Below are 57,671 nucleotides of genomic sequence, written 5' to 3'. Positions count from 1 at the left end.
CTTGCTCAGGCCGCACTTCCACATCTTAAAAAAGGTGCATCCATCATTAATACCGCTTCCATTACTGCCTATCAAGGAAATAAGGAGCTCATAGATTATTCCTCCACCAAAGGGGCGGTGGTCTCTTTTACCCGCTCTTTAGCCTTATCTCTCGTAGACGCTGGCGTCCGTGTCAACAGTGTAGCTCCCGGTCCGGTATGGACCCCACTGATTCCCTCAAGCTACTCTGCAGAGGAAGTTAGTATCTTTGGTACAGATACACCCTTTAAACGTGCTGCACAGCCTTATGAGCTAGCAGGAGCATATCTCTTTTTAGCGGGCCCTGATTCTTCATATGTTACCGGGACATGTATACATGTCAACGGTGGAGATATGGTCACCAGCTGATACACAACTCACCACGAGAGGAATGTATACCTATGAATAAGATGCCCGATTATGATATTCCTTCTGTCCGTTTAACAAGTGGCATGTATGCCTTAACAAAATTAGCCTGCGCAGGGCTAACGTACGTCCTTATCTCCTTACTTATGCTTGGGTTTCCACAACATAACGGCATACCAGAGGGTTGGCCACTTTCGATCCCCTATGCGATTTACGCTTATGGACTGCCAGCCGCACTAGTAGCCGATGTTCTGCTGCGCCTCCTGCGTACCACATCCCACATCGTTTCCCTTGTTGTATACGTAGCCGCAGGTTTCGGTGCAGGTCTATGGCTGGCAGCAGAACAAGGTTCAGAGCTACTGCTGTGGGGCCTGGCTGGAATTTTGGGACTGCTGCTGCTACGAGTGACGCAACTGGGTGTAGAGCGTTCCCCTCTACTACTGCCTGTGTTTGCACTATTTCTACCGCTGCTCTGCTTGCTGCTGTTATAAGCTGCACTCAGAGTGCTTCTATGATATCACCGGCAATAATAGCCGCTGGATTATTCCGCTGACGGGCGGCTCTCTCCCCTGCTAATCCGTGTAGATATACACCAAAAGCTGCTGCCTGCGCCTCATTCATTCCCTGAGCCAGCAGGCTGGAAATGATGCCCGTTAGCACATCACCGGCTCCACCAGTACCCATGCCGGGATGGCCTGTGGTGTTTACATAAGCTTGCCCTTCAGGCGTTGCTATAACCGTATGTGCTCCTTTTAATACAAGGGTAACCCCATTCTCTTTCGCATATCCCATAGCCAGACTGATGCGGTCCCGTTGCACCTCAGCTGTTGTTATACTAGCAAGACGGGCCATCTCACCTGGATGAGGCGTCAGAATCACCGGATGGCGTCTACTTGCCCAGCTCTTGTAATCAGCTTCAGCTAATATATTTAAAGCATCCGCATCGATCACCAGAGGACAATCCGTCTCTTCCCAGAGATTGCGAAGCCATTCTGTATCAGCCTCGAACCGACCAAGACCGGGACCAATGGCAAGAACATCTCGCTCTTTACTTAGCCTCAGCAGCTCTGAAACGCTCCCTGCTTGCCAGGTTCCATCTTCATTGCCCCCAACATCGGCTAACATGAGTTCAGGGGCAGAACCGATGATACAGGGCAGCAGCTTCTGAGGAAGCGCCCATGTCACTAATCCGCAGCCTGCCCGGAGCGCAGCACGGGCAGAGAGCAGTCCGGCGCCGCTCATTCTTAAGGTGCCGGCAGCAAGAAGGACATGCCCATAAGTACCCTTATGGCCTTCAGGCGAACGCCGGCGGGCCAGATCCACGCCCAGATGGGCATGCAGCACTTCCGGTGTCAGCAGGTGAACCTGCACACCGCTTTCAGGGGCCAAAGAAGACGGAATGCCGATGGCCCGGACCTTCACATGCCCCGCTGCGCCTGCACCGGGGTATTGCAGGAGGCCTCGCTTGAGAAACGCGAGGCAAACCGTCACCGACGCATGAATGCAAGGCTCATGCGTCTCACCGGTGTCCGCGTTCAGACCACTCGGGATGTCCGCGGACACGATCACTTTGCCGCTGCTATTCGCTGCGGCAATCAGCTCCGCATAGGCACCGCGAGGGGCTCCCGCGGCGCCAGTGCCGAGCAGCGCATCCAAGATGCCGCTGCACTCGGCAAGGTCCAGCCGATCCCTGCCGTATACCACGGCAGGAAGGCCCATGGCTGCAGCCGCATCGCGCTGCAGGGCGGCCTCGCCGGAGAGCGACTCCGGCGGCACCGCATAAACGAGCGTGACGGCGATGCCGGTCTCGCGAAGATACCGTGCGGCGGCGAGGCCATCGCCGCCGTTGTTGCCTTTGCCGACGAGGATAAACCATCGCTCGGCGGCGGCATTGTCCAAGGTCAGCGCATGATCTGCGCTGACCTGAAATGCCGCGACAGCCAGCGCGGCATCCTTCCCGGCGTCTTCCCATCCAGCTGCATTTCTGCAGCCCTCTCCACCTCTCCGCCGGCACAGCGCAATGATCTCCTCTGCGATCACTCTTCCCGCATTCTCCATCAGCGCAATAGCTGGAATCCCCAGCCGCTGGATTGTTTCTCCGTCCAGCCGCCGCATTTGCTCAGCAGTTACCAGATACATGGTTCGGCCCCTTTCCGCTACACTTCAATCCACAACTAGCTTGATATCAATAAGCTACAGTAAATCTCGTCCGGCTAAAATTCCCTTCCTCCAGCTCGTCCACCATAGCTACAGCAAAATCCTCAACACTGATAATACTTTCGCCGTTCTCATCAAAAACGAGACGGTCGAGTCCAATGCGAAATTGACCTGTACGTCGACCGGAATGAACTACCGCAGCAGGACTGGCATACGTATAATCCAGTTCTGTGTTTTTGTAAATTTCATAAGCTTCCGCATGTGCCTCTGCCAGTGCTCTAATCTGAGCAGGAAAATCTGCCGTATCCATCAACAGCTCTCCTGATTCAGTCTTCAAACTCCCTGCACCACCCACAACTAACAGTCGATTTAGCCCAGCTTCTTGCATTCCCTCTACAATTGCCTTAGCTGCTGTTATCAAATCCTTCTCTTGGCCGAGTGCTGGACCGTATGCACTGATTACCTCTTCATGACCACGGACTGCAGCTGCGACTGAAGCAGGATCTAGAACATCTACAGTCGTGATGTGCAGACGTTCATGTTCAAGGGTTACTGATTCTGGAGTCCGTACCGCAGCTGTAACCTCATGTTTTCTTTTTAAAGCCTCCTGTACAATCGCCTTTCCAATCGTTCCTGATGCACCCAATACTACAACATCCATCTGTTTTCTCCTCACTTTTTCCGGGTAAGGCCAGCGTGCGGCCTTCCTGCTTATTTATATTTTTCAATACTCGTCTCAATAGCCTTTCCCTTACAACCTTTAATCATTATTTATCCCTTGCGGTCCATTTGAAATCAAATCGCATCCGTTAACTTCCAAACGAAAAACCCCTTCACCAATACAAGGGGCACTCTCTACTAAGTAGCATGTCCTCACATTAAGGACGTAAAAACATTCCCTGAGAACGTGGCATGACCGATTCAAAGCCATATTGTGCATACAATTTAGAGGCTTCCCCATCCGCGATTAGACTGACATAAGCCTTGTCCGGTACAGTATGAAGAAAATCCCTGATTTCCCCCATGATCAATTTTCCTAAACCGCGACCCTGATAAGAAGGCTTCACTGCGATATCCGTAACCTGAAAAAAGCATCCCCCATCGCCAATCACCCTGCCCATCCCCACCAAGGTATCTTCCTCATACAAGGTTACTGCAAAAATAGAACGAGGCAGCCCTATCGCAGCCCCTTCTTCACTCATTGCACTCAGTCCAGCCTCTTTTCTCAGTGCTAAATACTGTTCCACTGAAGGACATTCATGACGTATATCCAGCTTTCCTGTTGTCCCCATACCTTTCTCCTCCTAGCATCCTACAATAAAATAGAATTAGCGCCGTTCAGCATTGCTGTTCCAACTATATACGACTCAATGGTGCACAGGCAAGACTTGCCTCCGTCGAATATACAATAGCCGCCTGGCACATAGGCTAGGCGGCTTTTTTTATCAATGATTTTCATTATTATGAAGTGTTATCTTCTTATTAAAAAGGCGATTACTCCCAATATTCTGGTTAACTGATCTGGTATATCGTTTTACTACCACAAGAACAAGTCGTTCCCCTTTAACTTAAAAATAGCTTCCATAAAATAATAATCGCCATAAATGATTGAAACATGAATGTCTTTATGATGATACGCTGCTGAACCGCCCATTAAAAGATGATCGGAATCGGTCGTCCAGTCGCAGCGAGTAGCGTCCACTTTTTTCACGAGCTTCAGCGCGGCGTTCAGGTAGACCTCCTTTTCGTGCTCGCCAACAACTTGGGCGATCTCGATCAGTCCGCAAGCTGCGATCACCGCTGCCGTGGAGTCTTCGTAAGCGGGCTCCTTCGGTTGCCGGAAATCGATTGGAATAACCCCGTTATCCGGAATATTAGCCATAAAATAATGCGCCACCCGTTTGGCTGCCTGCAAATATTCCGGCTTTCCCGTATGCGTATAACTGATCATAAAGCCGTATAAAGCCCAGGTCTGCCCACGTGTCCAGGACGAGCCATCCTCGTAGCCTTGGCCGCCGTAAGTTCGGACCACGCCTCCATGGAACGGATCAAACTCCACGATATGATTCACGGACCCGTCCGGCCTGATAAAAGCTTCTAGAGCGGTGTCCGCATGCCTCATTGCGATTTGCGCATATCGCGGATCTTTAGTCTCTTCGCTCGCCCAATAGAGAAGCGGTAGATTCATCATGCAGTCCACGATCGCCCACCCTCTTGTATCTTCGCTGGCCGTATCATCGTTCCAAGCGCGGATAAATCCGCCTGCCAGATTAAATCGTCCAGCAAGTAAGTTGGCGGCGTGCATTGCCCTCTTACGAGATTCCGGATTTCCGGTAACTTTATAATTGGCCAAGCTCGTAGGCAACCACATAAATCCGACATCATGATGCAGACCGTAGAATTGATGGAAGCAGGCATCCAATGCATCCTCCGTAAAATTGGCGATTTCCTTGTACTTCTGAGCGCCGGTTTCATGGTACATGAGCCACATCATACCGCCCCAAAATCCATTCGTCCACCAGTTGATATCTTTTTCGATCTGATTATCGTGCGTACCATTTCTTGTCGTGTATGGAATTTTGTTTCTTGATCGTTCACATACGACGTCCATTTTGTCCGTTAGTTTAGCTATGACATTATCTACCCAAATTTGATCATCAGCCTGAAGGTTCAACAATCTGCTCACTCCTATTTTTTAACTTTCTAAGGGTCACCCCTTTTCAAGCCCGTTTGCTTATGTGCATATCTCTTTCGTTTATCGAAACCAAGTACTGATCTCCAATCTCGAAGCTAAATACACCTTCCTCTTCTTCAATAATCTGAACGGCAGGCTGTTGCCCCCCTTGAAAAGGAATAAGCACGGTCAAGAAAGTCATAGTACCGCTGTACCTATCCTGAAAGCGGACCCTTGTCGAAGGCCTTGAGATATCGGTCTCATCGGACAGCCTTCCCTCCAGAAGATCCAATTTCCCCGTATGGCTTGTCGCAATCGCCAGATTTGCAATATCGCTAGTCCCAATCACGCCGCCTAGGCTCTCTTTCACCTCGACAAAATCCAGATGGAAATAACGCTGAACGCTACGATCATTTAGTCCTTCTACCCGATCTGCAATAACAATGAACCGATTATCGACTAGTGAAATATGCCGATGATGGACAACCGGATCATAGTTTGTATGGCTGGCGCTGGCGAGCTGGTAGAAGCCTCTATCCTCTACATTGTAGATTCCACCAGGCTTTTGTGGCCCAAATGTAAAGGAATTAATATACTCGAAATGATCTCGCTCATCGATCAGCAGCGTAGAGTGATAATTCGAGCTCTTAAACTGCTTACGGTCCTCATCATTCCGATAACAAAAAAATCCGGGATCGCAAATCATGTCTTTTCCGAGCGCCGTAAAATCAAAGCTCATCAGATCGATATGGGCATGGGCATTCTGAATCGGGCTTTTACATGTAAACAAAAAACTGAGAGCCTTCGAATCCCAGCCACTGCGGATAATTGCTTGATCCAATGTACGATTCCAGAATGTCGTGGGCTTATCCAATACAAACTCTCTATCCTGCAAGGAATACAGCTCCTCCACAAATTGGCGGACATCGAGCGCTCTCCATACATGCTTACTAGCTTCCCTTACAACTTCGTGTACATCAATCAAATTCGTTGCAAGCCCTAGCCAGGAGCTATCATTCAAGGCATAATACCCATAAACGCCAGACATTACCGCAAGCGGATTTGCAAAAGAGTCTCCGACAGGTACACATTTCCCGGTTGGTCTTAACGAGTAGATCGAGTAATCCAAATTCTTTCTGAACCGTTCCATGTACTCCGCAGAGAAATCAAAATCGAAACGTTTAGCCAGAACGACAGCCAGCCCGAACCAGAACATGCAGCCATTATGATACGATGGACAGCCTTCAATTTGACCGCCATCCTCTGTCAGTTGCGCCATGCTGCACTTTTCGATGCCCTCGATCGCAAAAGCCTTCCATTCCTCAGCTTCATTCAGCTCGGGAAAGTAAAGAGCAGTCGTCAGAAGGCCCAAACATTCCATTAAATAATGGTTATGATCTGCTTTAGGCCACAGCTGAGGCGACACGTTACGCAAAGCTTTTACTTGCTTGTAAATGACTGTTAAATACTTCTCCAAAATTTCTTCCGTGAACAACTCCGAAGGGCCTAGATGCTCCAGAACAAGCGGCCAAATTTTGTAGCCCCGGATACCAATCTCCAAAACCCTCAGCGGATGGCATTCCGTAAAATAGCCAATCGGCTTAGCCAGTAAGTTCTCAGGAATAGTGACCGTTTCGATCCAGTCCAGCATTTCATCGATGACCTTGAGTCCGTATTTGGCGTCCTTGGTGAGCGAGTAGGCTTCCAGTAAATCCTGCCAATGCGTCATGCGATTCAGCTGCCATAAATATTCATTGTCATTATGTCTGCGCTCTAGCCAGCTAGGCGGATTCCCGACAAACTCTCTGACTCCCCCTGTACCAGGAAGCATGATCATTCCTTGATAGGCGAATTCGGCATTCGCAATCGTCTCGCGCACGTGATCAGGCATATGTGCTGCGATATAGGCGGCTTTCTCGTCCATCGGCTCAAGCCGTGAGCGCAAGTTAGCTAACAGCTCCGTCGTAGTCATCGGCTCTTTCAGCAATGATTGCAGATTCATTTATTCATCTCCATTATGTTATTTTGAATTCGAAATGCCCCCTCCGAAATCATCAAGACTCCGGAAGGAGCGATTCCAGCTATTTCATGTAACGGTCGTATGCACCTTGCTCCAGAGCAAGCAAATCCTTGATGCCCAAGCTTTCCAGCTCTTTAATATACTTGCTAAATGTCTCATCGTTTACTGGTTCCACGCCGAGCACCCAACGCTGCAGCTTTTCTTCCACATAAGTCAGTACGCCCGCATTTAACTCCTCAAATTTGCTCCGTTCATCATCTGTATAAGAAATCGGCGGATAAGCCTTCATAATATAGCCATTGTCAATGTATTCCTTGATGCCTTTCAACGCAGTTGCGTTTGTCCATTGTTCTTCGTAAGCGTAGTCTTGATGGAAGGCGAGCTCGATCTGGGCTCCCTCTTCCTGAAGCTGTTGAATGACTGTCTTTTCTTTATTTTTCAATAATGAATCTTTAAACTTCGGTTTGCCGTCCACGAGGTCGTAGTCCTTACCTTCGATGCCAAAGTTCATCAGTCTCCGGCCCTCTTCGGAAAACCAGAAATCCATATATTTGATCGCTTCTACGGGATGCTTGGTAGTCGCCGAGATTCCCCATCCGCTTGCATGCGTCCCCTTGCGGGAACTTTCTTCGATTACTTTGCCTTCAGTGTTCGCTGGAGGCGTCATCGGAACAAAAGAGAAGCCTGGAATCTCAGTCGCAAGAATGTCATTGAAGTTAGCTGTGCTGGCGAACCAGTCGTGCGTCATGCCGCCGACATTGTCTCCGAGCAAAATGTTACGCGCCTTCTCTCCGCGGGTGAAAATTTCTTTATCGATTAAGCCTTCCTTATACCACTTCGCAATATTTTCGATGGCAGTCTTATAACCCGGCTCATACATGCCGTACTTGACGACACCGTTATCCGCGTAAAATCCGCGTTTGGCCGCATCGGCCCCGCCTTGCACGCCCCACTGAATCAGTAGATCGTAAATTCCATCCAGCTTGGACCGGCTGAAGTATGGGATTTCATCGTTTACTCCATTACCGTTCGGATCTTTTTCTTTGAAGGCTTTCAAGAGCGCATACAGCTCATCTACAGTTTTCGGCTGCTCTAGTCCCAATTTATCCAGCCAATCCTGACGTACAAACCAGCCCCTTGCAGCCGGTCCATCTGGCGTAAAGTTAAGGAAATACGTTTTGCCGTTATAGGCTTTCATATATTTAGCTGCATCTGGATGTTCGGAAAAGAACTTTTTAATGTTCGGGGCATATTTTTCAATCAGGTCATCTAGCTGAAGAAAGGCCCCTTCAATCCCAAGGCTGTCGTACTGCTCCTTAATTTGATGATGGACCAGATCCGGAATTTTTCCGGAAGCCATCATTGTATTGAACAGTTCTTTACTATTCGTCGAGGCCTTAGATGCAGTACCCTTTAGCTTAATATTGGTCATGGCTTCCGCTTCTTTGAAGACGGGCCAGTTATCGTCGAATATAAACTTATCTGAGTAGTGCATATGGAGCGTCAGTTCAACCGGCTCTTTAGAGATCAAGTTCCCGGATAGTTGTTCTGTATCCGACCCTTTTGAATCATTCGCTGAACTTCCACTATTTTGCGGAGCGTTATTGTTACTACAGCCTGCCAGCAGCATACCGACTGACATCATGATTATTGCAGATGATTTCATCCATTTTTTGTTACCCATATTCATGACCTCCCAATATTGGTTTCTTGATTTCATAGTAAAAGGATTGAAGTAGCCATTAGCCTTTGACGGAACCGATCATGGCGCCTTTGACGAAATATTTCTGAATGAAGGGATAAGCTGCAACAATCGGTATAATGGAGACGATAATAGTTGCATAAATGATCGTTTCCTTAGAATATACCGCCATATTCCCCATTTCGTCGCTCACGTTCATTTCTACGATGAGTTTCTTTAGCAAGACTTGTAGCGGTACCTTACTCTCGTCGCTTAGTAGGATCATCGTCCAGAAATAGCCGTTCCAGCGGTGCACCGCATAAAATAATCCGATCGTTACAAGAGAGGCTTTGGACAGCGGCAGATACACCTTCCATAAAATCGTCAGATCATTTGCTCCGTCAACCTTTGCCGCTTCCTCGAGTTCCTCCGGAATACTCTGGAAGAACGTTCTCATGAGGAAGACATAGAAGGTCGTAATCGCGAAACCGATAATGATCGTAAACCTGTTGTCAAGCATGTTCAAATCTCTGAAATTGAGATACATCGGAATCATGCCCGGTTGGAACCACATTGTCAGCGCGATAAAGAAGCTGATGGCCGTACGCCCCATAACCCGTTTCTTGGACAGGGCATAGGCGCCGCAAATGGTGAGAATTAAATTGACGATTACGCCGAATATCGTGTAATAAAACGTGTTAAAATAGGCAATCCAAATCCCCTTTTCCGATAATACCTTTGCATAGGAGTCAAAGTTAATATCGCGCGGCAGCAAGATCACCTTGCCGGTAACGACCGCATCAGAGGAGCTGATGGATGCGGATAAGACATAGACAAACGGATATAATGCAAGCAAAGCGATTACTCCAAGAAATACACAGTTAAAGATATAGAACAGCTTTTCGCCTCTGGTTTTTTTCATCTTCCATCACCTACCATAATCCAGTCTCTGTTAACTTCTTGCTCATCTTGTTGGCAAATACGACTAGAATAAATCCAACGACGGCATTGAACAGTCCCACCGCTGTCGCCAGGTCGTAACGTGCATCCTGTAAACCAGACCGGTACACGTAGGTGTTAATAACGTCGGCCGTCTCATAGGTGGCTGGCTGATACAGAAGAATGATCGCCTCATAGCCTACTTCCAACATGGAGCCCACCTTCATGACAAGCATGATTGCGATCGTCGGAATGATGGCGGGAAGCGTGATATGCCACATTTGCTTCCATTTATTAGCTCCATCGATAACCGCTGCTTCATACAAAGCCGGATTGACACCGGACAATGCAGCTATATAGATGATGGTACCAAATCCCGCTTCCTTCCAAATATCCATGGACCCGATAAAAATCGTACGGAAATAATCGGGATTGGTCAGAAAGTATTGCTTTTCTCCACCCATCATTTCGATCAGGATATTGATAATGCCGTTGCTAGGAGCCAAAAAGTTAGTAACAATCCCAGCTACGACAACGACCGAAATAAAATGGGGCAAATACGTGAAGGTCTGCACCGTTGCTTTGAATACCCCATTCTTCAATTCGTTAAATAACAAAGCGAGGATAATCGGCACAGGGAACGCGAACAGCAATTGATACAAACTGAGCAATACTGTGTTTTTTAATAGCCGCCAGAAATATGGACTTTTAAAAAAGGTCTCGAAGTGTTCAAATCCAACCCAGGGACTCGCTTCAATTCCTTTATATACACTGAAATCCTTAAAGGCGATTTGCAGGCCGTACATCGGCTTATACGCAAAGATGATATACCAAGCCAGAAACGGTATCAGGAGTAGATAAAGATAACGGTCCCTGATCAGGTTGGTTTTTATTTCTTTAAAGTTAAGCAGCACTCTCTTCTCCTCTCGCAACGATGTTTAGCTGATCCCCTCAGGAGCGCTCCCAATTGAAAGGTCAGCGTTGCAATTTAAACTATAGGAATGAATGTAAGCGCTGTCTATCGCCATTATTTCATCTAGCGGCATCTCTTTATGTCTGGGTTCATAATGTGCATTATTTTATGTATCAACAATTTCTCGTTATATAGAGAAACGCCCGTCGAACATACAATAGCCGCCTGGCAATTAAGCTAGGCGGCTTTGTTTTGAATCAACAGTTCTCATTACTTGAAGCCTCATTCCTTCTCGTTAAGCTTCTTTGCGTATTGGCCAGGAGCTAACCCTTCATACTTGCGGAACATGCGAATAAACGTGTTTGCATTATTGCACCCGACCATTAGTGCTAAATCTCCAATTTTGATATCTTTCTGCTGACGCATAATCTCTTTAGCTTGCTGCACACGATAAAAATTCAAGTAATCTTTAAAATTTTCTCCGGAATGATTTTTGAAAGCGATACTGACATAACCAGGAGAGAAGTTAAACTCCTCCGCTATCATGCTAAGCGATAAATCCCTATTGTAGTTGTCATGAATATATTCAATCATCCGCTTTACCGTACTGTTATCCATCATTTCATTCTGCTGATCAATCGTATCCATCATGGCGCCGAACAAGGAAGTAATGGCGGAAACCATAAGCTCCTTCGATTCGCCGTGCTGTACGATGTCCAGAGATTCCTTATGAGCTTGAACGAACTCTTCAAAAGGCATATTCAACTGCTGGATAATTCGGCTCAGCGTAGCCAACACAAGCAGGCTGAACTGGTCGAGCTGCTGCCTGGTTAACTGCCTTTGCTCCAGATTTTCCGATAGCAGACGGTTTAGCGTATTTAAAGCATTCTCCCGCTTGCCGCGAATCACATAGCTGATCAGCTCGCGTTCCGTATCGATAGGATAATAATAGCTGACCATCTGAACTTGACTGAGTTGTTTATAAGTAATGACGGAAGTCTTGTCCACAGCCGATCTTCTCTTCAGAATATCAAGTGCCTGGATAAAGGAGCGGTCAATTTCCCCAGCAGAAATTACAGGCTGGCCTACAGCTGCAGTCAATCCGTATGCATGCGCGTCCTCGATTTGAGCCATCGCTTTCATGAGCTTCTTCTGAATGGATTCCGTATCGAATTCACTGATTATGAAGACAAATTTGGTGAAATCATGATCAAGCAGTTCACAAGGGAAATGAACCTTCAACTGCTCATGAATAATCAAGGAAGTCTTTGATTTTATCGTAAGAATCGCATCTTTCGAATATTGCTCCTCCAATTCCTTAGCGTTCGAGAATGAAATCACACAAACGCTCAAGTTGCTAGAAAGGCTTTGCAGTTGATGTGCATTTAGCAGGTCATCCACCTTGTCAGGTGGAACGAGTCCATGGAGCAAATCCCGCAGGAACTTGTCTCTCATCGAGAGCTTGTGCTCATCTAGCGCGGATTTCATCTGTTCATTGGCTTTACTTATAGTCGTCGCTGTCTCATTCAAGAAAGCGAATTCGTCTGCTCCCGAAGGCTCACCGTAGCTCTTGAACAATCCGACGAGATGACCCACAGGCCGGTACATGCGCCTGGAAACTGTATAGGCGAACGCAAGTCCCACAAAGATAAGAATGGCTAATAAAAGTACAGTCCCTTTTAAATTGGGGGAAAAGGAGTCCACCAAAGAGTAGTTCTGTGTAACATACATATACGACCATTGCGGCATTGTATTCGAGCGGATTAAATGGAAATCGAATTCATCATTGGATAGCTTCTTATAATCCACGGTTGCCTGTTCATCCAGTTGTGCCAGTGGATAGGCAAGCAATTGCTTTTCCCGTTTATCGTCAAAGCTTGATTTAAGCGTTACGTATCGGCCATTTTCGATAATGGCAAAAGCTTCTTGCGCATCAGGTGATAGGGGTGGCAGCAGCAATTGTTCAAAGAATGAGACCACAAAAAATAATGAGTTCCCTATTCCTACCCGTTCCGGATTAACGATTCTTATGGATGCGCTTTCATTGTTCGTCGACGTTGTATTTTGGCTGCTCGATACCGTTATGTTTGGACTCGTGCTGTCTGTACCTAATTGTGCCAAATCCTCATTAGTGATTCCCATATCTTCCATATAGCGTCTTCTATCCGACGAAATTTGCGGCGTAATAACCAAATCGTCGTTAGTCTTCATTAAATCGATGCTATAGCCGAATTCAGAGAATGCATCTATATGATTTTTCAGTGCATAAGAGGCTTGCGTGATCTCATAATAATCGCGATCTTTTTCAGCGAATTTAACAACATGATCATCTAATCTCAATTGTGTAATTAAATTGAAAGAAACACCGAGTTTCGTGTCAATTTTGTCGCGCGATTGCATGAGAAAATTCTGCTGCTTCTGGCTTAATTCCGATCGCACGTTTTGGCTGTCCTTAAAAAAAGAAAGGCAGACAGCAATCATAGTGTAAGCGAAAATAATAACCAGATAAGCGATAAGTAGTTTTGTGAAAAAGGATTTTCTAAGCAATGTGATCTCCCCTTGATGATTCCTTTATAAATTGAAAATCACCCAATGGTAAAATTCGTATCCTTATTGGGTGAGCGTATATCTTTACACTCTTTTGGAAATATCTAACTCACACTATATATGAATATGAAAATACCGTCCATTCCCAAAATTCATACACATCCGCCAAAGTGGTAAGTATTATATTCTTGAATCCTATTACTCACTGTGTGGAATAGTATATATAACAATATTCTAAAAAGGTTGGTGGCATAATGTCTCCTGTAGCAAAGCTGTTTAAATGGGGAACGTGTGTGTATGAGGCTTTTCTGGCTCTGCCTGTCCTCGGCGGTCTCTTTATTATAGCCAATGGTTGGGTCCCACTTGCCGTTGCCTTTTTACTCCACGCTGTAGCCATTGTAATCCTGCAAAGAGAGCGGAAACCCATCGTAGGGAATGTTCTAGGCATTATCACCTCGATTTTAGCGTTTATCCCACTCTTAGGTTGGATCATGCATGGCATCACTGCGCTCGTACTGCTCGTTGAAGGGATTTCCTCTTCACGTCAGGCAAATCGTTATTAATAAGAGCACCTAAATCGTCAGAAAAATAACCCGCCCCTATTCAGGAGTGGGTTATTAGCGTTTATTCTTAAATATGATATACACCTTTATGATTGCCCGAGATTGTATCAACGTCCTGCCGATTGGGAATCGGCCCGCCGGGTTCCACTCTCATTAATGTAACGCCCGTTTGCGTTGCCATTGCCATTCTCAAAACGTTTGCGTTCCGTACGCTCCATCTGAACAATCTGACCTTCATGCACTACGATGTGCAAGGAGCCAAATTCCATATCATCCAGAAGCCCTGCAATCCGCGTAAGCCATAAATCATCCACTTTCAGCGGTTTAGCCATTCTCTAGCCTCCCTTTCCCCATCCAAAGGATTATATCCGCCTAAATTCCATAATTCCGTTATTACCAACCCGTATACTATGAATTAACTTAGCACGGAACCAAAAGTACTGTCAATGGGCATTTTTTCGTGATAACCAGCTTTTAATAATCATCGTCACCAAAGCCAACAACAGGAGCAGTGAAGCTACTGCAAAAGAGGCTGAAAATTGATATTCATTGTACAAAATCTCAACATGCAGCGGCAGTGTATTCGTCTCCCCACGTATATGCCCGGACACCACAGAAACTGCGCCGAACTCGCCCATGGCCCGCGCATTACACAAAATAATACCGTACAATAAACCCCATTTAATATTAGGAAGCGTGACTCTGAAAAAGATTTGCCACCCATGTGCTCCGAGGGTAATCGCTGCCTCTTCCTCCTGTGTCCCTTGATCCTCCATCAGCGGGATTAACTCACGCGCCACAAAGGGAAAGGTCACAAACAGCGTGGCCAACACGATGCCTGGAAGCGCAAATACGATCTTGATATCATGGGCGCTCAGCCAAGGGCCAAACCAACCGTTGGCGCCGAAGACGAGCACAAAGATCAGACCGCCGATGACAGGCGATACTGCAAAGGGGAGATCTATCAAGGTAATGAGAAACCCTTTACCGCGAAAACGAAACTTGGTTACTGCCCATGCAGCCGCTACACCAAAAAAGGTATTCAGTGGTACAGTGATCGCTGCAACAAGCAACGTCAGCCGCAAAGCGGAACGGGCATCTGGATCGGTCAGAGCAGCTATATATACGTCCCAGCCCTTTTTGAGTGCCTCTGTCAGCACGACAATCAAAGGCAAGGCAATCAGCCAAAAAAGGACTAGTCCAGCAGCTCCGATCAACACCCATTTTACAGCCTTGGTTTCCGTTGTCGCTGGCGAGGACGTATTCTTCTGTAGCCGGGGGGCTTGGAGTGGGATAGTGCCTGCCACAAGTTATTCCTCCTTTAAAGGGTTTTACGAAAGCATGATTAGCTTCTGAAAAATGCCGAACAACGGGAAATATGAAATGTCTTCGAGTGAATTTGGGAGTTATCGGGCGGCTGGAATCGTTTAAACAAGATTACTGGTAATGGGTCACTCCAAGGAATATTGGACTTCCGATCGCTGTTATCCTCAGATTTCCTGATTTGAACCGCTGTCCGCGGTAGAAATCCGAGGATAAAGGCGAACGCTAACGCTTCTACAGTTCCAATATTCCTCTCCGTTCCTTTCTTACCAGTTATCTGAGTTCAAAACTTCGAGATCGCTATCGCTCCTCTAAAAGCAAATTCACTCTGCGACTCCTCAATTCGCCTAAAGATTCTACATTTTACGGAAGCAAGTATGCTTCGTAAAATAAAGTCGTCATTTACCTGTTAGGGTATAGCTTCGCTAAGAATCGCTCAGCAAAACAAAACTTCCAAATTAAATACTTGCAATATAGAGAGTAACACCGAAAGACTTACCGAGAAGTCTTACGCACCCAACGCTGGAGCGTATTAATGACTAACAGCATTAAGAAGGAAATGAGAAGCAGGAGCAACGCAACGGCAGTAGCACCAGCGTAATCATACTGCTCCAGTTTGGACATAATAAGCAAAGGAGCAATCTCCGTTCTCATCGGCATATTACCGGAGATGAATACGACAGAGCCGAATTCACCAATACCACGGGCAAATGCCAAAGCAAAGCCCGTTAACAACGGCGGGAACAGCTCAGGCAGTACTACTGAACGAAAGGTTCTCCAGCGGCCTGCACCGAGGGTTGCCGAGGCTTCCTCCATATCTCGGTCCAAATCCTCCAGCACCGGCTGTACCGTTCGAACGACGAACGGTATCCCGATAAACATTAAGGCAATGGTAATGCCAAGCGGAGTAAATGCCACCTTTAATCCTAGTGGCTCAAGCCACGCTCCGATCCAGCCATTTGTGGCATAAAGAGCCGTCAAGGAGACACCAGCTACAGCTGTCGGTAAAGCAAACGGAAGATCGATCAGCGCATCAAATATTCTTTTGCCCGGAAATTCGTAACGCACTAGTACCCACGCCAGCAAGAGACCTAGAATAGCATCCACAAAAGCAGCAGCCGCTGCCGTAGACAGGCTGACACGATACGAAGCCAATACACGCGGATCGGTAGCTACATCCCAGAATTTCGCCCAGCTCAGCCCCGTAGAATTGAACAACAGTGCTGAAAGTGGCAAGAGTACCACGAGACTCAGGTAAAGTACGCTGTACCCCATCGTTATCCCAAAACCGGGTAGTATCTTTCGCCGCGTTGTCGCCGATACAGCTGTAGTCGTTGCGGTGACATTCATCCCCTATTCATCCTTTCTCGCCTTCGGCAGGTTAGCCGATCAGCCCCTTACTAGGGACAAATCTCTTAAAGAAAAATATAATTTTCGTTTTATTAATCTGTTATTTAGCACCCGGCACATAGATCTTGTCAAAGATCCCGCCATCGTTAAAATGCTTCTCTTGCGTTTCTTTCCAGGTTCCGAATTTATCAGCCAATGTGAAGAGCTTTATCTCCGGGAACTTATCTTTATATTGTTCTTTCACGCTTTCTAGCGTTGGACGGTAGTAGTTCTCAGCCGCGATTTTTTGTCCTTCTTCCGTATAGAGATACTTCAAGTAAGCCTCGGACACTTCACGCGTATTTCTTTTATCCACAACCTTATCTACTATTGCTACCGGCGGTTCAGCCAGAATGCTCTCAGATGGATTTACGATATCGAATTTATCTGGACCAAGCTCTTCTACAGAAAGGTAAGCTTCATTCTCCCATGCAATCAGCACATCGCCAATTCCACGCTCTACAAAAGTGGTCGTAGAACCGCGCGCACCCGTATCTAGCACCGGAACATGTTTGAACAATTCTTTTACAAATTCCTCAGCCTTAGCTTCGTCGTTATTGTTGTGGTCTAGCGCGTAACCCCACGCCGCCAAGTAGTTCCAACGTGCGCCACCTGATGTTTTCGGATTTGGTGTAATCACTTCTACGCCTTCCTTAAGCAAATCCGGCCAATCTTTGATTCCTTTTGGATTTCCTTTGCGTACTAAGAATACGATCGTCGAGGTGTACGGTGAACTGTTATGATCAAATTTACTTTGCCAGCCTTCATTAATAAGTCCCTTTTCCTGCAAGGCATCAATATCATAACCAAGTGCTAAGGTCACAACATCCGCTTCCAGACCATCAAGTACAGCACGGCTTTGTTTCCCCGATCCACCGTGGGATTGTTTAATGGTGACCTTCTGTCCTGTTTCTTTCTCCCAATAGGCAGCAAAAGCTTTATTATAATTCTCGTACAATTCGCGAGTAGGGTCATAAGATACGTTCAGTAGCTCTACTGGATCTTTAGATGGAGTTTTTGTTGCTTCAGCCGCATTTGTGGCCTCCGCTGAATTGGTTGTTGCTGGTGCGTCTGTTGCCGAACTAGCACTATTGCCGTTGTTGTTATTGCTGCCGCAAGCAGCAGTAAGCCCTGCCGTCAGCAACAAGCTAAACCCTACAAGAAGCCCTTTATTCATCTTTTTCTTCATCTTTTCCACTCCCCCATGTTTTTCTTGCCTTCATTTCTTTCCTGTGGATAACAAAAAGAACGGAGGAAAGCCCACGTATGGCAGGTCAAACCGGTCCTATGACACGTGTCTGCGAGCCTAATGCAGGCGTTCCTCCGTCTGTACGGTAAGAACTTTCTTCAATTATTCCTATCTACTTAGTTGGTTTATATGGATATAATACTGAAACCCTTTAACCGTGTCAAACCTTTTTTTCCAGCCAATGACAAAGGAATCTTTCAAATCCCACGCTATACAGGCAATGGTGTGGGTTCCTGTAAGATCCACTTGTTATTGATGCTATAAAGTAATATTATTGCTACAGCTTATGGTCTAGAGAAATTACCGCTTAATGTCGGGAGTGAGAATCATGGGTATGGATTTAGAGTACGTCCCTGCGCCGATAAGACCACGGCTTCATAGGAGAATGACTCAAGAAATTAGTCGAAGGATTAGGGGAACTTACCGTTATGATACAACGGTCTGGAGGACAGCAATCGCTGGTCTTTGGATCGTTTGCTTTTTGGCCTTCACCACTGCCGTATTAGGTATACCCACTGGATTAGGGGTGCCAACTGATATTGCACTTGCTGCAGGTACGAGTACCATTCTGCTGGCCATTGCCAGTAATATCATTGCTGTACTGATCGCGTTGACCGGACTGCGCATTCCACGACTATTCGCAGGCTGTGTATTGAGCGATGTTGGAGCGATTCTACTAATCTTATATTACGCAGATTTTGAGATTGAAGCTGCGGCTCTCATTGCTGTTCTACTATCCGTATTAGGTGCATTGGGTGGATTAGCCATCGGACTGCTGCGCAGCAAAAGAATAACCATGGGACTTCTGCTTACCATTACGGTGACTTTTTCCCAACTTGCTCTGGCAAACGGAGTGCAGGAAATACCTACTTTGGAACCCATTGATATCAGTGATTCCGATGTGATTCCATTGACAGCCGCAAGTCCATCACAACCTGGCAATCAAGCCTATCAGACCTTCACTTATGCCAGCGGTAAGGATCTGCATCGGACCGAATACGGCAAGGATACCAATGTGATCTCTTCTACAGTAGATGCTTCTGCTTATATTAAGGGTTGGTCAAAACTGCGCACTTTATTCTGGGGTTTCGATTATAATGCACTTCCACTGAACGGCCGAGTATGGATGCCTGAGGGCAATGGTCCCTATCCGGTAGTTCTGATGGTGCACGGAAATCATATGATGGAAGATTACTCTGACGGAGGGTACGCTTATCTCGGTGAACTCTTGGCCAGCCGGGGGTTTATCGCAATTTCCCTGGATGAGAATTTCCTGAACTATTCTGCTTGGTCCGGTATTCCGGACAATGATTTCAAAGTACGGACCTGGATCATTCTGAAACACCTGGAACAGCTAGCAGCTTTCTCGGATGAACCAGACAATCCTTTTTATCAAAAAATAGATTTCACAAAAACCGCCCTGCTCGGCCATAGCCGTGGAGGACAAGCTGTTGCTATGGCAGCAGACGCCGAGCGTTGGTTCAAAAATGATCCCGTTATGAAGGCAGTAGATCGTTTTAATATAGCCTCTGTGGTCGCCCTTGCCCCTACGGACAAAACGATAGACGATCAGCAAGCCCGTCTCAAGGATGTCAACTATTTGACTCTGCAAGGGGCTCGTGATGGGGATGTACATGATTTCTATGGTGACCGGCAGTATATACGTACATCCTATTCCCAAGGGTCCTCTGCTTTCAAAAGCTCGCTGTATATTGCGGACGCCAATCACAGTCAATTCAACAGTGATTGGGGCGCGTATGATCAGACATTACCTGCTGGCCTCTTTTTAAATCGAGCGCAAACTATGGATGCAGACAAGCAGCGGCAAATCGCTAAAGTGTATGTATCAGCTTTTCTAGAGACCACTTTGCATGGAAAAGACGAATACCAGAGCTTGTTCCGGGATTACCGCAGCGGACTGAAATGGCTACCGGAGACCACTTACTACAATCGATTCCAGGATGGGGGATATCGGCCTGTAGCCACATTTGACGAGGACCGCAACAAGAATACCGTTAATCTCGGAACAGCAGAAGCATCCGGATTATCCTGGTCGGAAGAGCTCGCGAAGGATCGTGAATCGAAGAGCAAAGCCACATATGGTGTCGTTCTTGAACGCACAGCCAAAAAAGACGAGGAAGCTTATTACAACATTAAGCTTAAAGACAGTGTTGTTACTGAAATGGCCCTTTCAGACGCAGATGGCCTTACATTTTCCTTAGCAAACCTCAATGGTGATATCAAAGATGAACTAAGTATTCCGCTACCTCCCAATGTAGAGGTTGAGTTAACCGACAAAAATGATACCTCGGCACGCTTGCCGTTAAGTGAGGTAATGGATATTCTTCCACTGCCGCAAACTCAGTTCACGTTATTCCCATGGCTTGAAGAACGGATTAATGATGGGAAGTACGGTGATCTGTCCGAAGCTGTATTTCAGACCTATGAGATGCCGTTCGAACAGTTTCAGGAGGAAGAACCTGAGCTAGAGCCTGAGAACCTGACGGAAATCACCTTCTACCTTGAAGCCGAGGGAGATAAAATCATGCTAGATGACATAGGCTTTTACGATCTAGGAATTCGAAATATGTTTTAAGGTAACTTGCCATTATACCATTTAAGGCCTTCCCTCAGCACATGTACAGCTGATTGGAAGGCCTTTTATTTTGATAAATTTCGGGGAATAGCCCCTAATATTGAAACATACAATAACCTATTCCCAGCCTACACGGCTTGAATACAGACCGGTGTCTTTATCTTCAGCTCGTTCCCTGTAGGAATTAATCTGCCACTGTCACTATCGATGGAGAACGAAGTAATAATATCACTATTTTGATTCGCAGCGAGCAGCTTGCCACCAATAATGGCGAAATTACGCGGAGTACGTCCGCCTGTAACTTGCCAATCTACCGCTTCAAGATGACCTGTTGAACCCTCAATATGGAACAAGGCGATACTATCTTGTCCCCGGTTTGAGACATACAAGAATTTACCACATGGCGATACATGAATATCGGAAGCTGTATCATCACTACCCGCATTATATTGCTCTGGAAGCGTGCTGACATGCTGTAAAATGCTGAGGTTTCCATTCTGCTCATCATTAGCAAATACCGTTACGGTACAGTTTAGTTCATTCGCCAGATAAATCCATTGTCCTGAAGGGTGTACCGCCAGATGGCGTGGACCTGAACCTGGTGGGAGATTAATCTCCCGATGCTTAGACAGCTTACCTTCTTCAAGGCGATAAATCAGGATTTGATCCAGTCCCAAGTCGCAAACCAGTATATGCTTGCCACTTCCATCCGGAATGACGGAGTGTGGATGCGGAGCTTCCTGACGGTCTTCACGAATTCCTGAACCTACATGTTTCACTTGATCAGACATGACCTGAAGCGAACCATCCTCATTTACAGGAAATACGTTGGCATTGCCACCGGAATAATTAGAGACGAATATGTAATCTTGCTTAGGACTGATCGAGACATAACAAGGAGCGCCACCTTCCGTAGGACGACTTCCAAGTGGACTCAACGCTTTAGTAACAGGATCAATAGCAAAAGCATAGACCTCGCCCTCATCCTTCTCACTAACCGCATAGAGCACGCTGCCTGTGCTGTTTACTGCTAAAAACGATGGATTCTCAATGCCCTTAGTACCCTCAAGAATCTTCATTTCCCCTGATGAAGGACTAAGTGAGCAGAGTAGAATAGCTTCCTCACCTTCAGGGTTGTACGTTCCCACATAAAACAATACCTCATTAGGCCGTTCCATAGTAGCGACTCCTTTGTTTGTATAAATTGTATTTACTTCTTAATTACCCTTTACTGATAGCAACTTACTCAGTATTTTATAATATTTTTTCACTATAGCATGTTTATAGTTGTAATACATTATCGAGTTCAATTTTGAAGCCATTTCCTAACTCTTCCGGCAGTAGTAAGTTTTTACAAGTGGTTTAAACATGATTGGCAAGGTTAATAGTAGACATCGAAAACAACAAAACGAAGGAGTTGAAGTAACATGAGTTTTTTATGGATGTTAATTGTTGGTGGGATCATTGGTTGGTTAGCGGGTCTGATTATGGGCAGAGATATTCCAGGCGGGGTAATTGGTAACATTATCGCAGGTATTATCGGTTCATGGCTCGGTGGCGTGCTTCTGGGAAGTTGGGGACCTAAAGTAAGTGATTTCTATTTCTTCCCTTCTTTGATCGGGGCCGTTGTTCTGATCTTTATCGTCAGCCTTATTCTTCGCTCAACAAATGGACGTAGCCGTTCATAAGCTTAGGCTGAACCAATAATTATTGGACTACTTATATTATTAAAAAAATAGCAGGTCAAGGTTAACTACCTTGACCTGCTATTTGGTGTTTTCGGCCTCTTTCTACTTAATGTAGTATGCAGTGCTTTTCACGGAGCTACTACCTCCATACAGCGGCTACACTTCAATGTTCCGCCATCGTTTTTCTGTTATAATGAAGATACAAGTGACTCAAATCATAGAGAGGTCGTGAATCATGGGTAGCATTAACCCCTCACTCCTACATATCGGCTCCACTATAGGGACCTTGCTCATGGCGCTAATGGTTATTTTTATTCGTCTAAAAGCTAGCGCACGTCCGGTTACCATTCGAAAAATATGGATTCCACCTCTCGGGATGTCGACTGGCTTTGCCATGTTCGTTGTACCTGAAGTTAGGTTTCCTTTATGGTGGGCAGCACTCGCCTTTTTGATTGGCTGGTTCATCTTCGCGTATCCTCTAATGCGCAGCACAAACTTCGAACAACGGGATGGACAAATTTATGCTCAGCGTTCTAAGAGCTTTGCTTTCATTCTGCTCGGACTCCTTTTAGTTCGCACCTTACTTCATGAATTTATTAATAGTTATGTCAGTATCCCTCAGTCCGGTGGGTTATTCTTCATCTTAGCCTTCGGAATGATTCTTCATTGGAGATTCTTTATGTACAAACGTTATAAAGCTATGACCTCCTCGGAGGCACAGTCCTTACAGTCATAAGTATATATTGTTATTCTAAGAAGCCATTTCAATTCATACGATTGAGATGGCTTCTTACGTGGATGAATACCTTGTAGGAAAAAACATTTTTCTGTGTCCGATGTTAGGTAACTTGTGGAGGGATACGTTAAAATATATGCATACCTAACAATAGAAAGCGAGGTCAAGGCAATTGAAAAGTAAATCAAGAAAAGTTGCCATCGTCGGTGCCGGGATGGTCGGTTCCAGCTGCGCCTACTCCATGGTCAATCAGGCCATTTGCGACGAGATCATGATGATCGACCGCACCTATGACCGCGCTATGGCACAAGCACTTGATCTCTCACACTGCATGGATTTCACAAGCACACGCACCAAGGTGTATGCCGGAACCCATAGCGACTGCGCAGGAATGGATGTAGTTATCTTAACCGCGGGCGCTAATCCAAAGGCAGGGCAGACAAGACTTGACGTCCTGGAAGCTTCTGCAGTCATTACTAGAGAAATTATTACCAACATTATGGCTGGGGGATTCGATGGAATATTCGTAGTCGCCGCTAATCCAGTCGATATTGTCACTTATATGGTATGGAAAATATCAGGGCTGCCTCGCCACAGAATTATTGGTACAGGAACCTCCATTGACTCCTCGCGCCTAAAGACACTACTATCTGATGTTTTCTCCATCGATCCACGCAGCGTAAACGGCTACGCACTTGGAGAACATGGTGAATCCCAGTTTGTAGCTTGGTCACATGTGACGATTGGCGGTAAGCCCATCCTGCAAATTATGGATCAGCATCGTGAGCGGTTCCAGCATCTGGATCTGGAGGATATCTCCCGCAAGACCAAAGATGCGGGCTGGGAGATATTCACTAAAAAAGGCTCCACACATTTCGGTATTGGCAGCGCACTGGCTTACATTACTCGTTCCATTCTGAATGATGAGCATAAGATCATTGCCGTATCCGCAATTCTGGATGGAGAGTACGGGCAAAGTGGTGTATGTACCGGCGTACCTGCCATTATTGGCAACACTGGAATTCAAGAACTACTGGAGCTTAACCTAAACACCGAAGAAGCGGAGAAATTCAACGCCTCCTGCAGCATTGTTCGCTCAGGCATTGAGAGCCTACACTTGGAAGACAGCATTTAATTTCCTTCAAACAGAAAAAATCGCTCTTTGGGGATCGGTAGATAACACCAATACCCTAAAGAGCGATTTTTTTATCCTTGATCTTTAACCTTTAATGCTCGGATACTGTTCAGTACAGCCAGCACGGTTACCCCAACATCTGAGAATACAGCCTCCCACATCGTGGCAATCCCAAATGCGCCGAGTATAAGAAATATAGCTTTAACACCTAAAGCGAAAATAATATTTTGCCATACGATCATCCGTGTACGCTTGGCAATTCCGATAGCAACAGGAATCTTCGAAGGTTCATCGGTCATAATTACAATATCTGCCGCTTCAATCGCAGCATCGGAGCCCAGTCCGCCCATTGCGATCCCAACATCTGCTCTAGCTAGTACTGGGGTATCGTTAATTCCATCACCGACAAAAATAATTTTCTCGCGATGTGACTTTTCACGATCTAGCTTCTCGATGGCCTCTACCTTATGCTGCGGCAAAAGCTCCGCGTGAACCTCATCTACACCTAACTGCTTCCCAACATCTTCAGCTACAGATGAAGCATCGCCAGTTAACATCACTGTTTTACGGATGCCAAGCTTCTTGAGGCTCTGAATAGCCTGCTGTGAGTCCTCCTTCACTTCATCAGCAATCACCAGATAACCCCCATACTGATGATCCACCGCGATGTGAACAACTGTACCGCTTTGCGCTGGCACCTCATAAGCTATGCCCTCTCGCTCCATTAGACGTGCGTTACCTGCAAGTACGGTCTTGCCTTCAATCGAAACCTCGATTCCATGACCGGAGATTTCGTTGTAATTCGAGATCGCTTCCTTAGAAATCTGTTCTCCATAAGCCGCCCTAATCGATTCGGCAATCGGATGGTTCGAATGGCTCTCCGCATAAGCAGCTGTCTGCAGCAATTCATCCTTGGACTTGCCACCTGACGGATAAATTCCTGTAACCTTAAATTGCCCCTTAGTCAACGTTCCGGTCTTATCGAAGACAACTACCTTCACATCATTCAACGCTTCAAGATAGTTGCTTCCTTTAATCAGAATACCACTGCGTGAAGCTGCTCCAATCCCTCCGAAGAAACCAAGTGGAATCGAGACCACAAGCGCACATGGACAGGAGATTACGAGGAATACAAGCGCCCGGTAAATCCAATCTGAGAAGGTTGCCCCGCTAATCACTAGCGGAGGAACGACAGCTAGCAGCACAGCTGTGATCACTACTATAGGTGTGTAAGCCCGTGCAAACTTAGTAATAAAGTTCTCTGTTTTGGCTTTGTTGCTTGAAGCATTCTGTACCAACTCCAGAATTTTGGATACGGCTGATTCACCAAAGGTCTGTGTAACTTGCATCGTAATAACGCCGTTCCGATTAATAAATCCACTTAATACTGTGCTTCCCGGTCCAGCCGAACGCGGTACAGACTCCCCGGTAAGTGCTGATGTATCCATCATGGCGCTTCCCTCAAGGATCGTTCCGTCCAGAGGTACCTTCTCACCCGGTTTCACAACAATCATATCACCGATCGCTACTTCCTCAGGAGAGACTCGTTTTAGATCATTTCCAAGCTTAAGGTAAGCAAATTCGGGACGGATATCCATAAGTGCCGTGATAGATCGACGTGAACGGTTTACTGCTAGACCTTGGAACAACTCTCCGATTTGGTAAAAGAGCATAACCGCTACGCCCTCTGGATACTCACCAATCGCAAAAGCACCGATGGTTGCAAGAGCCATCAAGAAATTCTCATCAAATACCTGACCCCGGATAATGTTCTTAACCGCCTGCCAGACAACTTCACTACCCACAATGAGATAGGCTGCTAAGAAAATCAGCAGTTCTACTACACCCTCCACCGGTAAGAATATTCCGGCAAGCGCGAGTATCCCACCGCCACCTAACCGCAGTATAATCTTACGCGTATCGCCTTCCCCATGCTCGTGGCTGTGGCCATGGCTGTGACCATCCGCATCATCATGCTTATGTCCGTCTGCAGCCTGATGATCGTGTTCATGGCCATGTTTGTGATCCTCTCCATGCGTATGACTACTGTTATTCTGCAGCTTGCGACTGCCCTGAGTCTTCTCTCTTACATTTACATGGGGCTCAAGTGCCTTCACCGTTTTCTTTGCTTCTACAATCGCCGATTCCTCATAACCTGCGGCGGTTTCCATCGTCATTGTCTTCGTAACAAAATTAACGGAACAAGACGATACGCCCTCAATTTTCTTCACTTTATCTTCGATTTTCCTTGCGCAATTGGCGCAATCTAAGCCTTCTAATTCCCACTGACGTTTTACTTTTCCTTGCATCGTATCCATACGGCACATCTCCTCAAATAAAAACCATATATGAGCACTTGTTCATATGTTTTCTTATTGCTATTATATTCCCTTTATTTTTGAAGGTCAATACGTCATATACACCATTTTTCTCCGCTCTCATAAAAATTAAATAAATTGATCTTTTCGTGAAAATATGGTAAATCATGTATGATCGCACCCGAGATGAATTGGCAACTAAATTACACAGAAGGAAGGATGAATGTAGACCATGTCAAAGCTAGCCAAGACGTCTTCTTTTTCACAGAAACACCCTATTTGGACCGTTGTTATTATTGAGGTGCTGTTACTTCTAGCTGTATCTGCCGCCGGGACTTACGCTACAATTAAAGAGCTTTCGTATACCGCCCCTGTACTGATCTCCTTTATTCCAATCGCGCTTGTACTGATCATCTACTTCACGGTTAAGAACAAATGGAGTGATCTTGGCTTCCGTCCTCTGAATACCATTTCCTCTGGGAAGTGGATCTATTACGCACCTCTAGCTGTCGTCCTGATCACCATATCCTTTAAAGGTTTTCGTGAGATCAGTACGTCTGAGGTGTTGTTCTTTATCTTCTTCACCCTGCTTGTAGCCTTTGTGGAAGAAAGTATTTACCGCGGATTGATTTTCAAGACTTTACTCACTAAGGGCGCTAAAACGGCTGTGATTACTTCAAGCATACTCTTCTCTATTACCCACTTGCTTAATGCTTTATCCGGTACAGACATGACGCAAATCATCCTACAGCTCGTATATTCTCTTCTGATCGGTTTTGTGCTTTCTTTATTGATGCTGAAAAATAATAATATTCTACCGCTGATATTGTTTCATTTTGTACATAATCTGATTCAGTTTGTTGGAAATGATAATACAAGCGAATATATGGGGATCGATCTATTCATCCTTCTCGTACTCGCTGTGCATTGTCTCTGGCTGGCTCTATCCTTTAGAAAACCAACCCTATCGAGCAACCTAAATCAATCTAGTTAACGCAAAAGAGCGGTTCTCCAACAATCGGAGAACCGCTCTTTTTTTGAAAAGTACAGCTATTCATGACGGACATGTTCATGCGTCTGCAGAAAAATCTGCTCTACATGCGCATCGTTGAGCGAATAGAATACCGTCTTTCCTTCTTTACGACGCTTCACAATTCGTAAATTCCGTAAATAACGGAGCTGATGGGATATCGCAGATTGTCCCATATCAAGGATCACGGACAAATCGTGTACACATAATTCTTTCTGGGACAAAGCGTAAATGAGCCGCACTCGTGTGGGATCACCCAACGCTTTGAACATCTCTGCCATTTTATCCGTTATTTCTCGGTCAGGCAGAATCAATGCAATGGATTCCGGTTCAAGCTCCGAACCCTTGCATGTGTTATCGCAATCTTCTAATGCCGTTGGCTCCATGCTATCGCCTCCTCCACCAGCTAGTCAGCTTTGCTGATTGTTTTCCTCAATTATATGAAAACCAGCTCTGGATGTCCATGGAGAAGGCGTTTATAAGAATCGTACTAAATCAGACCGCTTTACGATAAAAGGAGAATAGTCCTGCCGCAAAAAACACAATAAAACTACCGCCCACTACCATCATCAGCGTTTCGAACGGTAAATTAAAAGCCCCAAACGTGTCATCACCATACGGCATCATAGCCAACATCGGTTGTACCCAAGGATAATAGGGGCCATAGGTTGAAGAATTGGCGATCAGCATATTAGGAATGGTCAGACTCACATTCAGCGCCAGCGGTGCGCCAAAACTGCTCCAGCCTTGAGAGATAGCCAGCTGCAGTGCAGCGAGTGGCAGACAGGCAATAAAGCCGCCAAATACCGAGCTAAGCAGCAGCGACCAAGGGATCGAATCCGGAATATTTCGGAAAAAACCCATTCCCAGCACCATCACCAGGAACGTTAGTTGAACCGCAGCCAGCAATCCGATAATCATCACATATTTTGAGAGGTACACTGATAACCGAGTCACAGGCAGAGACAGCAACATCTTCCAGCCCCCGTCATGGTGCTCATAACGACAGATCAGCGCTGCGAAAATACCCGAGAGCACAGGTAGAAATAGCAAGGCATGCATCATGGACATCACATTTAATAGTAGTTCCCAACTCATCTTCTCCCCTTGATTATCTGCCAATGCCCCGGGAAGTAATGCTAAAATCGGACTGCCTATAACTAAAAGCCAGACATATGATTTAGACATTTTTAATCGTTCTGCCGACAACACTCTCCAAAATGAATTCATCGTTAATCCACATCCTTTCGTGCGAAGTGCAGTGCACCCGGCAAAAGAATCAGCAGCCCCAGCAGCAACCCTGCGCCGCTAAATAAGAGACGATGCGAAGATTCCCAAGCCATGTATGGCCATGTTAAAGGAACCCACTCCGAAAGTAACATGGAGAAGATAGACACCAGAGATAAGGTTATTCCAAGAGCAACTGGCAATGTCTGATTACGGTTAGCCAGAGAAAGCCACAGCTGCAAAGCGATAACCGGCAACGCTGCAATATAGGACATAAAGCCAATTCGTAACACATCCAAATACGGAATCAGTTCGACCTTGAAGCCCAAAACAAGCCCTAAACCAACTGTACCCACCGAGAGCAGCAAACAAGAAACCGCCACTAGCACCAAACATAACACCAGCTTAGCCATAAATACTGAAGTACGTGAGATAGGTAGTGCCAAGAGCTGCTTCCACGAGCTCATCTGATGTTCTACATTTGCAATCAACGAGCACACTAAGGTCCCTCCAAGAAAAAGAGCAATGGGCACAAATGCAGCTACATTGTTCAGAAGCCCACCCCATAAATCCGCACTATACTGCTCGCGAAGATAATCATAACGAAGGCCGAAGTTCAAGCCTTGCATGGCTACAAGTCCAAGCGGTCCAAGAAACACTAGAAACCAGAGTCCCTTGCCACGGATTTTGAGCCAATCCGCCGACAGTGCCCGCCACATCATGATTCCTCTCCTCCTACAACCTGCAGGAAGAAGTCCTCAAGTGATTGTCTCCGCTCCTCTACACGATAAATAGCATGCCCATTCTCTACCAACGCTTTGACTAGCAAGGCAACTCTTGCATCGATCATCCGGGAGAAAACTAGCTTTTGGTCTTGAAGTATCCCTGTGTACCCCCGTTCTTCAGCAAGACGCAGCGCGGCCTCCGGGTCCGAGACTGCTAACCGCATTTCTCCCCCGGCTTGCCGCTGCAGATTCGTTATACTATCTTGGTACACCATTTGCCCTTGACGAATAATCCCTACGGTATCCGCCATTTGCTCAATTTCACTAAGCAAGTGACTGGATACTACGACGGTAATCCCTTGTTCCTGCGGCAATCGTTTAATCAGTCCGCGAATTTCCTGAATCCCTGATGGGTCAAGTCCGTTCGTCGGCTCATCCAGAATAAGCAGCTCCGGTTCCCCGAGCAAGGCAGCAGCAATACCTAGTCTCTGCTTCATCCCAAGGGAGAACCCTTTAACTGGACGCTTCTCTTCCCCTGTTAAGGAAACAATATCTAGCACCTCAGCAATCCGTGACTTCGGAGCACCAAGGATACGCCGGATGGCTTCAAGATTATCCACAGCGCTTAAGTGCCCGTAATAGGATGGAGACTCGACAAGCGACCCTACCTTCCGCAAAATTTGCAGTTTATGCTTGCGAAGATCCTGGCCGAAGACTTCAATCCTTCCTGATGTTGGAGTGATCAGTCCAAGCAGCATACGAATTGTTGTTGTTTTCCCTGCCCCGTTCGGGCCAAGAAAGCCATAGATCTCTCCCTTGCGGATGTTCAAATTTAAATTTTCCACCGCAGCCCGGCCACGGTATTTTTTTAATAAATCTTTCGTTTCAATCACTGTTTCTTTCATGTTCCTCACCTCGGTAATTAGCATAACGTCCCAAGGTTAAGAACAAGGCGGCACGAAGTTTAAGTTTTGTTTAAATTTCATCCCGTGGATTGAAGATTACAATAGAGGTGCCATCTCCTGTACTCTCCATATCCCACTCTAACTCCATATGCTTCATTAACAGATCCACGATGGACAGCCCTAATCCTGCCCCTTTGTAATCGGATGGACTCTGGATACCTCTGCCGTGATCCGTAATCAAAATAACACGTTGCCCATTACGGGACTCCGTAGAAATCCCTACATAAAGACCACTGCTGGCATGACGTACAATATTCTGAAACAGATTATCAAGAATACGGCGGAACCAGACCTCATCCACCATCCAGAACAGCGGATCAGCCTCCAGGTCAATATCGATCTCGAAGTTCTCTTTTTCCCATACGGGGTACCAAGCAGCAGCACTTTCCCGCAACAAGCGCAAGACATCTTTACGCTCCTTCTTCAAAGTGATCCGTCCGCTGTTGAGGAGATTGTAGGATAAAAGATTCTCGATTAAGACGCTAAGATCTGCTATTCGCTTATCCATTAGCTCTAAGGACTGTTGTCCTTGCGGGGTTAAGCTCTCTTTAGTCATTACATGGATGTGGCTGCGAATAACCGTTAGTGGTGTACGCAAATCATGAGATAGGTTAGATACTAGACGCTTACGAAGCTCTTCCTCTTCGATTTCCCTCTTTCGACTTTCGTCAAGCTTCGCCACCATCGTGTTAAAAGCTTCCTCCAGTCTGCCAATCTCATCCAGCTTGCCCGTCATAATAGACTTAGGCATTCTATCCGGCCCCGTAATCGTCATCGCGGTTTGCAGCTGTAGTAGCCGTTTGCGTATTTTTCTAAAGAACAGCAAAGAAACCAGTGCGAACCCTCCAAAAAGTACAAAGAGCACAAAGTAATACAAAGCCCAAGCCCCGACTCCCCCATAAGCCCCTTTGTTGAGCAGCTTGTTTGGAATTTGCATTACCATAAACCCTTTACCCGCATCCACTCGGTCTCCCATAAAGGCGACGATGGCTAAAGGATCACGCTTTGTACTTTCTTTCATAAAAAAAATAGCCTCAGCCGCAGTCCACTGCTCCGGAACTTCGCTGCCATGGTCCGGATTGCCTTCATCAGGTGTGAGAATCAACTGGGTCATTCCCTGCCCATCTACCCAAAACATAGTAGCCTCAGTATATTTCCGGCTCAGTTCATGTAGCCGCTCATTTATGCCTTCCGAAGAAGTATCTTCCAATTGAAGCGCCTCTTTATGCCACATGGTCTCCAGCGCTTCAACACTCGAATACAGAGTGGTGTCTACAGGTGGAGCCCCTTTAGTCACTTCATTAACCATATTGTAGAGAACAAAAGATAACGGCAGGACCACAGGGATAAAAAGCAGTGCAGAAACGATAATAAGCAAATATCCCGATAGCAAAGAAGAGCTACGCTGCTTGCGAATACGCCCTAACCCCCTCATGCTCTTACCCGATATCCGATCCCCCGGACAGTTTCTATAATTTCCGGATTGCCTGGATCAAGTTCTAACTTTTCGCGCAAATATCGTATATGTACCATCAAAGTTTTATCCCCTTCGAGATAGGCTTCTCCCCAGACGGCTTCATAAATCTGCTCCTTTGTCATAATCTGGCCGAGATGACGCAGCAAATAAGAAAAAATCTGAAATTGCTTACCCGTAAGCATGACTTCTTCCTGTGTCTGAGCATTTATTACTCGGTTATCCCCTTCATATACGACTAGGTGTTTAAGCGTGAGCGAATCCTGAACAGATGCCCCATTCCGCCTGAGCAGCACTTCAATTCTGGCAGCCAATTCATCCGGATGAAAAGGCTTCGTCAAATAATCATCGGCGAATTCAAGCCCCTGCAGTTTATCATCAATAGAGGTTCGCGCAGAGAGCATCAAGATCGGAATCTTAGGGTACGCCCGCTTCAATCGTTGTCCGACAGTAAAGCCATCCAGGCCCGGAAGCATTACATCCAGAATGGCCAATTGACAAGGCGCCGCTTCCTCCGTCGCTCCCTCCCCGCTCCGCAGCCAACGCACACTATAACCACGCTCACTTAAATCCGCAGACACGACGCTGCCGATTTCATGATCATCTTCAATATATAACAGAGTAACGGTCATGTATTTTAAGTCCTCCCCTGAGAAATTACGTAAAAAGTTGAAGTCATTATAACATGTTTTAACAGGTCACTCAGGGACTTATCTTTTAAAAAAGCCCTCCTAAACCCGTGGGGGATAGGAAGGCTTTCGGAATCGATTTTAAATTGGTTTAGGGAGTCCACACGCCGTGCTCTTTATCACTGCCAACATACTCAATACGCGTTGGAGTAAGTTCAAGAATAACATAATTAGGGTCATCAGGCCCTGTAAACCATGGCTCCAGCTCTTTGTTCCACACCTTTGTGCGCAGCCCTTCATCCTTAGAAACGGTAGCGGTGGCTTCAATCTCCAGCACGTCTTTGCTTCCGCCTGACTCATATCCAAGCAGCAAAAAAGCATTCGGATTATTCGATAATTCCTCCACCTTATGAGTTTTGCGATTCGTAGCTAAATAAATCTTCAAACCCTCATGGAAAATGGCCATGTAACGTACTTTCGGCTTATTTCCTTCTTCGATCGTACCAAAGGAACCGAAATTGTTGTCATCCAATGCTCTAATAATGAGTTGCTCCAGTTGTTTGTTATCCATTACGTAAATCTCTCCCTTCAAGCATGTAAACAAAAGTTTATATATCCAAGCTCACCGTTTGGATTTATCATAACAATGGTGCTTATTATAATGTACCCTTCAGGTTCACATTGAATCCGACCTTACTCCATAAACTACTTTCAATATAAGGGGCTTACTTCGTGAAAAAACTGATCTGGATCGGCTGTCTTTCCTACTTTGTCATTGGCCTTGCTCATGTAGTGCTGGGATCTATTCTTCCCGTTCTGCTACAGCATTATGATCAAAATTATAGTGCCGGCGGGCAATTAATCTTTAGTCAATTTGCTGGTTTTCTGGCTGGTGTGCTTGTCTCTCCCCTACTCAATCGCCGTTTTGGGAAACGAGGAGGCATCATTATCGCCACCGCTCTTCTCCTGACTGCTGAGATTGCGTACGCTTTTCTACCACCTTGGGAGTGGATGTATGTCATTGCTGTTGCGGCTGGCTTTGGTTTCGGTATGATCGAAGCCGTCATCGGCACCATCATTATCGGAGCTGTGACAGAAGGAACCGCGATCGCGATGAGCCGACTTGAAGTCCTATTTGGGATAGGAGCACTTGTTATGCCTCTTATCGCCAGTCCGCTCATTGCTACCGGAGCATGGAGATTGGCATTCCTAATTGTCGCTGGCTTCTCATTACTTTCCCTCATTCTCTGGGGAAGAGGCCATTTTGGGAATCTGCAGCGTATACTGGACGAGCGAGCACCTCGCAAAGTCTCAGCATCCGCACATTCCTCGCAGTCCAGCACACAGCTTCCGTATAAAGGGAAACAATGGATTCTGCTGGGCATCTTCATCCTTTTCTTCTTTCTCTATGTAGGTACGGAGATGAGTCTGGTCAACTTTATGCCCGCCATCTTTATCGCCAAGCTAGGGATGACAGAATCTGCGGCGGCGCTGACAGTCACTTTCTTTTGGCTAGCTATGTCTACGGGAAGATTGTTTGCTGGAGTGATTGCAGAGAAAATTTCTTACCGTGTATACATTTTAAGTAGCTGTTTAATGACCTTGTTACTGCTGGCTCTTTTTCCGTTCACAGATAATCGATTAGCTGCATTCATCGTAATTATGCTACTTGGGCTATTTATGTCCGGTATTTTCTCCATAGCTCTAGTCTTCTCCAGCAAGATGCTGCCAGGAGCCGAAGAATCAACACCCAGCATAATGATCGCTGCTGGAGGTGTCGGTGGAGCTCTGCTGCCCCTATTTATGGGCTGGTCTATGGACCATCTAAAAGCGGCACAAACTGCTGGGTTACTTGCCGGTTTTGCCGCCTTCTTGTTCTTGCTGAGCATTGCCGCATGGAGATTCCAATCCAGACAAGCAGTGCAAAGAAAGAGTTCCAGTATTTAGAATGTTAAAATGGTATCAACCTAATCCTTTTAGGGTAATGTCATCTATAAGCATATTCTGAGCACAAGGATGGACGATGAATGGATAAGCTTTCAACTGAGCCTTTATTACATACTGCGCTTATGCAGTTTATTTTTCCCTTTTCAATAAAAAAGGGCGATTCTAAGAAGCTTATCCAACAATTGCAGGATGATGGCTTCACACGTTTTTTTCTGGATAATAAAGAGTTAGAAAATGCCTATTACGGAGAAGATCACTGTGTTTCCCATGAACGGATGGAGCGCACCTATTTACCGTTTGCTGCACACATTCTTTTTCCACGCAAGAAGGATGTAGACTCTTTCCGCCGCTTTTCCAGAGTCAATAATCTGGACTGTATTCTAGAGATTCCTCAGCAGTCTATATTTTTTAAAATTCTCTCAACAGATATATTCATATGTCCTTTTCAGCTTGGATTTGTGACGATACGTGTCCAGCTTGAGGGAGATTCGATTCCCTTTAGTATTGCACTGGAATTCGCGGACCGCTTCCGGACGCTTGAGAATACCTTCGTACAGGATGACTACACCTATATCCATTGCGGAGAACAGACCTATGAGATGGTAGAGGATTTTGTCTTCCGAAATCTGGTGGATGGACTGGAGCCTTTTCTGGATCACTCGGATATTAATGGGGCTTATTTCGAGACCCTTCCCTTTTTCGTAGATGAAAGAATGCAGGTGCAAGCCTTTTATGGCTTTCAGAGTGAAGGGGATTCTGATGAAATTAGTATAAATATACGCTATCGCGCCTCTCAGCTTGATGGAATTAATCTGAACGGGAAGCCCTATGCCAGTGCCAGCGATCCAGCGTATATTGCGAACTACTGTCATGAGCATTCCTATAATCGATGGGGCCCAGACTCGTATTATATGATGAATGAGCAGACCTTTTGCTGTCTGACCCGAGCTGAACCAAAGATCGCCGTTAGCCTCGCCAACCAGATGTACGGGCAATATTATTACGGATTTCTACTCAATATTTTCCACAAAATTGTTCTGCTAAAGCTGGCAAATATGCATTCCCGACTACGCATAAACCACGATTATGATGAGATCGATAATTTAATCTACTCGATTAATAAATTCTCGGCAAAGTTCTATTTCTTAGAGCTGATTTCACAGTCGCAAGGACGGGAGATTTTTCTTCAGCTGCGTAAAGTATACGGGAACGACGCTCTGTTCGAGGAAGTAAAAGAAACCTTGACTGACCTGTTTCAGTATCAAGATAAGTTCCAATCGAAGCGCCGGGATAATCTGCTGATGATCCTCACTGTATTTACGGTGGTAAGTGGGATTTATGGCATGAATCAAGTCATTGACGATCTGGATGGAAAGATTCAATGGAGTAAGATGATTAGCTATTCCCCCTTTGAGTTTCTTGCTCTTTTCGTGATTATGAGCGGGATAATGATCAGTGTTGTCCTTACGCTAGGTGCTCTGGTTACTGAGCTTAAGCGGCGTCATCGCAAGAAACATAAGGATCTGGATTAATGAAAACGGACGGAGAGATTTGAAAAATTTAGGAGCGTGCTACTAGACATTCCGAGAACAGCCGTCTATAATACACCGTATGCAAGCATAAACGCCTTCAGCGTCCTTATAAAGACGATTAGCGTTTAAGCGAGAAATACCCGTTAACTTCATAGAACCAGGGGTGCTGGAATTGGCCGGCTGAGATTGTATCCCACAAGATACTGACCCTTATACCTGATCTGGATAATGCCAGCGTAGGAATCGCCAATTGGTTTTGGTCCCTGTGACCTTTACTAACCTTGCGCCAAGCCAGCGTCCCGATCACTCGGGGCGCTTTTTTTGTGTAGATCACAAAAGATGTAGAAGAAATGTACATACTACACTTTATGGTTCATGTTGGATGACGGGATCTGGCAACCTTAAAGGAGAGAAGAAGACATGCAACTCAAAAAAGCACTTATGCTTAGCCTCACCTGTATGCTCATTCTTGCGATTGCCGGATGCGGCAGCAACAATGGGAATACAGCCGGAAACAAAGGAAATGCTGCGGATTCGAATGCAGCGACCGGATCAAATGCTCCAAAAGAGCTTACCAAAGTTAAGGTTGCACTGGATTGGACACCGAATACTAACCACACCGGTCTATACGTAGCCAAGGATCTTGGTTATTACGCGGAAGAAGGTCTGGATGTAGAAATCGTTCAACCTGGCGCAGCGGGTTCTGATACGATGGTTACCTCTGGCGAAGCTGCTTTTGGAATCAGCGCACAAGAAGGATTGACTCTAGCTCGTCTACAAGGCGTTCCCCTTGTCTCGATTGCAGCCATTATTCAGCATAATACTTCGGGATTCGCCGCTCCAGTAGACCGCAATATTAAATCACCAAAAGATTTTGAGGGTAAAACTTACGGAGGTTGGGGCTCTCCCGCTGAGGAAGCAGCCATGAAGGCGATCATGGACCCTGTTGGTGGCGATGTGAAAAAGGTGAAGCTAATCAGTATTGGTGAAGCTGACTATTTTACCGCAGTCAAACGTGACATTGATTTCGCTTGGATCTTCTACGCTTGGACCGGTATTGAAGCCGAACTGCGTGGTGAGCCTCTGGATATGCTCTACTTGAAGGATTATGCGCCTCAGCTCGATTATTACACCCCTGTGCTGACCACGAGTGAGAAGCAGATTTCTGAGAATCCAGATTTGGTGAAGGCTTTCCTGAAAGCCACATCGAAGGGTTATCAATATGCGATTGATCATCCAGAAGAGGCTGCCGCTACATTATCCAAGGCTGTGCCTGACCTTGATGCCGAGCTTGTCCTAGCTAGCCAAAAATGGCTTAGCCCGAAATATAAGGACGACGCCCCACGCTGGGGAGAGCAAAAAACCGAGGTCTGGCAGAATTACGGCGACTGGATGTATGATTTGAAGCTGCTGGACAAACCGCTGGATGCAGCTAGTGCATTCACGAATGATTTTTTACCGGCGGAGTAGACCGGACTTCCCAAGTTCGTTCAAGATTCGACGCCGAATCTGCTTCCTGAATTACTTCGTTATCAAAGTTGGCTTTTTGAACTTACCTATTTCAATGAGAGTTCAAAAAGTCAGCTTTCAGAACCAAGAAGGTTGAACGTTACTTGAGGAAGGAGGAACGGAGCGTAGTGATTTGCTACGTGAGTACCGGACTTCCCAAGTTCGTTCAAGATTCGACGCCGAATCTGCTTCCTGAATTACTTCGTTATCAAAGTTGGCTTTTTGAACTTACCTATACAATTTGAGAGGATTGATTATTGTGGCTAACACATTATTAAGCATTCAAGTAATTCCTAAGACTCCAAACAATGAGGACTCCATCCCATACGTAGATAAAGCGATTGAAGTTATTCAAAAATCCGGCGTTAAACATCAGGTGAATCCACTGGAAACTACTATGGAAGGTGAACTGAGCGAGCTCCTGGAGGTTGTACGTCAAATGCAGGAGGCGCTGATCGAAGCAGGTAGTCCAAGCGTGATCTCCCAAATCAAAATCGCTCATAACCCTAACGGAATCAGCATGGATAAATTGACGGAGAAATATCGGCCGTGAGATCGACCTGGAAGCTAATATGGCCGCCCCTTGTGGCGGTCGTCTTCTTTTTAACCGTATGGCAGTTATCTGTTTCTCTATTCCATATCGAATCCTGGATTCTGCCGAGTCCTGCTGATATTGCTCGCGAATCCACCAGTAATGCCTCAGGTCTCTGGGCTCATACGATGGCTACACTCCGACTCACATTAATCGGTTTTCCTATTGGTACAGGTGTAGGCTTGATCGTCGCTCTACTTTTGCATCTTTTACCTTGGGCTAGACGGGCTTTTTATCCACTCATTATTCTGAGTCAAAATGTTCCCTCTATCGCACTCGGACCACTGCTTATCATCTGGTTTGGCTTCGGTCTTTTGCCCAAAATCGTGCTGATTACACTGGTATGCTTCTTCCCGGTAGCTGTCGCTGCAATGGGCGGCTTGTCTCAAAGTGATCAGGTCATGATGAATTATATGAAAATGGCTGGCGCAAGCAAGTGGCAAGTCTTCACCAAGCTGGAGCTTCCGTCTTCTATCCCGGCACTATTTTCCGGCGTGAAAATATCTGCTACTTATGCGGTTATGGGAGCCGTGGTCGCTGAGTGGATTGGCGCGGATAAAGGGATTGGCTATTATATGCTGCTGCAAAAATCGGCTTACCGTACGGATCGGATGTTTGTCGCTATTGTTATTATTGTGCTCCTTAGTCTTGTGCTTTTTGCGATTATCGCCTTGCTCGAAAAATGGTTAGTTCGCTGGAAACCGCGCCGTAACTCATAGAAAGGAAGATGCCTGTATGTCTCAAGCGACGCAAATAGAGCAAAGAACAACTGAAAACACAAGCTCTCCTGAAGCTCATACTGCACCACCTGCTCTTGAAGTAAGCGGCATCTCCAAGTCCTTCACCCATCGTCGCCGCGAGACGAACGTGCTTAACAACGTCTCTCTTAAGGTAGAGCAGCAAGAGTTCGTTTCGATCGTCGGTCCTTCCGGCTGCGGAAAAAGCACCTTATTCCATATGATCGGCGGACTAGTGAAGCCCGATGCAGGAACGATCCGCATGAACGGCAGAGCCGTTACGGGTCAACGTGGTGAAATCAGTTATATGCCGCAGCAGCCTGCGCTTTTTCCTTGGCGAACGATTGAAGATAATGTACTTCTAGCCGGGGAAATTAAAGGCGCTCTGCAGGATGGAGCTCGTGAAGAAGCGCGCCAGTGGCTCGCCAAGGTTGGCTTGAATGGATTCGAACAGGCTTATCCGCATATGCTGTCTGGTGGGATGCAGCAGCGTGCTGCTTTTCTCAGAGCATTGCTGGCTCCGCAGGAGTTGATGCTGCTCGATGAACCTTTCAGCGCATTGGATGCACTAACTCGCAGTGAAATGCAGCGCTGGCTGCTGGAGCTGTGGGAGGAGAATCGCCGCTCCGTGCTATTCATTACCCATAACATCGAAGAAGCGTTGCTGCTCTCGAATCGTATTTATGTATTCTCGGGTCGCCCCGGCTCCATTCTACATACTGTTGATGTGCCATTTCCACGGCCACGCCGCGATGAGATTACGGATTCCCCGGAATTCCTTAAACTCAAACGCCAGCTGTCACAGTGGATGCGAGAAGAACAAGCTAAAAGCGAGAAGTAGCTTTTTGAATAGAGGTCACTCCACTCACTTTAAACGAGAGATTAAACAAAGAACCGCCCGGGCTTCAATTAGCCCAAGCGGTTCTTTTGTTTTAACCAGAATAGCAGTTAAATCTTATTGTGCTTGTACAAACTCAGCAGATTTAATCCCTGCTTGACGGCCGAAAATAATGATTTCAGCTACAGAGTTACCACCAATCCGGTTTTGACCGTGCAATCCACCTGTAACTTCACCAGCCGCATACAGGCCAGGAATAGCAGCGCCGTCTTTATTTAATACTTCTGTGTTCGTATTGATCTTCACGCCGCCCATGGTGTAATGAATCCCTGGGGCGATCTTAATAGCGTAGTAAGGACCCGCGGACAAATCGTTGTCCATCCCTGTTGTTCTGCCGAATTCAGCATCGTTCTTGTTCTTTACCGCGCTGTTCCAAGTATCAAGTGTCGCTTTTAGCTTATCGGCTGAAACACCGATTTCTTTCGCCAATGCTTCGATGGTATCCGCTTGGATCACGAAGCCCATTTTGTCATATTGTTCAATTGCTTTCACGCGTGATTTGACACCGGAATCAAAGACAAGCGTAGCCGCTTTTTCAGGAAGTGCATTGATCGCTTCGGTAACTTTATCACGTGTAGTCAATTCGTTTACGAACCGTGTGCCTTCGCTATTTACGAGGATAGAACCTTCGCCGCGTACAGCTTCCCCGATCAGATAAGATTTTTCTTGTTGAACTGTTGGGTGAACCTGGATTTGATCCATATCAACGGTCGTTCCGCCAAGTGCCTCAATCATCTTGATTCCGTCGCCGGTACTGCCGATTTGGTTAGTCGTTACGTATCCTTCCAGATCAGGTCTAACTTTTGATATCATATCCATGTTGGATCCAAAACCACCTGTTGTTACAACAACTGCCTTCGCTGTAATGGTTTTTTCATCAGCTTGGTTAAAGAGTACTTTGACACCGTTAGCCTTACCGTCTTTTTGAGTAATTTCTTTAACATCCGCGTTCACAAACAGTGGAATTTCTTTTTCTTGTACGTTTCTAACCAATCCTTTGACAAGGTATTGGCCTACCGCAGAGCCGTCTTCTGGACGGTGGGTGCGTTTTTCGCTCATGCCGCCTGTGATCGTAATATTGTTCAGCTTGATTCCGATCGAATCCAACCAATCGATTGCACTTGCGGAATTGTCAACGAAGAAACGAAGCATCTCTTTATCGTTCGTGTCATGGCCGCCCTTTAGTGTCTCTTCATAAAACTTATCATTGCTATCTTCAATGCTTTGCTCTTTTTGAAATTTCGTTTGGGAAGCGTTCATTCCTGAGGAGGATTTACTTGTATTCCCACCTGCAACCGGCATTTTTTCTAAAATAACAGGGTTCAAGCCTTTGGCCTTAGCTTCCAGTGCAGCAGACATTCCTGCACCACCAGCACCAACAATAACGATATCATAATTATCTTTTAATTGATCCAGTGGTGTGTAACTAGCTTCTGATGCACCTGATACGGCTTCAGCTTTATCATTTTTGGCCGTCTCATTTACCTTACTTTTGTTCTCGTTGCCATTACTATTACCTGCGCTGTTGCTATTACTGTTACCGCAGCCTGCGATTACGAGCATGACAGAGAGAATGAGAATGAGAGCAGTACTTGTTGTCTTCTTCATCTTTATAACGCCCCTTTGTGAATGTTTTCACATTAATGATAACGCAAAGATGCTGTTTTGGGAAGTTTTTTATGTAATTAGTTATGGTTACTGTTACATTTCCATGAATATTTTCATTTAAATTTTCATAAAAATTCTTACTTTCAATATTTCCTCAGCTTACTACTCAAAAAAAGCCACCCTTTCCAGGGCGGCCATCTGCCTTATTTCCTAATCCTTTTTCCATAGAGGGTGTGCAGGCTTAACTATCTGAAATTCTAAAGCAACCCGTAATTTGAGCGCTACTAGATCACTTATGGTATATAAGCTATAACTTCAATTTCTACGAGCCCATCCTTAGGCAGACATGCTACTTCAACAGCGCTGCGAGCAGGGTATGGCTGAGCAAAAAACCTTCCGTAAATCTCATTCACCTTAAGAAAATCATTCATATCCTTTAGGAAAACGGTCGTCTTTATTACCTGATCCATGCTTGTACCCGCCGCTTCCAGTATGGCTTTGACATTCAGCAACGACCGTTCCGTCTGTTCCTCAACCGTAGCAGGAAAAGTCCCCTTAACCGGGTCTAGTCCGAGTTGTCCTGAAGTATATAGGACATTCCCAAGCTTTACAGCTTGAGAGTAGGGTCCAATTGCACCTGGTGCATCCGTTGTTATTACAGTTTCTTTATGCATATTTGTCATTTTAAAAGACTCCTTTATCCAGCTTGTTCATTAGTGTTACCGTCATATTCCTTTAGCATTTCTGCCTGTTGCTCTGGCGTTAACTTTGCGATACCGAATCCCGTGAAGCCCCATATCGTCGCAAAGATTATTCCTGTCCAACAGAGAACAGCCCAAGGTAAATAATCTAGCGTTGCAACACCCAGCGTACCCGCCATATAAGCACCTGCAGCTGTCCAAGGCAGAATAGGCTCGGTAATCGCCGCTGAATCCTCGATGGTACGTCCCAAGTTCTTCGGATGCAAGCCCCGACGGATATATGCTTCACGCAGCATTTCACCTGGCATTAAGATGGATACCTGACCATTACTTGTAACTCCGATCATCGTAAGACCTGTAACAATTGTTGCTACGATCATTGAACCTGTGGAATGGACGAACTTCAAAAGCTTATTAACAATCAATTCCAAGGACTTCGTCAGAGATATGGTTCCAGCGAACGTGATTGCACAGAAGCAAATGAGAAGTGTACCCATCATGGAGTTCATTCCGCCACGATTTAGAAGACGGGGTACATCTTCAATAACGTTGGCAGAATCAAACCCAGCTACTTGAACCATAGAAATATTAAATCCATTAACAACAGAAGATACGACATCATTCAAAGTAAATCCCTGGAATACAAGTGCGTTAGCCATAGCGAACATAGAAGAAATCAGCATGACCGGTATTGTCGGTTTCTTCGTGATTGAACCATACAAGATGATTAATACGGGTACTATAAGCAGCAGATTAAAGTCATAAATGGTATTCAACGATCCCATAATTGTTCCAACCTTCTCCGGAACAATAGCACCTGCGGCATCTGTGTTTAGGCCTGTGATAATAAAAACAACGCTTGCGACAATAAAGGAAGGAATTGTGGTATACAATAAATGTCCAATATGCTCATATAGATTGACACCTGTTGCTAACGCCTCAATATTCGTTGTGTCTGAAAGCGGTGACAATTTATCACCAAAATAAGCACCTGCAACTACAGCACCAGCCACTGCTGCCAGGTTTGAATCCATACCCGCGCCAACACCCATAAAAGCAACCCCGATCGTTCCCGCTGACCCCCAAGATGTGCCCGTACAAAGCGAAACGGCAGCTGTCGCAATAAATGCGGTAATAAGCAGAAATTGTGGACTAATAATTTTCAATCCATAGTAAATCATCATCGGAATCGTTCCACCAACCATCCATGCCCCAATCATAAAACCAACCATGATCAGAATAAGAATGGCGGGCATCGTTTTCGCGATCTTACCAGCGATAGATTCTAGTATGTCGTTATAGCTATAACCAAGAATAATCGCGATAATACCAGCAACAACCGCTGAGGTAATAATAAGTGGTTCTGGTGGTAATTCAAACAACACATACCCTAAACTAAGTAACACAATCATCGTAATAATCGGCAATAGCGCTAAGAACATCGTCGGCTGTTTCTTGACTCTTGGTGTTTCTGATTTGGACATGATTATTCTCCCCCTTGATACGGATCTGAGAAAGGCTACTAACGGTCTTTCAAGGTCATTGATAAAGAGTTTTTTATTATGAATTTTTTAATGGATAGGCTCGATACAGCCGATGAAAAGCTTCTTGTAACATGGGCAATGGCGTTGCAATATTTAAGCGAATAAAGCCTTCTCCTGATGCCCCAAAACCTGTTCCAAAGCTCACACTAACCTTAGCATCGGACTCAATCCACTGCTTTAGCTCTGCTTCGTTGGTGCTAATTGTCCTACAATCCACCCATAATAGATAAGTTCCTTCTGACTCGATCACGCGAAGCTCAGGCATATATTCAGCTATATAAGCTTTCACCCAATCGATATTGGCCGTGATATACCCTCGTAATTCTTCCAGCCATTCATCGCATTCCGTATAAGCCACTTCTAATGCAGGTACTGCAAAAAAGGTTGGGTTATGACAGCCTGCTTGCTGTAAGCAATGTCTGAATTTCTCACGCAGCTGATCATTCGGAATCACGATGTTAGCAATTTCAAGGCTTGCAAGATTGAAGGTCTTCCCTGGGGAAGTACAGATAAAGGATCGCTGCTCTGCCTCAGTCGATATCTTTCCGATTATCGTATGCTTATGGCCTTCATGGATAAAATCGGCATGAATATCATCCGATACAATATAAGCATCATACTTTGTACACAAGCTAACGATTCGTTCTAGTTCAGCTCGTGTCCATACTCGTCCAACCGGATTATGCGGTGAGATGAGCAGTACAATTTTAACCCCTGCTTGCATCCGCAACTCCATATCAGCAAAATCGATCTCATAACGCCCGTTCACTTCACGAAGTGGACTTTCCACTAATACGCGGTTATTTAGTTCTACCGATTTAGCAACCGGCTGATAGGCTGGAGTATGGATTAACACTTGATCACCTGGTTGAGTGAAGTTCTGAATGATCAGAGAAACCGCTTGCACAATACGAGGGCAAAACACGATCCATTCTTGCGGAACCTCCCAATCGTAAGCTTTTTTAATCCATCCCTGAACTGCCTCATAATAAGGTGGAAAAAGATCGGTATATCCATATATGCCATGCTTCGCCATCTCCGTTACTCGCTCAATCACCTGTGGAGGGGCTTGAAGATCCATATCCGCGACGGAAAGCGCTATCATTTCTCTGCCCAAAACTTGCGCCATACCATCCCATTTAGCGCAATTGGTCCCATATCGGCTAACAACCTTATCAAAGTCAATTGTCATCTAGCCCACTTCCTCTCTTGAGAGTTCTGTTTATTCTCACTTGATTTTTTGCAAATAACGATAAACTGTTGGCTCAGATATCATCAAGGTCTTAGCGACTTGAGAAACTCCACCTTTAAGTAGAAACACGCCCTGCTCGTTAAGTACTTTCACAAGTTCAATCTTCTCTTTCGAGGACAATCGCTCTGCCGGGACATTAATTTTACCGAGCACCGAATCAATCATGTGCTGGAGCAGGTCATCTACGTTTCCTTGTAAATACTCTTCCGTCTGCTTCTCTACAACCTCTTGTTGTGGTATTAACGGTACTGGTGGAAGTGTTGATCCTCCTTGCAAAATGTTTTGTATCCACTCAGCTGCAACCTCCATATGCGTGACATCAATGTTAATACACATCATACCGACCAATTCGCTGCTGCTGTTTTTAATATAATAAGTAGCGGAGCGAAATACCTGACCTTGCGAACCACGCGCTTTATAGTTAGCAATAAACGGTTGCTCACGGTAGGACTCATCTTTCAACAGCTTAAGCACGAGATCTGTTGAACTATCGCCTACTTTACGCCCACTAATGTATCCGTTCTCAATAAAAATAATTGAACGCTCTGGATTGCTTATATCATGAATAACAACCTCACATTTTGAACCTATAATTGAAGCAATAAAAGAAGCGATTGGAAAATAGGACTCCAGGCAGCTGCGATCTTCTAACATGTGAGCATCTCACTCCTTTTGTTTTACGTCTTTTCTATTTTGATAATAATTTATTATCTTGATAAGATTTTATTACAACATTCTTAAAAAAGCAATCAGTAATATATTGGAATTGTTCCAGCCAATATTCTCTCTTAAATACTTAGGGCATATTTCCTGTAAAGCGATAACAAAAAAAGTCTTTCACTATTTCTACAAATTGCAGAAATAGTGAAAGACGATATTTACTGCTGTATCTTATTTCCTAATCATAGCTCGATACACGAATTTAGGAAGAACTGCTTGCCTGCGCCAGCGCGACTTTTGTCCTTTGGCCACAGGTGCGAATAAGAGTCGATGCAGCCACTCCAAATTGAATTTCTTCCATATCGCAGGGGCTGGAGTCACTTTTCCCGCTATAACATCCAAGCTTCCCCCCACGCCAAACACAACCTTAACCTGAGAAAGCGCCTGTTTATGCTTATAAACCCACTTGTCAGAGTATGGAGCCCCCATCGCGACAATCAGGAAATCTGGCTGTGCGTGCTGAATCTCTGCCACAATGGCCGGTTCCTCTTCTTTAGCAAGAAAACCATTATGTCTTCCGGCAATTTTCACATTCGGATATCGCTCTGTAATCTTTTCGACCGCTTTACAGCTGGTATGCTCATCCGTGCCTAAGAAATAAAAGCTCCAGCCCAGCTTATTCCCTTGTGCGAGCAGCTCAAGAAGTAGTTCATACCCCGTAACTCGTTCAGCTATAGGGTCACCTTTTCTTCTCGATGCCAGCACAATGCCAATCCCATCAGGAGTAATCAAATCTGCCTCATGGAGTATGGTTCGAAGCAGCTCATCCGATTGGCTTGTTATCGTAATTTCCGGGTTCGCCGTAATCAAATGAAATAGCTTCGGTTCTCCGGATTGAATATGTTTTGTTAGATGAAGTGTTGTCTCGTTTAGTGTTAGTTTTGAAAAAGGAACGCCTAATATAGAGACTGTCCCAGCCATTTAATCACCTCTTACTGAAAAGTTCATTCCAGTATACCTTACCGTAATCAAGAAGGATAGTCAGCGTCATTACTCTGTTTATTCCTCCAAAAACTTCCACCACTCTATTAACCAAGGTTCATCGATCCCTCGCAGGCGGAATTCCTCCAAAAGTATCTTTCGAAATTGTTTTTCCATTTCGACAAAATTATTGTCCTCCTGGTGCATGGGAGCAAAGGATTCATCCTCTCTAAGATAACTCCAAAAATCGCCTGCACACTCCAAAATCTTTCGACCTACGACCGTTTGCTGCGCTACGGGAACAAGCCATTTGTCATAGGGATACGGATAACCTTCAATAGTGATTGCACAGCGTAAAGCCTCTTTATAAAGGGAAACCGCTAAGAACAAGATTGGAAAGGCGTCGCCACGAACTACAGGATTATCTAGACTTCTGGCATAGCTTCTTAGCTGTATGTATGAATTCTTACGAAATTTCATTAGTACTTCAGATTGGAGTGGAACATAGGAATGAAAAAGTGACTTCAGATCCAGCTGATCGTAGTAAATATAGGACACCGATGCATTCCACAGCCATTCCATATCCCCGCTCATTAAAGCTTCTTTGATATCAGATATTTTATGGAGTGTATAATGCCCTGTCTTCCCACTCGGAAGCCTTAAATCCATAAAAAAACTACTGTGCTCCGGAATTAGCCCCGCTTCCTCGAACCGATGATTAATACTGTTGTAAGACTCATCCTCACAAATAATGATTATATCTACATCCGACTGCCCATCTACCACCCCGAGTGCGGTCGATCCATCTAGGATAATGCTTACCCTCTGACGATCTTCTTGCAATAACGGATGATTTAGGATCTCTTGCGTAATGAACTTTCCAATCTCCTCTAGTAATTCGCGATGAAGTAGCAACTTATCAGGTGTTAGTAAAATATCCGACAATACTGATTTCATCATCGTATCCATCAGCCTCCAATCGATCTCAATCCTCTTGTAAATATAGCGCTTACATTTAATCTGAAATGTGGATTTGGGAATATCATTCTATACTCTAGAGATACATCTTGCAACGATATATAGTACCCTTTTGCCCTTGCCCAAATATAATGAATCATCTAGTCATTTGAAGAGGGGGTTATATCATGGCGTTACCCACCATCATAACCACAGTTCCTACATCCGTACCTGTCGGAGATATTGAGGTAAATCCCATCACTAATCGGGTATACTTCGTAAATCCTAACACCACAGCCGGAACTGTTGGTGTATTAAGCACCCTGACCAATCGGATCATTGCAACCATACAAGTAGGTAGATTTCCGCTCAAGCTTGCCATCAACCCAAGAACAAACCGTGTGTACGTCACCAACTTCCGTGATGGAACGGTATCTGTAATTAGCGGACGGACAAACCGTGTAATCAAGACCCTCCAAGTGGGCAGGAACCCTGATAGTGTTAACGTTAATGTTCGAACGAACCTGATTTATGTGTCGAGTGCCTCTGGCATCGTAACCGTCATCGATGGCAGATCGAACTGCATTCGGACTACTATCCAGATCGGCGGCCGCCCTTCCGCTATCGTCATTAATAAACGTACCAATCGCATTTATGTAACGAATACGATAAACAATTCCGTATCTGTCATTAACGGTAGTACACAAACTGTAATAGCAACCATCAAGGTTGGCAACAACCCAGTAATCACACCTGCGCTAAATCCGATTACGAACCGTATTTATGTAGCGAACAACTTAAGCCGCTTTCTTTCCGTGATCAATGGCCGCACCAACAAGCTCCTCAAGAATGTACAGCTTGGACGGTTACAAAGCGAGGTCATCCTTAATCCGCTTACAAACCGTGTTTACGTGTCCAGTGCTCAACAGGTTAAACAAGGGAAGCTTTTTGTGCTTAATGGAAATACCAATAAAGTGATTGCAACTAGAGTGTTATCTTCCTCCTCCAGCACATTCATCAACCCGATTACAAATCATTTATTTGTCAGTAATTTCAATAAGAACAGAATGTCCGTGTATAACGCCAGTACGTTTAAAAAAATCGCGGTATTCCCCTCCGTAACAGGCGTAAACATCGCACTTAATCCACTAACGAACAGGTTATATGTCGCGAACGACAATTCCATCACAGTCATTCAGGATGGTCCAAGATTAACACATCATTATAAGTAATCTTTACTTTCTTATATTTGCAAAAAAAGGCGCTTCACCTATAAGGTGAGCGCCTTTTTGAATATAGACTAATGCGTTGTAACCTGCTTAGCAGCTACTTTCTTTGCAGTCACTTTCTCTTCTGCCGTTTCCTTAGGCTGTACACCTCTTTTAATAAAGAAGGCTAGAATAAATGCAATAATCGCTACGCCTACAGATACTAAGAATGCATCATTAATTCCTTCAATAGTAGCTTTCGCAATGACTTGATTTTGTATACCAAGCAATTGGTCTGCCGAAGGTTTAGTCGTTAATTTACTTACAGCATCAGCGACCATATCTTTCACATGTGAAGTGGTACTGTTAGACATAATGGTTACGAGCAGTGCCCCACCTATTGCCCCTGATACTTGCTGAATCGTACTGTTCATAGCTGTACCATGCGGCGTATATTTGGCTGGGATAGAATTCAAACCATTGGTCATAACTGGCATCATCACCATAGAGATCCCGAACATTCTCACAGAATATAGAATCATGAGTGTCGAATATTTAGTCGTTTCAGTCAGATCACTAAAGAAATACGTACTAATCACTACAATAGCTAGACCGATTAGCGCTAATACCTTACCGCCGAATTTGTCGAACAATTTACCTGTGATTGGTGACATAACACCCATAATTAACGCACCAGGCAACATCAGAAGTCCCGAATCCAGTGGTGAAATCCCTCTAATATTTTGCAGATAAATCGGCATTAGCATCATCGCTGAGAACATTGCCATATTCAGTGTAATCGAAATCGCTGAGGATAAAGCGAACATCGGATATTTGTACACTCTGAAGTTAAGCATAGGCTCCTTCATCTTCATTTGGCGCATAATGAAGATCACTAATCCAATCGCTCCGATAATAAGCGCGGAGTAGACCATTGGATCATCCCATCCTTTGTTCCCAGCAGAACTGAAGCCATATAGGAGACCCCCGAAACCAATCGCTGATAGAACTACAGATAAGAAATCAATCTTAATAGCCACATCTTTTTTAGGATCATGCAATTTGAAGAAGGCCAGAATGAACACCAATACAGCGATTGGGGCAATCATAAAGAATAGTACAGGCCATTCATAGTGCTGAATAATCCATCCAGATAATGTAGGTCCGATAGCTGGTGCAAAAATCATAACCAGCCCGAACATCCCCATAGCTGAACCACGTTTCTCAGGTGGAAAGGTAGTGAACAATACATTCATTAATAATGGCATCATGATCGCAGCCCCTGAAGCCTGAACCATTCTGGCGATCAGCAACACAGGGAAGCTTGGTGCTAATCCGCCGATAAAGGTTCCTATCGCAAATAATCCAATCGCGATTAAGAACAACCGTCTCGCGGTATACTTTTGAATCAAAAAAGCTGTTGAAGGAATCATGATCCCGTTCACCAGCATATAGCCCGTTGATAGCCACTGTACCGTTGAGGCACTGACATTAAAATCCTTCATAATCGATGGTAAAGCTATATTGAGTAGGGTATTACTCAGTAAAGCAACAAATGCACCAATCATGAGGATTGCCAATATCCCGTAAGATGCTTTACTTTCTTTTGCTTTCATTTTGGAATCCTCCATTCTATAATCATACTAACGGTTCAAAATTGAACTCGTGTTATAATCCGGTGTAGAACATATTACTCCCTTATTTCTCGCTTGGCAAGACAAAAATCACTTAAAATTGAAATTGTATTAAGTGGAAATATACGCTAGTCTATATTGGAACAAAGAGTTCAGCTTAAAGGGGCACCTCAGATGATAAATAAACGAAAAGAGCAAGTGGTTCATAAAGCGCATGAATTATTTATTGAAAAAGGCTACCACGCCACATCCATTCAGGATATTTTGAATCATAGCCGGATCTCCAAAGGATCTTTTTATAACTATTTCCCTTCAAAAGGGGATCTCTTTAAGGCTGTATTTACGTCCATTCACGATCGACTTGAAGAAGGGCGAAATTCCCTGCTCATAGGTCAAGATCCTTCTGACATTAAGATATTTGCCGAGCAGATTCAGCTGGTCATGAAAATCAATAAGAAAAATAAATTGTTACAGCTCGTAGAAGATGCCTTGGTCTCCAATGACCCAGACTTAATAACGTTTATCAAAAAAACAAAGTTCAACCTCCTTACCTGGGTACATGAACGTTTCCTTCATATTTTCCCTGAGGATAAGAAACCCTATTTACTGGACGGAGCCATCATTTTTACAGGAATTCTACAAAATATGCTACAAATCAACAGTGCTATGAATGAAGTCATCACCTCAAAGCAGATCATTGATTATTGCACTACGCTTATCCAAACCATTGTTGAAGAAGTAAGTCAAATGGGCATTCAACTCATCTCACCAGAGCATGTGGGCAAATTATTACCCGCAGCGGAATACAGTGATTTTTTCAATAATGATTTATCCTTTGCGACCATCAGCTTAAAAAAAGTAATAGAGAGATCATTTACAACTGGTGATGCGAACCTCACTAATTATCTAAAGCTGTTATACTTTATCCAGGAAGAAATCATGAACAACAAGGAACCGAGACAGTTCTTAATCGAAAGTGCTCTGCTATCCTTAAGAACATGTCCTAATCTAAATGAAGCCAAAGAGTTTAAGCATTATCAGGATGTATTATCTAAAATGCTGTAAAGCTAACTAAAAGTGTGGTGAAGCATTTGTTCAAGCTATTATTAATCGAAGACGATTCAACGCTGTTTAATGAGATCAAGGAGCGACTTACCCAGTGGTCTTATGATGTGTATGGCATTCAAGATTTCAGCAATGTCACGCAGGAATTTATAGAGATCAAACCTGATTTAGTCATCATCGACATCCAATTACCTAAATTTGATGGGTTTCATTGGTGCCGAATGATTCGTTCCCACTCTAACCTTCCGATTATCTTCTTATCATCCCGGGATCATCCTACGGATATGGTAATGTCGATGCAACTTGGAGCCGATGACTATATTCAAAAGCCCTTCCATTTCGATGTACTCATTGCCAAAGTACAAGCGATTCTTCGGCGCGTCTACAATTACAACACGGATAACCTTGAGCTCAAGACATGGTGTGGAGCAACCGTGGATTATGAGAGAAATGTATTGACGCATGATATGGGATCGATTGAGCTTACGAAAAACGAGATCTTTATATTGAAATTGCTTATTGAGAAAAAAAATAAAATCGTCACCCGCGAGGAATTAATCAATAGCTTGTGGGATGATAAACGTTTTATAAGTGACAACACCCTTACCGTCAACGTAAACCGGCTGCGAAAAAAGCTGGATGAGATAGGCTTAGGTAGTTTCATTGAAACGAAAGTAGGACAAGGGTATATGGCCATCGAAGAGGAAGCACTATGATTAAAAAGTATCTCTTGGAAAGAAGTAGCTGGATCCTACTAGTCCTCTTTACCAATCTTTTTATACTTTTTGTCACCTATATGGATTCATCAATCCCATTCTCTTCAGTTCTCTATCTGGTCTCCTTGTCGATGCTTTTTTTTGTGATGTTCTTAATCCTTCGCTATCCCAGAGAAACCAGGTTCTATAAAAGCTTGGTTGAGCGAGATGATGATCTGGATGTAACGAGTATCGCCACCCCCGAAAGCCCGTTTGAGCATATTATTGAAGAGAGTATTATCAATCAAGCTAAATGGTTAAAACAGGCTGCCTCGAACAATCAAATGACGTTAGAACAGGAAAAAGATGAACTATTATCGTGGATTCATGAAGTGAAGACCCCTCTGACAGCGATGCATTTAATGATTGAGCGAATCGAAGATGATGTAATGAGGAAACATCTGACCTATGAATGGCTGCGCATACATCTTCTGCTGGATCAACAGCTACATCAAAGGCGAATTCCCTTTATCGAAAATGATCTGTATATAGAACATATCGATTTAGAAACGCTTATATTCGGGGAGATTAAGACGTTGCAATCCTGGTGTATTCAGAAGGGGATCGGCTTTGAGCTGAACTTGGAAGTAGCTGAAGTGCTTAGTGATGCCAAATGGCTGGCTTTTATTATCCGACAACTACTAACCAACGCCGTAAAATATAGTGAGGCTTCAGATATTGCAGTGAGTAGCTATCAGCAAGCTGAGCATATCGTTCTTAAGGTGAAGGATGGCGGGCGCGGGATAGATCCCAAGGATCTGCCTCGGATATTTGATAGAGGATTTACTTCCACCACCGTGCATCGCGACAATGCCGCCACAGGTATGGGATTATATTTAGCCAAAAAAGCGGCGCAATCCTTGTTGATCGTCATCGGAGTTGAGTCGAGGCTCGGATCAGGAACGACGTTCACTTTAACCTTTCCGCTTAAAAATGAATTTGTGAAGCTCTCAAGCGTGTGACAACAATGTCACATGCTTTTTTATTTTGTTCGGGCAATCGAAGGATAAGAACGACAAAGCCTTTTATAATAAAGCTATACAAAAAGAACGAGTATAAAAAGGGAGTGAATCATTATGGTAATTCTTGAAGCCACTAAAATTCATAAAAGCTACGGAAATAAATTAAACAAACAATCCGTGTTGAGTGGACTGGATATTTCTATAGAAGAAGGCGAATTTGTTGGGATCATGGGCTCTTCCGGTTCAGGAAAGACCACCCTACTTAACGTTCTCTCGTCAATTGATCAGATCAGCAACGGATCGATTACCATTGAGGGTACTGAAATTTCTAATATGAAAGAAAAGCAATTAGCTGAATTTCGGAAAAATCATTTAGGATTTATTTTTCAAGAATACAATCTCTTAGATACGCTGACGGTGAAGGAGAACATCCTGTTACCTCTATCCATTACCAACACCCCTAAGAAAATTGCCAATGAGAAATTCGAAAACGTCGCGAGGGAGCTGGGGATTTTAGAGTTGAAAAATAAGTACCCGAATGAAATCTCTGGGGGTCAAAAACAACGCACCTCTGCAGCTAGAGCCTTCATTCATGATCCAAGCATTATTTTTGCTGACGAACCTACAGGAGCCTTGGACTCTAAATCTGCTTCTGATTTGTTAAACAAGCTGAGTGAACTAAATCAAAGACGAAAAGCAACGATCGTTATGGTTACACATGATCCAGTGGCAGCTAGCTATTGCAGTAGAGTTATTTTTATAAAGGATGGTACGATCTATACGCAATTAAATAAAGGAGAACAATCAAGACAAGTCTTCTTTAATGACATCATAAAAACACAAGGTGTACTGGGTGGTGTGCAGAATGAGCATTAATGTACTGATGCTTCGAAATCTGCGAAAAAACATCAGAAATTACTATCTGTATGTATTTGCTCTCGTTTTTAGCGTGGCCTTATATTTCGCCTTTGTTACGTTGCAATACGATCCCTCGATGGATGCGGTAGAAGGCTCGATCAAAGGTGGCGCAGCAATCAAGGCTGCCTCGGTCTTACTGGTCGCGATTGTATCCATTTTCCTGTTATATGCAAACACTATCTTCATCAAACGCCGGGGAAAAGAAATTGGCCTGTTCCAGTTAATCGGGATGACCAAAGGTAAAATATTTCGAATTCTTTCAGCAGAGAACTTCATTTTATATTTCGGCTCTTTAGTTTTAGGGATCGCCGTAGGCTTTTCTGTTTCAAAGTTAATTCTCATGATTCTTTTTAAAATAATGGGGATCGATGCGATAGCATCCCTTCGTTTTTCTACCCCTGCCCTGGTTCAAACGCTGATCGTATTCTTTGTAATCTATCTTTTGATCATGCTGATGAATTATGGATTTATTAAAAGACAAAGCATTCTATCCTTATTCCGGGTGACCTCAACCACAGAAGGCAACGTGAAAAAGCTGTCCGTCTTTGAAATGATTATTGGGATCGTTGGGATTGGATTGATTCTGCTTGGCTATTCGATTTCATCTCGATTATTTAGTGGAGACTTAACATCAATGACTGAGCTATCTATATCCATGATCACTATTCTGGCTTCAGTTATCATCGGGACTTATCTTTTTTATAAAGGCTCGGTAAGCTTTATCTTTCATCTCATTCGTAAAAAGAAAAACGGGTATCTGAATATTAAAGAGGTGTTGTCTCTCTCCTCCATTATGTTCCGAATGAAATCAAATGCCGTACTGTTAACCATCATTACAACGGTATCAGCTCTGGCGCTGGGTTTATTATCCTTGAGTTATATTTCTTTCTACTCTGCTGAGAAAAGTGCGAAGCTCTATGTTCCGTCAGATTTTATTCTTACGGATATCCAGGATGCTAAACAATTTAAAAAGGCATTAACGACTGAAAATTTGCTGTTTACGGAAAAAATAACCGAAGTCATTCAAGTGGATGTAAATATAGAGAAGATTCTGGCAGAAAACTCCAAGGCGCTCGGTATGATGTCGAATAATATGACTCTTCCCGTCATCAGTGAAAATTCGCTGGAGGGCATTGATCTATCCTCTGATGAGGCCTATTTTACGAAGACAAGTAGTGCAATGGAGAATCTGATTTCTATGAAGGACCAGGGTGGCATTGAATTCAAGGGACAACATGAAGTCATTCCGCAGTTTTATAAAAGAATTGATATGGAAGCCCCCGTTTTATACAATTTCACAGGTGGTGGCTTACCCCTTGCTATTGTAGACGACACGACCTTTGAACGCTTAAAGAAGGATCTAGATCCAGCCCTTCAAAGAAAGTCCTCTCTTAATATCGGCATCGATATGAAAGAACGGGCAAGCGTTGAGCAGGCTAATGAGCTTTTTCAGAGCATGAAATTTAAAAAAGACAGCAAATACGACTCTCAACTGGAGACGAAGAACAATCAAAAGCAAACTATGGGACTTATCATGTTTATCGTGGCCTTTCTGGGGCTAACCTTCCTGATTACCTCTGGATGCATTCTTTACTTTAAACAAATGGATGAAAGTGAGAATGAAAAGCCCAACTACACGATCCTCAGAAAGCTTGGTTTCACGCAAGGGGATCTGCTTAGAGGGATTCAGGCGAAACAATTATTTAATTTTGGGATTCCATTAGTCATTGGATTGCTTCACAGTTACTTCGCCGTAAAATCAGGATGGTTCTTCTTCGGTACAGAGCTCATGACACCGATGATTCTGGTGATGCTGCTATACACCGCTTTGTATTCGATTTTTGCAGTGCTATCCGTGTTCTATTATAAAAAGGTAATTAAAGAGTCACTTTAAAAAAAGAGGGGTTCCACAAGCCAGCATGGCTTAGGAACCCCTTGTTGTTATCATACCTCTATCTCCTATCTTCATATTCAATTCTAGTTAACCCGTAGAAGACTATATCCTCGAATTTATCCCATTTTAAAATATGCCGTTTAAATTCCCCTTCAAATCTCATTCCAGCTTTTTTCATAACGTTAGAGGAGGCAGGATTTCTAGTCATTGCCGCTGCCCATATTTTATTTAATGCGAGGTCTTCAAATCCAAAATCAATTAATCGCTTAGCTGCTTCAGTCGCATAGCCATCTCCCCAAAAAGATCTTCCTACCCAATAAGCAAGCTCACCTCTTTGATGCGATTTGTCTATATTTAGACTCATACAGCCTATTAAGGTATTACTCTCTTTACTAATTAAAGCAAAAGGAAATCCTTCCCCTTCGTCTGCGCTTTTCCTACAGGCACCAATCCAAGATTCAGCCGCTCCATCAGGGTATGGATGAGGAATAGACAGCGTTGTTCTAGCTACTTCTATATCCCCAGCAAGCTCTTGAACTTTACTTGCATCTGTGGATTGAAACGGTCTTAGTATTAACCTTTGTGTTTCAAATGTAGGTTGCATAGAAAGTACCTCTCACTATTGGATTTTCAATAGATTATATTACAATTGTTGGATATTGCAATACATATATCAGCTATTCACAATCCCCAATACGAAACCATCATATCCTTTACTTCCCACTGTCTGAATGGCAGTAGCCGAAATCTTAGGCTCTTCAGCCAACAGATCATAAAATTCCCGTACGCCTACTACACGAGGATCTTTGCTATTCTTGTTAATGATCTCGCCTTCACGAATCACATTATCGCCTATAATCACCGTACCGGGCCGGGAAAATTGAAGCGCCCACTGTAAATAGTTAGGGTTGTTGGGTTTATCGGCATCAATGAATATAAAGTCAAAGGGTTCCACACCCTCTTGTTTCATCTGAGACAATTGCCCCAAAGCATCGCCTATACGAAGTTCTATCAGATCATCTACCTGAGCAAGCGCGAAATTGGCCCCAGCCACCTGAGCATGCGATGGATCTAGCTCCAAGGTAACGATATGTCCGTCAGACGGGAGCGCCCTTGCCATCCAAATTGTACTGTACCCACCCAAAGTGCCAATCTCCAGAATCCGGCGTGCACCTTTCATTTGAACCAATAGGTTAAGGAATTTGCCCTGACTAGGTGAGACATCAAAGGGCGGCAGCCCTGCCTGTTGATTAGCGGACAACACTTCCTCCAGCACGGAGTCCTGCGGAATTAAGCGCTCTGTAATGTACTGATCGACTTTATCCCATGTAGTCGTTTGATTCATATTTATCACTTCTCCTTTGGTTTTAATTACTTTACTGAAAAGAACACTCCAACCCACAATTAGGGATCGTTCGTACCTACGAGGAGTGTTTGGACTTCCGGCCGCTGTTGTCTTCAGATTTCTTTAATTTACTAATTGATAGTGGGTGAAATCCAAAGACAAAGGCGGTCGCTAACGCTCCTACAGTTCCAAACCTCCTCTTCGTTACTCCTTTCCCTAACTAAAGATTTAAGTCCAAAATATAAGTTCATATTCAACTTCAAGTTCATATTCAACTTCAACTTCAACTTTATACCTGTATTGTAAATCAGTTATAATCATAAATATAATATATCTTTAAAACTAAACTATATATTAAATATATGAATTAAACGATAGCAGATAGGAGCTTAACCATGAATCTACACGCCTTGCGCTTATTCCATGTAATCGCATCGACAGGAAGTGTGACACGCGCCTCCGAAACTTTAAATATCAGTCAGCCTGCGATTACGGCTCAGATCAAGAAATTCGAAAAGGAAATATCCTTCACCCTATTTAAGCCTCAAGGTAGAGGAATTGCTTTAACGGATGCAGGTGAAGAGCTTGCCCTACTCGCGAAAAGACTGTT

General features: G+C 44.7%; 53 protein-coding genes and 1 riboswitch (2 of these 54 only partly in view). Of the genes, 21 read left to right on the top strand and 32 right to left on the bottom strand.

What is annotated here, in order from left to right; genetic code table 11:
• Together ACFWMP_RS24840 and ACFWMP_RS24835 are read left to right on the top strand one after the other, a co-directional pair.
• Positions 1–387, top strand: the final stretch of a protein-coding gene (locus ACFWMP_RS24840; RefSeq protein WP_379424943.1) for an SDR family oxidoreductase. 513 nt of this gene lie to the left of the window's left edge; 387 of the gene's 900 nt are visible here — the last part of the coding sequence; the start codon falls outside the window, past its left edge; its stop codon occupies positions 385–387.
• 32 nt (positions 388–419) lie between these two features.
• On the top strand, positions 420–875 hold the full coding sequence (locus ACFWMP_RS24835) for a hypothetical protein (protein ID WP_052404132.1): 456 nt from the start codon (positions 420–422) through the stop codon (positions 873–875).
• A 7-nt stretch (positions 876–882) separates the two neighbouring features.
• Here the strand turns inward: ACFWMP_RS24835 and ACFWMP_RS24830 are convergent, their stop codons facing one another.
• The 9 genes from ACFWMP_RS24830 to ACFWMP_RS24790 all read right to left on the bottom strand — a co-directional run bounded on the left by ACFWMP_RS24830 (position 883) and on the right by ACFWMP_RS24790 (position 13,315).
• Positions 883–2,523 (bottom strand): NAD(P)H-hydrate dehydratase, encoded by a 1,641-nt coding sequence (locus tag ACFWMP_RS24830; protein ID WP_379424942.1) that lies wholly within the window; start codon positions 2,521–2,523, stop codon positions 883–885.
• Between the two features lie 46 nt (positions 2,524–2,569).
• Positions 2,570–3,202: an NAD(P)-dependent oxidoreductase gene (locus ACFWMP_RS24825; RefSeq protein WP_379424941.1), complete on the bottom strand. Its 633-nt coding sequence runs from the start codon at positions 3,200–3,202 to the stop codon at positions 2,570–2,572.
• A 217-nt stretch (positions 3,203–3,419) separates the two neighbouring features.
• A complete protein-coding gene (locus ACFWMP_RS24820) occupies positions 3,420–3,833 on the bottom strand; it encodes a GNAT family N-acetyltransferase (protein WP_339268423.1) in 414 nt (137 codons plus the stop codon).
• A gap of 245 nt (positions 3,834–4,078) precedes the next feature.
• Positions 4,079–5,218, bottom strand: a complete 1,140-nt coding sequence (locus ACFWMP_RS24815; RefSeq protein WP_379424940.1) for a glycoside hydrolase family 88 protein — start codon at positions 5,216–5,218, stop codon at positions 4,079–4,081.
• A 43-nt stretch (positions 5,219–5,261) separates the two neighbouring features.
• Positions 5,262–7,217 (bottom strand): alginate lyase family protein, encoded by a 1,956-nt coding sequence (locus ACFWMP_RS24810; RefSeq protein ID WP_379424939.1) that lies wholly within the window; start codon positions 7,215–7,217, stop codon positions 5,262–5,264.
• A gap of 79 nt (positions 7,218–7,296) precedes the next feature.
• The gene (locus ACFWMP_RS24805) at positions 7,297–8,919 is read right to left on the bottom strand and encodes an extracellular solute-binding protein (RefSeq protein ID WP_379424938.1); all 1,623 of its coding nucleotides are present in this window, start codon (positions 8,917–8,919) and stop codon (positions 7,297–7,299) included.
• A gap of 58 nt (positions 8,920–8,977) precedes the next feature.
• Positions 8,978–9,838: a carbohydrate ABC transporter permease gene (locus tag ACFWMP_RS24800; RefSeq protein ID WP_042184413.1), complete on the bottom strand. Its 861-nt coding sequence runs from the start codon at positions 9,836–9,838 to the stop codon at positions 8,978–8,980.
• Between the two features lie 10 nt (positions 9,839–9,848).
• Positions 9,849–10,769, bottom strand: a complete 921-nt coding sequence (locus ACFWMP_RS24795) for an ABC transporter permease (RefSeq protein WP_231573375.1) — start codon at positions 10,767–10,769, stop codon at positions 9,849–9,851.
• A 281-nt stretch (positions 10,770–11,050) separates the two neighbouring features.
• Complete coding sequence (locus ACFWMP_RS24790) at positions 11,051–13,315, bottom strand: helix-turn-helix domain-containing protein (protein ID WP_379424937.1); 2,265 nt, start codon at positions 13,313–13,315, stop codon at positions 11,051–11,053.
• A 254-nt stretch (positions 13,316–13,569) separates the two neighbouring features.
• Between ACFWMP_RS24790 and ACFWMP_RS24785 the strand changes: the two genes are divergently transcribed.
• A complete protein-coding gene (locus ACFWMP_RS24785) occupies positions 13,570–13,878 on the top strand; it encodes a hypothetical protein (protein WP_076285185.1) in 309 nt (102 codons plus the stop codon).
• 107 nt (positions 13,879–13,985) lie between these two features.
• Here ACFWMP_RS24785 and ACFWMP_RS24780 read toward each other — a convergent pair whose 3' ends face one another.
• The 4 genes from ACFWMP_RS24780 to ACFWMP_RS24765 all read right to left on the bottom strand — a co-directional run bounded on the left by ACFWMP_RS24780 (position 13,986) and on the right by ACFWMP_RS24765 (position 17,779).
• The gene (locus ACFWMP_RS24780) at positions 13,986–14,210 is read right to left on the bottom strand and encodes a YezD family protein (protein ID WP_042184406.1); all 225 of its coding nucleotides are present in this window, start codon (positions 14,208–14,210) and stop codon (positions 13,986–13,988) included.
• Positions 14,211–14,321: 111 nt separating this feature from the next.
• Positions 14,322–15,185 carry a sulfate ABC transporter permease subunit CysW gene (gene cysW / locus ACFWMP_RS24775; RefSeq protein ID WP_042184404.1) on the bottom strand — a complete coding sequence of 288 codons (864 nt, stop codon included), beginning with the start codon at positions 15,183–15,185 and terminating at the stop codon, positions 14,322–14,324.
• 511 nt (positions 15,186–15,696) lie between these two features.
• On the bottom strand, positions 15,697–16,551 hold the full coding sequence (gene cysT / locus ACFWMP_RS24770) for a sulfate ABC transporter permease subunit CysT (RefSeq protein ID WP_379424936.1): 855 nt from the start codon (positions 16,549–16,551) through the stop codon (positions 15,697–15,699).
• Between the two features lie 100 nt (positions 16,552–16,651).
• Positions 16,652–17,779 carry a sulfate ABC transporter substrate-binding protein gene (locus ACFWMP_RS24765; RefSeq protein WP_042184400.1) on the bottom strand — a complete coding sequence of 376 codons (1,128 nt, stop codon included), beginning with the start codon at positions 17,777–17,779 and terminating at the stop codon, positions 16,652–16,654.
• A gap of 388 nt (positions 17,780–18,167) precedes the next feature.
• On the opposite strand from ACFWMP_RS24765, the gene ACFWMP_RS24760 reads away from it, so the two are divergent.
• Entirely contained in the window at positions 18,168–20,435 is a 2,268-nt protein-coding gene (locus tag ACFWMP_RS24760; protein WP_379424935.1) for a poly(ethylene terephthalate) hydrolase family protein, read from the top strand.
• A gap of 128 nt (positions 20,436–20,563) precedes the next feature.
• On the opposite strand, the gene ACFWMP_RS24755 is transcribed toward ACFWMP_RS24760, so the two are convergent.
• Complete coding sequence (locus ACFWMP_RS24755) at positions 20,564–21,613, bottom strand: lactonase family protein (protein WP_042184396.1); 1,050 nt, start codon at positions 21,611–21,613, stop codon at positions 20,564–20,566.
• A 249-nt stretch (positions 21,614–21,862) separates the two neighbouring features.
• On the opposite strand from ACFWMP_RS24755, the gene ACFWMP_RS24750 reads away from it, so the two are divergent.
• The 3 genes from ACFWMP_RS24750 to ACFWMP_RS24740 all read left to right on the top strand — a co-directional run bounded on the left by ACFWMP_RS24750 (position 21,863) and on the right by ACFWMP_RS24740 (position 23,994).
• On the top strand, positions 21,863–22,123 hold the full coding sequence (locus ACFWMP_RS24750; protein ID WP_042184394.1) for a GlsB/YeaQ/YmgE family stress response membrane protein: 261 nt from the start codon (positions 21,863–21,865) through the stop codon (positions 22,121–22,123).
• A 235-nt stretch (positions 22,124–22,358) separates the two neighbouring features.
• Complete coding sequence (locus ACFWMP_RS24745; protein ID WP_341127038.1) at positions 22,359–22,859, top strand: CcdC family protein; 501 nt, start codon at positions 22,359–22,361, stop codon at positions 22,857–22,859.
• Between the two features lie 172 nt (positions 22,860–23,031).
• Entirely contained in the window at positions 23,032–23,994 is a 963-nt protein-coding gene (locus ACFWMP_RS24740; RefSeq protein ID WP_379424934.1) for an L-lactate dehydrogenase, read from the top strand.
• A 71-nt stretch (positions 23,995–24,065) separates the two neighbouring features.
• Here the strand turns inward: ACFWMP_RS24740 and ACFWMP_RS24735 are convergent, their stop codons facing one another.
• Positions 24,066–26,312 carry a heavy metal translocating P-type ATPase gene (locus ACFWMP_RS24735; RefSeq protein ID WP_379424933.1) on the bottom strand — a complete coding sequence of 749 codons (2,247 nt, stop codon included), beginning with the start codon at positions 26,310–26,312 and terminating at the stop codon, positions 24,066–24,068.
• A gap of 232 nt (positions 26,313–26,544) precedes the next feature.
• Between ACFWMP_RS24735 and ACFWMP_RS24730 the strand changes: the two genes are divergently transcribed.
• Positions 26,545–27,306, top strand: coding sequence for a CPBP family intramembrane glutamic endopeptidase (locus ACFWMP_RS24730; protein WP_379424932.1), 762 nt, complete (start codon positions 26,545–26,547; stop codon positions 27,304–27,306).
• A 56-nt stretch (positions 27,307–27,362) separates the two neighbouring features.
• On the opposite strand, the gene ACFWMP_RS24725 is transcribed toward ACFWMP_RS24730, so the two are convergent.
• The 7 genes from ACFWMP_RS24725 to ACFWMP_RS24695 all read right to left on the bottom strand — a co-directional run bounded on the left by ACFWMP_RS24725 (position 27,363) and on the right by ACFWMP_RS24695 (position 32,933).
• Complete coding sequence (locus ACFWMP_RS24725; protein WP_042184384.1) at positions 27,363–27,728, bottom strand: ArsR/SmtB family transcription factor; 366 nt, start codon at positions 27,726–27,728, stop codon at positions 27,363–27,365.
• Between the two features lie 109 nt (positions 27,729–27,837).
• A complete protein-coding gene (locus ACFWMP_RS24720) occupies positions 27,838–28,572 on the bottom strand; it encodes an ABC transporter permease (RefSeq protein WP_076285177.1) in 735 nt (244 codons plus the stop codon).
• Between the two features lie 2 nt (positions 28,573–28,574).
• Complete coding sequence (locus ACFWMP_RS24715) at positions 28,575–29,291, bottom strand: ABC transporter permease (protein WP_076285176.1); 717 nt, start codon at positions 29,289–29,291, stop codon at positions 28,575–28,577.
• Positions 29,288–30,199, bottom strand: coding sequence for an ABC transporter ATP-binding protein (locus ACFWMP_RS24710; RefSeq protein WP_042184378.1), 912 nt, complete (start codon positions 30,197–30,199; stop codon positions 29,288–29,290). The genes ACFWMP_RS24715 and ACFWMP_RS24710 overlap by 4 nt, the downstream gene beginning before the upstream one ends.
• Positions 30,200–30,269: 70 nt before the next feature.
• Positions 30,270–31,694 (bottom strand): HAMP domain-containing sensor histidine kinase, encoded by a 1,425-nt coding sequence (locus ACFWMP_RS24705; RefSeq protein ID WP_379424931.1) that lies wholly within the window; start codon positions 31,692–31,694, stop codon positions 30,270–30,272.
• The gene (locus tag ACFWMP_RS24700; RefSeq protein ID WP_341127033.1) at positions 31,691–32,365 is read right to left on the bottom strand and encodes a response regulator transcription factor; all 675 of its coding nucleotides are present in this window, start codon (positions 32,363–32,365) and stop codon (positions 31,691–31,693) included. Before ACFWMP_RS24700 ends, ACFWMP_RS24705 begins: the two co-directional genes overlap by 4 nt.
• A gap of 148 nt (positions 32,366–32,513) precedes the next feature.
• A complete protein-coding gene (locus ACFWMP_RS24695) occupies positions 32,514–32,933 on the bottom strand; it encodes a pyridoxamine 5'-phosphate oxidase family protein (RefSeq protein WP_379424930.1) in 420 nt (139 codons plus the stop codon).
• 161 nt (positions 32,934–33,094) lie between these two features.
• On the opposite strand from ACFWMP_RS24695, the gene ACFWMP_RS24690 reads away from it, so the two are divergent.
• The 6 genes from ACFWMP_RS24690 (at position 33,095) to ACFWMP_RS24665 (ending at position 39,520) form a co-directional block, all read left to right on the top strand.
• Positions 33,095–34,309, top strand: a complete 1,215-nt coding sequence (locus ACFWMP_RS24690) for an MFS transporter (protein ID WP_379424929.1) — start codon at positions 33,095–33,097, stop codon at positions 34,307–34,309.
• Between the two features lie 80 nt (positions 34,310–34,389).
• Positions 34,390–35,841, top strand: coding sequence for a hypothetical protein (locus tag ACFWMP_RS24685; RefSeq protein WP_379424928.1), 1,452 nt, complete (start codon positions 34,390–34,392; stop codon positions 35,839–35,841).
• A gap of 149 nt (positions 35,842–35,990) precedes the next feature.
• Positions 35,991–36,101, top strand: a riboswitch (TPP riboswitch).
• A 160-nt stretch (positions 36,102–36,261) separates the two neighbouring features.
• Positions 36,262–37,311, top strand: coding sequence for an ABC transporter substrate-binding protein (locus ACFWMP_RS24680; protein ID WP_042123640.1), 1,050 nt, complete (start codon positions 36,262–36,264; stop codon positions 37,309–37,311).
• 298 nt (positions 37,312–37,609) lie between these two features.
• Entirely contained in the window at positions 37,610–37,903 is a 294-nt protein-coding gene (locus ACFWMP_RS24675; protein WP_036682688.1) for a thiamine-binding protein, read from the top strand.
• The gene (locus ACFWMP_RS24670) at positions 37,900–38,661 is read left to right on the top strand and encodes an ABC transporter permease (protein ID WP_042184364.1); all 762 of its coding nucleotides are present in this window, start codon (positions 37,900–37,902) and stop codon (positions 38,659–38,661) included. The genes ACFWMP_RS24675 and ACFWMP_RS24670 overlap by 4 nt, the downstream gene beginning before the upstream one ends.
• 16 nt (positions 38,662–38,677) lie before the next feature.
• On the top strand, positions 38,678–39,520 hold the full coding sequence (locus ACFWMP_RS24665; protein WP_379424927.1) for an ABC transporter ATP-binding protein: 843 nt from the start codon (positions 38,678–38,680) through the stop codon (positions 39,518–39,520).
• Between the two features lie 114 nt (positions 39,521–39,634).
• Here the strand turns inward: ACFWMP_RS24665 and ACFWMP_RS24660 are convergent, their stop codons facing one another.
• The 7 genes from ACFWMP_RS24660 to ACFWMP_RS24630 all read right to left on the bottom strand — a co-directional run bounded on the left by ACFWMP_RS24660 (position 39,635) and on the right by ACFWMP_RS24630 (position 47,283).
• Positions 39,635–41,185 (bottom strand): flavocytochrome c, encoded by a 1,551-nt coding sequence (locus ACFWMP_RS24660; protein WP_379424926.1) that lies wholly within the window; start codon positions 41,183–41,185, stop codon positions 39,635–39,637.
• 293 nt (positions 41,186–41,478) lie between these two features.
• Entirely contained in the window at positions 41,479–41,868 is a 390-nt protein-coding gene (locus ACFWMP_RS24655; protein ID WP_379424925.1) for a RidA family protein, read from the bottom strand.
• Positions 41,869–41,882: 14 nt separating this feature from the next.
• Positions 41,883–43,370, bottom strand: a complete 1,488-nt coding sequence (gene nhaC, locus ACFWMP_RS24650; RefSeq protein WP_379424924.1) for a Na+/H+ antiporter NhaC — start codon at positions 43,368–43,370, stop codon at positions 41,883–41,885.
• Positions 43,371–43,446: 76 nt separating this feature from the next.
• The gene (locus ACFWMP_RS24645) at positions 43,447–44,622 is read right to left on the bottom strand and encodes a MalY/PatB family protein (RefSeq protein ID WP_379424923.1); all 1,176 of its coding nucleotides are present in this window, start codon (positions 44,620–44,622) and stop codon (positions 43,447–43,449) included.
• Positions 44,623–44,658: 36 nt separating this feature from the next.
• Entirely contained in the window at positions 44,659–45,336 is a 678-nt protein-coding gene (locus tag ACFWMP_RS24640; RefSeq protein ID WP_042184354.1) for a helix-turn-helix transcriptional regulator, read from the bottom strand.
• Positions 45,337–45,573: 237 nt separating this feature from the next.
• The gene (locus tag ACFWMP_RS24635; protein ID WP_379424922.1) at positions 45,574–46,323 is read right to left on the bottom strand and encodes a WecB/TagA/CpsF family glycosyltransferase; all 750 of its coding nucleotides are present in this window, start codon (positions 46,321–46,323) and stop codon (positions 45,574–45,576) included.
• 78 nt (positions 46,324–46,401) lie between these two features.
• Positions 46,402–47,283 carry a nucleotidyltransferase domain-containing protein gene (locus tag ACFWMP_RS24630; protein WP_379424921.1) on the bottom strand — a complete coding sequence of 294 codons (882 nt, stop codon included), beginning with the start codon at positions 47,281–47,283 and terminating at the stop codon, positions 46,402–46,404.
• Between the two features lie 185 nt (positions 47,284–47,468).
• Between ACFWMP_RS24630 and ACFWMP_RS24625 the strand changes: the two genes are divergently transcribed.
• Complete coding sequence (locus tag ACFWMP_RS24625; RefSeq protein WP_052404128.1) at positions 47,469–48,512, top strand: YncE family protein; 1,044 nt, start codon at positions 47,469–47,471, stop codon at positions 48,510–48,512.
• A 68-nt stretch (positions 48,513–48,580) separates the two neighbouring features.
• Here ACFWMP_RS24625 and ACFWMP_RS24620 read toward each other — a convergent pair whose 3' ends face one another.
• Positions 48,581–50,104, bottom strand: a complete 1,524-nt coding sequence (locus ACFWMP_RS24620) for a DHA2 family efflux MFS transporter permease subunit (protein ID WP_042184348.1) — start codon at positions 50,102–50,104, stop codon at positions 48,581–48,583.
• A gap of 192 nt (positions 50,105–50,296) precedes the next feature.
• Here ACFWMP_RS24620 and ACFWMP_RS24615 point away from each other — a divergent pair, with 192 nt between their 5' ends.
• The 5 genes from ACFWMP_RS24615 (at position 50,297) to ACFWMP_RS24595 (ending at position 55,716) form a co-directional block, all read left to right on the top strand.
• Positions 50,297–51,187 carry a TetR/AcrR family transcriptional regulator gene (locus tag ACFWMP_RS24615; protein WP_256716355.1) on the top strand — a complete coding sequence of 297 codons (891 nt, stop codon included), beginning with the start codon at positions 50,297–50,299 and terminating at the stop codon, positions 51,185–51,187.
• 26 nt (positions 51,188–51,213) lie between these two features.
• Positions 51,214–51,903 (top strand): response regulator transcription factor, encoded by a 690-nt coding sequence (locus tag ACFWMP_RS24610; RefSeq protein ID WP_042193184.1) that lies wholly within the window; start codon positions 51,214–51,216, stop codon positions 51,901–51,903.
• Positions 51,900–52,904 (top strand): sensor histidine kinase, encoded by a 1,005-nt coding sequence (locus ACFWMP_RS24605; protein WP_339244465.1) that lies wholly within the window; start codon positions 51,900–51,902, stop codon positions 52,902–52,904. Before ACFWMP_RS24610 ends, ACFWMP_RS24605 begins: the two co-directional genes overlap by 4 nt.
• A gap of 114 nt (positions 52,905–53,018) precedes the next feature.
• Positions 53,019–53,780 (top strand): ABC transporter ATP-binding protein, encoded by a 762-nt coding sequence (locus ACFWMP_RS24600; RefSeq protein WP_149646232.1) that lies wholly within the window; start codon positions 53,019–53,021, stop codon positions 53,778–53,780.
• Positions 53,770–55,716 carry an FtsX-like permease family protein gene (locus ACFWMP_RS24595; protein ID WP_379424920.1) on the top strand — a complete coding sequence of 649 codons (1,947 nt, stop codon included), beginning with the start codon at positions 53,770–53,772 and terminating at the stop codon, positions 55,714–55,716. Before ACFWMP_RS24600 ends, ACFWMP_RS24595 begins: the two co-directional genes overlap by 11 nt.
• Before the next feature lie 58 nt (positions 55,717–55,774).
• Here ACFWMP_RS24595 and ACFWMP_RS24590 read toward each other — a convergent pair whose 3' ends face one another.
• The gene (locus tag ACFWMP_RS24590; protein ID WP_339244462.1) at positions 55,775–56,320 is read right to left on the bottom strand and encodes a GNAT family N-acetyltransferase; all 546 of its coding nucleotides are present in this window, start codon (positions 56,318–56,320) and stop codon (positions 55,775–55,777) included.
• A 69-nt stretch (positions 56,321–56,389) separates the two neighbouring features.
• On the bottom strand, positions 56,390–57,061 hold the full coding sequence (locus ACFWMP_RS24585; protein WP_076285158.1) for an O-methyltransferase: 672 nt from the start codon (positions 57,059–57,061) through the stop codon (positions 56,390–56,392).
• Positions 57,062–57,456: 395 nt separating this feature from the next.
• On the opposite strand from ACFWMP_RS24585, the gene ACFWMP_RS24580 reads away from it, so the two are divergent.
• Positions 57,457–57,671: the 5' end (the start) of a LysR family transcriptional regulator gene (locus ACFWMP_RS24580; RefSeq protein ID WP_379424919.1), read on the top strand. 682 nt of this gene lie beyond the right edge of the window; the window shows 215 of its 897 coding nt (coding positions 1–215); the start codon lies at positions 57,457–57,459; its stop codon lies off the right edge, out of view.

This window comes from Paenibacillus sp. NPDC058367, assembly GCF_042723305.1.
GTDB lineage: Bacteria > Bacillota > Bacilli > Paenibacillales > Paenibacillaceae > Paenibacillus_AQ.
This window is presented reverse-complemented; position numbering and strand designations above follow the sequence as displayed.

Excerpts from the sequence above, each read along its gene's own strand:
- ACFWMP_RS24745 (WP_341127038.1), top strand. The coding sequence starts at position 22,359 with ATGGGTAGCATTAACCCCTCACTCCTACATATCGGCTCCACTATAGGG.
- ACFWMP_RS24595 (WP_379424920.1), top strand. The coding sequence starts at position 53,770 with ATGAGCATTAATGTACTGATGCTTCGAAATCTGCGAAAAAACATCAGA.
- ACFWMP_RS24615 (WP_256716355.1), top strand. The coding sequence starts at position 50,297 with ATGATAAATAAACGAAAAGAGCAAGTGGTTCATAAAGCGCATGAATTA.
- ACFWMP_RS24715 (WP_076285176.1), bottom strand. The coding sequence starts at position 29,291 with ATGATGTGGCGGGCACTGTCGGCGGATTGGCTCAAAATCCGTGGCAAG.
- ACFWMP_RS24585 (WP_076285158.1), bottom strand. The coding sequence starts at position 57,061 with ATGAATCAAACGACTACATGGGATAAAGTCGATCAGTACATTACAGAG.
- ACFWMP_RS24800 (WP_042184413.1), bottom strand. The coding sequence starts at position 9,838 with ATGAAAAAAACCAGAGGCGAAAAGCTGTTCTATATCTTTAACTGTGTA.
- ACFWMP_RS24635 (WP_379424922.1), bottom strand. The coding sequence starts at position 46,323 with ATGGCTGGGACAGTCTCTATATTAGGCGTTCCTTTTTCAAAACTAACA.
- cysT (WP_379424936.1), bottom strand. The coding sequence starts at position 16,551 with ATGAATGTCACCGCAACGACTACAGCTGTATCGGCGACAACGCGGCGA.
- ACFWMP_RS24835 (WP_052404132.1), top strand. The coding sequence starts at position 420 with ATGAATAAGATGCCCGATTATGATATTCCTTCTGTCCGTTTAACAAGT.
- ACFWMP_RS24785 (WP_076285185.1), top strand. The coding sequence starts at position 13,570 with ATGTCTCCTGTAGCAAAGCTGTTTAAATGGGGAACGTGTGTGTATGAG.
- ACFWMP_RS24810 (WP_379424939.1), bottom strand. The coding sequence starts at position 7,217 with ATGAATCTGCAATCATTGCTGAAAGAGCCGATGACTACGACGGAGCTG.
- ACFWMP_RS24700 (WP_341127033.1), bottom strand. The coding sequence starts at position 32,365 with ATGACCGTTACTCTGTTATATATTGAAGATGATCATGAAATCGGCAGC.
- ACFWMP_RS24805 (WP_379424938.1), bottom strand. The coding sequence starts at position 8,919 with ATGGGTAACAAAAAATGGATGAAATCATCTGCAATAATCATGATGTCA.
- ACFWMP_RS24765 (WP_042184400.1), bottom strand. The coding sequence starts at position 17,779 with ATGAAGAAAAAGATGAATAAAGGGCTTCTTGTAGGGTTTAGCTTGTTG.
- ACFWMP_RS24685 (WP_379424928.1), top strand. The coding sequence starts at position 34,390 with ATGGATAAGCTTTCAACTGAGCCTTTATTACATACTGCGCTTATGCAG.
- ACFWMP_RS24750 (WP_042184394.1), top strand. The coding sequence starts at position 21,863 with ATGAGTTTTTTATGGATGTTAATTGTTGGTGGGATCATTGGTTGGTTA.
- ACFWMP_RS24710 (WP_042184378.1), bottom strand. The coding sequence starts at position 30,199 with ATGAAAGAAACAGTGATTGAAACGAAAGATTTATTAAAAAAATACCGT.
- ACFWMP_RS24665 (WP_379424927.1), top strand. The coding sequence starts at position 38,678 with ATGTCTCAAGCGACGCAAATAGAGCAAAGAACAACTGAAAACACAAGC.
- ACFWMP_RS24705 (WP_379424931.1), bottom strand. The coding sequence starts at position 31,694 with ATGAGGGGGTTAGGGCGTATTCGCAAGCAGCGTAGCTCTTCTTTGCTA.
- ACFWMP_RS24660 (WP_379424926.1), bottom strand. The coding sequence starts at position 41,185 with ATGAAGAAGACAACAAGTACTGCTCTCATTCTCATTCTCTCTGTCATG.
- ACFWMP_RS24620 (WP_042184348.1), bottom strand. The coding sequence starts at position 50,104 with ATGAAAGCAAAAGAAAGTAAAGCATCTTACGGGATATTGGCAATCCTC.
- ACFWMP_RS24820 (WP_339268423.1), bottom strand. The coding sequence starts at position 3,833 with ATGGGGACAACAGGAAAGCTGGATATACGTCATGAATGTCCTTCAGTG.
- ACFWMP_RS24645 (WP_379424923.1), bottom strand. The coding sequence starts at position 44,622 with ATGACAATTGACTTTGATAAGGTTGTTAGCCGATATGGGACCAATTGC.
- ACFWMP_RS24600 (WP_149646232.1), top strand. The coding sequence starts at position 53,019 with ATGGTAATTCTTGAAGCCACTAAAATTCATAAAAGCTACGGAAATAAA.
- ACFWMP_RS24640 (WP_042184354.1), bottom strand. The coding sequence starts at position 45,336 with ATGTTAGAAGATCGCAGCTGCCTGGAGTCCTATTTTCCAATCGCTTCT.
- ACFWMP_RS24625 (WP_052404128.1), top strand. The coding sequence starts at position 47,469 with ATGGCGTTACCCACCATCATAACCACAGTTCCTACATCCGTACCTGTC.
- ACFWMP_RS24760 (WP_379424935.1), top strand. The coding sequence starts at position 18,168 with ATGGGTATGGATTTAGAGTACGTCCCTGCGCCGATAAGACCACGGCTT.
- ACFWMP_RS24780 (WP_042184406.1), bottom strand. The coding sequence starts at position 14,210 with ATGGCTAAACCGCTGAAAGTGGATGATTTATGGCTTACGCGGATTGCA.
- ACFWMP_RS24735 (WP_379424933.1), bottom strand. The coding sequence starts at position 26,312 with ATGGATACGATGCAAGGAAAAGTAAAACGTCAGTGGGAATTAGAAGGC.
- ACFWMP_RS24605 (WP_339244465.1), top strand. The coding sequence starts at position 51,900 with ATGATTAAAAAGTATCTCTTGGAAAGAAGTAGCTGGATCCTACTAGTC.
- nhaC (WP_379424924.1), bottom strand. The coding sequence starts at position 43,370 with ATGTCCAAATCAGAAACACCAAGAGTCAAGAAACAGCCGACGATGTTC.
- ACFWMP_RS24630 (WP_379424921.1), bottom strand. The coding sequence starts at position 47,283 with ATGATGAAATCAGTATTGTCGGATATTTTACTAACACCTGATAAGTTG.
- ACFWMP_RS24695 (WP_379424930.1), bottom strand. The coding sequence starts at position 32,933 with ATGGATAACAAACAACTGGAGCAACTCATTATTAGAGCATTGGATGAC.
- ACFWMP_RS24825 (WP_379424941.1), bottom strand. The coding sequence starts at position 3,202 with ATGGATGTTGTAGTATTGGGTGCATCAGGAACGATTGGAAAGGCGATT.
- ACFWMP_RS24680 (WP_042123640.1), top strand. The coding sequence starts at position 36,262 with ATGCAACTCAAAAAAGCACTTATGCTTAGCCTCACCTGTATGCTCATT.
- ACFWMP_RS24720 (WP_076285177.1), bottom strand. The coding sequence starts at position 28,572 with ATGAATTCATTTTGGAGAGTGTTGTCGGCAGAACGATTAAAAATGTCT.
- ACFWMP_RS24655 (WP_379424925.1), bottom strand. The coding sequence starts at position 41,868 with ATGACAAATATGCATAAAGAAACTGTAATAACAACGGATGCACCAGGT.
- ACFWMP_RS24830 (WP_379424942.1), bottom strand. The coding sequence starts at position 2,523 with ATGTATCTGGTAACTGCTGAGCAAATGCGGCGGCTGGACGGAGAAACA.
- ACFWMP_RS24730 (WP_379424932.1), top strand. The coding sequence starts at position 26,545 with ATGTCAAAGCTAGCCAAGACGTCTTCTTTTTCACAGAAACACCCTATT.
- ACFWMP_RS24725 (WP_042184384.1), bottom strand. The coding sequence starts at position 27,728 with ATGGAGCCAACGGCATTAGAAGATTGCGATAACACATGCAAGGGTTCG.
- ACFWMP_RS24755 (WP_042184396.1), bottom strand. The coding sequence starts at position 21,613 with ATGGAACGGCCTAATGAGGTATTGTTTTATGTGGGAACGTACAACCCT.
- ACFWMP_RS24590 (WP_339244462.1), bottom strand. The coding sequence starts at position 56,320 with ATGCAACCTACATTTGAAACACAAAGGTTAATACTAAGACCGTTTCAA.